The sequence below is a fragment of the Micromonospora sp. DT63 genome (assembly GCF_049841615.1).
GTDB lineage: Bacteria > Actinomycetota > Actinomycetes > Mycobacteriales > Micromonosporaceae > Micromonospora.
This window is the reverse complement of the sequence record NZ_JBNCKQ010000008.1, coordinates 1-56,873: the sequence shown is the minus strand read 5'-3', so window position 1 is coordinate 56,873 and position 56,873 is coordinate 1. Positions and strand designations below refer to the sequence as shown.

The window sequence follows — 56,873 nt, the reverse complement described above, 5'->3', positions numbered from 1 at the left end:
GACACCCAGCATCGAGGCGAGGCGGCCGGTCTGCTCGTACGGCGTGGCGGGGTCGCCGGTCGTGCCGACCACCACGATCGGCGGTGCGCCGTTGGCCCGACCCGTCGGGTACGGGTCCCGACCACCCGGCCACTCGACGCAGCTCAACATGCCGACCGCGAGCGCCGGACCGAACAGCGGGTACTTCGTCCGCCATTGCGACTGCAACTGACGGATCTGCTCCCGGCTCGGCTTCTCGGTCTCGTCGGCACAGTTGATGGCGAGGTTGGCGTCGAACAGGTTCGAGTAGTGCCCGTCGCCCTCCCGGCCGGCGTACGAGTCGGCGAGGCGGAACACGTCCTTCGGGTCGCCCTCGGCAAGCCGGTCGATGGCCCGGGCCAGCTCCTGCCAGCCGGCCTCCGTGTAGAGCGAGGAGATGACCGCGTAGAAGACCCAGCCCGCCGTGGCCTCCCGCCCGTCGTCACCGCGGACCGGGGAGACCTTGGCCTTGTCGATGGCCGAGGTCACGGCGGCGCGGGCGTCCGGGGCGATCGGGCAGCGGGCGGCGTTGGCGGCGCACCAGCGGGTGAAGTTGTCGAAGGCTCGTTCGAACCCGCGGGCCTGGCTCTCCGACCCGGCGATCAGCCGCTGCTGCGGGTCGACGGCGCCGTCGAGCACCAGCGCGCGCACCCGCTGCGGGTAGAGCTGGGCGTAGATGGCGCCGAGCAGCGTGCCGTAGGAGTAGCCCAGGTAGGTGAGCTTGTCGTCGCCCACCGCCGCGCGCACCGCGTCCATGTCCCGGGCGGCCTGCTCGCTGCCGTACAGCGGCAACTGGTCGCCGTAGCGGTCCCCGCAGCCGCGCCCGATGCGCTGGCTCAGCCCCGCGAAGCCGTCGAACGACGCCTGGCTCGCCGGATCCGGGTCGTAGCCGAAGCTGGCGTCCAGGTCGGCGTCGGAGATGCACTTCACCGGACTCGACCGGGACACACCACGCGGGTCGAAGCCGACGATGTCGAAGCGTTCGGTGACCGAGGCGGGCAGCCCACCGAACTGTGGGCCGAAGGAGAGGTAGACGGCAGTGTCCACACCGGAGCCACCCGGGCCGCCGGGGTTCACCACCAGCGAGCCGATCCGGTCCCGCTGTTTGGTGGACCGGGCCCGCAGCAGGGCGATCTCGAAGGTCTCGCCGACGCCCGGCCCGGCGGTCGCCCCGCCGCCGGCGCCCCAGTCCCGGGGAACCGTGATCCGGGCACACTCGTAGCGCATGTCCGGAGCGCCCCGCCCGACCAGGTCCTCAGCAGCCTCCGGGCAGGGCCGCCAGGTCGCCGACGAGCCGGCCGGCGCCGCCGCACCCTCCACGTCGGTGCGCGGCGCGAACGCCGGCAGCGTGCAGCCGGCGGTGAGCAGCGCCGCCACGGCGAAGGCGACGAGGCTGCGACGGACCCGGCGACTGGTCGTCATCCGAGGCTGGACGGCGGTGCGGCTCACGTGATCCTCCGGTGTCGGGTCGACGGCCAGGCTACGCCGGGCCGGTGGCGGCCCGATCGAGGGTGACGGCCGGATCGCCGCGCAGCACCTGGTCCACGTCGAAGCGGATCGGACGGTCGAGCTGGTCGTAGCGGCAGGAGCGGGGGTCGCGGTCCGGCCGCCAGCGGACGAACTGGGCGGTGTGCCGGAACCTCTCGCCCTCCATCGCGTCGTAACCCACCTCGACCACCAGCTCCGGGCGCAGCGGCTCCCACTCCAGGTTCTTGGTGCCGGTCCACCTGCTCACCCCACCCGGAATGCGCTGGCCACGCTCGTGGTCGCCGTGCACCCACGGGTGCTCGTCGCCGATGTCCCGGTACGGCGCCAGCTCGTCGAGCAACTCGGCGCGGCGGGCCATGCTGAACGACGCGCTCACCCCGACGTGGTGCAGGACTCCCGCGTCGTCGTAGAGGCCGAGCAGCAGCGAACCCACCACCGGGCCGGACTTGTGCCAGCGGAAGCCGGCGACCACCGCGTCGGCCGTACGGGAGTGCTTGACCTTGAACATCAACCGCTTGCCCGGCTCGTACGGCAGGTCGGCCGGCTTGACGATCAGCCCGTCCAGCCCGGCGCCCTCGAAGACGTCGAACCAGCGGCGCGCGGTCTCCGGGTCGGTCGTGACCTGGGTGACGTGCACCGGCGGGCGCACCCCGGCCAGCGCCTGGACCAGACGCTCCCGGCGGCGCGGGTACGGCTGGTCGAGCAGCGCCTCGTCACCGATCGCCAACAGGTCGAAGGCGACGAAGTCGGCGGGAGTGGTCTCGGCGAGCAGCTTCACCCGCGACGCCGCCGGGTGGATGCGCTGGGCCAGCAGCTCGAAATCGAGCCGGGGCTGGCCGGACGGCCCGTCCCGCCGGATCACGATCAGCTCGCCGTCGACGGCGCACCGCTCGGGCAGCTGACGGCGGGCCTGCTCGACCACCTCGGGGAAGTAGCGGGTCATCGACTTGCCGCCCCGGCTGGCCAGCTCGACCTCGTCGCCGTCACGGAACACGATGCACCGGAACCCGTCCCACTTGGGCTCGTAGGTCACGCCGGCGGTGGTGGGCAGCTTCGAAACGCTCTTGGCCAGCATCGGCTCGACGGGCGGGTTGATCGGCAGGTCCACGGCGACCAGTCAATCAGACGGGGCCGACAGTCGTGAGGCAGATCACCGTGGGCACGGCGGTGGCGTGTCCGCCCGCGCGCCGCTCGTCCTGCCTGGGCGAATCAGATAACCCCAGGTCAGAGCTAGTTTCGCCTGGTGTCCGAGTGGGTCTGTGACTGCTGCGGGCGGTGGCGGGTGAGCGTGGAGCTGATCCGGGGCCGCTACCGCTACCGGCTGACCCGCCGTTACCCGCAGCGGTTCGGCGGTGGCCGCAACGTGCTCGGCGAGGTCGGGTCGGTGGCGGAGCTGGAGGAGCTGCTGCGTCGGCGTACCCCATTGAGTCTGGCGGACCTGCGCGAGGCCGCCTGATCCCGCGCGGCCGGCGGACCCGCGGCCCGATCGACGATCGGACCGGCCGGTGGATGCCGCCGTCACGATCCGACGGGCAGCGTCGTCGACAGGACGTGGCGGCGCCGGCCGGCGCCGCCGGGAAGGGGACGCGATGCGGTTCGAAGCGGACACGGAGATCGGCGCGGACGCCGGGCGGGTGTGGGCGCTGCTTGTCGACGTGGCGCGGTGGCCAGAGTGGACGGCCTCGGTGAGCCGGGCCGAGCGGGGTGAGTCGGGGCCCCTCGCGGTCGGCGCGACAGCCCGCCTGACCCAGCCGAAACTGCGGCCGGCGGTGTGGCGGGTCACCGAGCTGACCGAGGGGCGGGAATTCACCTGGGTCTCCGACACCCCGGGCGTGCGCACCCGCGGCGAGCACCGGGTGCTGCCGCTGCCCGGCGGGCGTACCCGGGTCGAGGTGGCCATCGACCAGGCCGGGCCGCTCGCCGGGCTGATCGGCCTGCTCTACGGCGGTCTGCTGCGGCGCTACCTCCGGCTGGAGGCCGACGGACTCAGGGCCCGAGCTGAGCGGAGCTGACGACAGGCTTCTCCAGCACCGCCAACCGGACGCCGTTCGGGTCCGGGCGGTGCGCCACGACCCGGTAGCCGAGCCGCTGGTAGAGCCGCAGATTGCGGGTGCTGTCCGCGCCGGTGAACAGCGTGAACACTGCCACCTCGGCCGGGCAGGCCGCCTCGATCGCGGCGAGCAGCGCAACGCCGATGCCCTGGCCCTGCTGGTCGGGTGCGACCGACAGACGCCCGATGTGCGCGGTGTCCCCGTCCAGGCGGGCCCGCACCGAGCCGACCAGCCGGTGCCCCAGCCGGGCGGCGAGGACCGTCGTCGGGCCGGTCAACACCTCCCGGACCTCGTCCAACGTCTCGGTCAACGGTGGCAGGAACGGGTCGGCGTAGTGCTGCGCCTCGGTCAGGTACGCGGCGCGCTGCACGGTGAGGATCTCGCCGGCGTCCGCGACACCGGCCGGGACGATGCGGGGCTCGACGCTCATCCGTGCAGCACATCACAGCCGCCCGCCTCGTCCACCGGCGACCCGTTCGCGCCCGCCGTACCCTGGCCCGTGTCCGGCGACGACGAGGGGGAGCGGTGGCCGAGCTGACGTACCCGGAGGTGGGACGGACCCGGCAGGGCGCGCTGCCCGGCGGATACCACCACCTGCGCCACCGGACGCCCTTGCCGACCGGCTGTTTCGAGACCGCGGCCGAGGCGGTGCTGAGCTGGCGGCTGCACCGCGCCGCCGGGGTCCGGATGCGCACCGACGCGGCACGGGCCACCGAGGGTGTGCTGGTCACTGCCGGTCTCGGGGTCGGGTCGGCCCGCGTGTGGGGGCCCTGCCGGGTGGTCTGGAGCGACGAGTCGCCCACGCTCGCCGGCTTCGGCTACGGCACCCTCCCCGGTCACCCGGAGCGGGGCGAGGAGGCGTTCGTGGTCGGCCACGACGACAGCGGCGCGGTCTGGTTCGAGGTACGCGCGTTCAGCCTCCCGGACCGCTGGTTCACCCGCGCCGCCGGTCCGGCCGTCCAGGCGGTGCAGCACGCGTACGCCTGGTGGCTCGGTCGCACTCTGCGCCGGCTCTGCGCGGGACGGTGACCGGCCGGCGTCAGAAGCGGGCGAACGAGCGGATCGGGGCGCGCGGGCCGTACTTCGGCGCCTGGATGCCGGCGGCCTCCAGCAGCAGACACACCCGACCGCGATGCCCCCGGAACGGCTCCAGCAGGGCCAGCATCCGAGCGTCGTCACCCCTCGGTTCGCCGGCGAGCGCCCAGGCCACCGTGTTCGGGATGTGGTAGTCGCCGACGCTTACCGCGTCCGGGTCACCGTAGGCGATCCGGACCACCTCGGCGGCGGTCCACGGGCCGATGCCCGCGATGGCGGTCAGCCGGCGGGTGGCCTCGGTGGAGTCCACGCAGCGCTCCAGCCGATCGGCGAGCGCGGCGGCGCGACGCAGCGTGTCGGCCCGGCGCTGCTCCACGCCGAACGGGTGGAACACCCAGTACGGGGTGGCGGCCACCGCGGCGGCCTCGGGCGGCAGCAGCAGCGGTTGCAGCGGGCCGGGGGCCGGCTCCCGGAAGTGCCGCACGGTCGCCGCGTACGCCCGGTACGCCTCCTTGCCGGTGACCTTCTGCTCGAAGACCGCGCGCAGCAGCCGGGGGAACACCTGCCCGGTGGTGGGCATGCGCAGCCCTCGGTGCTCCCGGGCCAGCCGGGCGACGAGCGGGTGCGTCGCCGCCAACTCGGCGAAGCCGCTCAGGTCGTCGTGCAGCCCGGCGATCCTGTCGGCGCGCTCCACCACGTGCTCGGCGCCCGGCCCGTAACCCTCGGCGAGCAGTTCACCGCCCGCCGGCCGCAGAGCGAGGGTCGCCGGCCCGTCCGGGGTGCGGGTGGCCCACCAGAACGTGCCGGCGGCGACGCGCGCGCACGGGTCGTACGGGCTGAAGGTCAGGCCGCGGACCGACGCGGCCAGCCGGTAGCCGACGGGCGGGTGCAGCACCCTCGTCGCGGCGGGCTCGGTCTCGGTCACCCTCCCACTCTGCCAGGTCACGGTGCGGGGCCGGTCGCCGCCGTCGCCGACGCGCTCCGGGCACGGCGATGGCCGGCCGCGGCCCTCCCCGGCTGCGACCGGCCACCGTGCCCTGGCGTACCGGGATCAGTACGAGTAACCCGAACCGCCGGCGTCGCTCGACCCGCTGTCCGCCGCCGGCGGCGCGACGGCCTTCGGCGTCGAGGTGGGCAGGCAGGTCAGGTTCTTCTTGCCGTTCTGGTCGACCACGAACCAGGTGCCGCCGACGGCCTGGCCCTTCCACTGGCCGGGCTTCTTGTCGCCGATGTAGCGGTACACCGGCCAGCCGCCGATGGTGAGCTGTCGGGTGCCGTCCTGCCGGGTGACGCTGCCGACCTTGTCGTCGGAGAGGCCGGTGAGCTGCGGGTTGCCGTCGGTCAACGCCGGCGGCCACACCTGCGCGCACTTGTCGACGCAGTTCGACGCGGGCGGGTCGGCGGTGTCCTTGTCGAAGCGGTACAGGACCCAGCCGTCCTGGTCGGTCACGACGTTGCCCATCCGGGCGATCTTCTTGCCGATCAACTGCTCGGTCAGCTCGACGTCCGCGGGCGGCGGCGCGTCGGCGACCGGCGCCTCCGCGGATGCCGACGCCTCGGGTTCAGCCGACGCGGTGGGCTCGGCCGCGGCGACGGCGACCGGCTCGGCCGCGCTCGAGTTCGCCCCGTCGTAACCCGCGGGAGCGCAGGCCGTTAGTGCGACCATCGCGCTCGCGACGATGACGGTCCGCTTCATCTGTGCCACGTGCCCTCCTCATTCTTGGCAGTTCACCCATAGGTACGGCGGGCAGGCTGTCAAGGTTGAAGGAGTAACAGTGGTCAATTTCACGCGAATGGATTGAACCGATGTGCGCGGCCATCCGTATGGCCCTCCACACGGAGCCCGCAGTGCCACAACAGATCGACGCCGGCCATTGAGACAATGACCGGCGTCGAGGATGGCACGCGACTTACATGGGCACCGTGACCAGCGGACTGGCCACACCGTTGCCGTCGACCGACTGCACCTGCAGCTGCTTGATGTCGCTCGCCAACGCGGACGTCGAAGCGCTCAGCTCAAGACCCTGCGGGCGATTGTTCGTCCCGTAGCCGCCAGCGGGCACCGACCACGTCGAAATCACCTCAGTGGTGCCGTTCTTGCGCACCACCATCAAGCGGCAGACACGCGGGCCGGGCAGTTTCCGCAGGCTGAAGTTGATGCGGGTGCCGTACTCCCGCTCGACCAGGAACATCGTCGTCTGCACGCCCGTCGTCGGGTCCGTGGCGTCGACCTGGTCGCCCTCCTCCTCCGTGCCGCCGACACCCGGGCCGCTCGGCGGCGCGGTCGGCGCGCTCGTCGGCGGGTCGTTGGCGGCGGCGCTCGTCGTCGGATCCGCGAGAATCCCCGGCGCCTCGTCCCCGGCCACACTCACGAACCCGTAACCCGTCAACCCGCCGAAGACCACCACCGCGGCGGCGGTCGCGAGCAGCTGACGAAACCGGGTACGCCGACGGTCGGCCCGGACCGCTACCAACGTCCGGTCCAGCAGCGCCGGATCGGTGGCGGTCTGCTCCAGCGCCATCATCGTCTCGCCGTCGATGCCGGAGAGCAGCCCCACCACCGGCACCATCGTCTCCAGCTCGGCCGCGCACGCCCAGCACGCGGCGAGATGCTCCTCGAACCGCTCGGTGTCCTGCTCGTCGAGCACGCCGAGCGCGTACGCGGCGACGTCCATGTGGTCTGGCCGGCTCATTCTGTCACCCCCCGCTCCTGCAGAGCCGTGCGCAGCGCGCGCAGCGCGTAGTAGACCCGCGACTTGGCGGTGCCCAGCGGAAGCCCCAACTCCTCGGCGGCCTCCGGCACCGTCCGCCCCCGGAAGTACGTCGCGATCAGGATCTCCCGATGCGACTGACTCAGCGTACGCAGCGCGTCCGCCACCGTCATCGTGCGCAGCACCCGGTCGGTGCTGTCCGCCTCGGCGAACGCGGTCAGGTCCCGGTCGTACGTCTCCGGCGGCCGGGCCTCCTGGCTGCGGTGCTCGTCGATGGCGATCCGCCGGGCCACCGTGACCAGCCACGGCCGCAGCGAACCCTGCCCCTGCGCGCCGAGACGGTGCGCGTTACGCCAGGCCCGCAGCAGCGTCTCCTGCACGATGTCCTCCGCGCGCTGCCGGTCCCCCCCGGTGAGCCGCATGACGAACATCAGCAACGGGCCGGCGTGCTCGGCGTAGAGCAGCCGGATCAACTGGTCGGAGTGGTTCGCCTCGGTTGTCGTCGCCTGGTGGCGCCCGGGCGCCGGTCGGGGCGTCACCGGACCATTTTGGCGAGACGTGGCTCGGGCGTCGACCCCCCGGGCAGACGAGGTCGGCCGCGACGACGACCGCGCGGACAACCAGTCTGCGCGAACCGCGTCGCCGTGCCAACCGGCCGCCACCGCATGCATGCAGACCTCCGGGATGTCCGTTACCAACGCCGCCCCCACAAGGCGGGCCGCCCGGTGGTACGCAGCGCCGCCCCGAGCGGATCAACAAACCGCGAAAAAAGTTCGACGGAGCGGTCGGCGGACTCGGAGCGGCCGGTCAGCGGCGGACGGAGAACAACCCCGGCGGAGGCGGATCCGAGCCGGTGGCGTCCGCGTCGCGCACCACCGCCGCGCCACCGACGAAACGGTCCAACTCGTCGCCGGCCACCACCCGCCCGGGGAACCAGTCCCCGGCCGCCCGCCGGGTCAACGCGGGCACCGGGGGAGTCGTCCGCCCGGCGACCAGCACCAGATTGCCGTACCGGCGACCGCGCAGCACCGCCGCGTCACCGACCAGGCACGCCTGCGGCAGCACCGAGCGCACCGTGGCGACCTGGGAACGGGCGTACCGCAGCGGCGGGCCGTCGGCCAGATTCGCCAGCAACCAGCCGGCCGGGCGGAGCACCCGCGCCACCTCGGCGGCGTACTCCACCGACGTGAGATGCGCCGGCGTGCGGGCACCGGCGAAGACGTCGGCGACCACCACGTCGTAGCTGGCGTCCCGTGTCGAGGCCAGCACCGCCCGCGCGTCCTGCACGCGGACCCGCAGCCGGGTGTCCGCCGGCCAGGGCAAGGCGCGGCGCACCAGCTCCACCAGAGCGCCGTCCACCTCGGACACCCGCTGGGTGGACCCGGGCCGGGTGGCCGACACGTAGCGGGGCAGGGTCAGCGCCCCACCGCCCAGGTGCAGCACCCGCAGGGGCTCGCCGGGCGGCGCCACCAGGTCCAGTGCGGCGGCCAGCCGCCGGACGTACTCGAACTCCAGATGCGTGGGATCGGTCAGGTCCACGTGCGACTGCGGTGCCCCGTCCAACAGCAGCGTCCACGAACCGGCCCGGTCCGGCGACGGCACCAGCTCGGCCAGCCCGGTGTCCACCTGCTCGACCACCCGGTCATCCGCCCGTTTGCGTCCCACCGCGACCGGCCCCCGCTCAGCGGCCGACGCGCGCCGCGGTGGTCAACGCGCGGTGCAGCAGACGGGAATCACCGAGCAACGCCCGCAGGCGGCGCTCCAGACCGGCGATCGGAATGAGGTTCTGCGGCGCCCGCGGATCCTTGTACGGAGTCGACGCGAACCGGGGCAGCGTGACCAACGACAGGTCGGCCAGGTCGATCGCCGCCTCGACGGGCAGGTCGGCGGAGCACTCCACCCGGACGATCCCGGCCCACGGCGCACCCACGGCCACCGGCAGCCGCAAATACCACGACCACCCGCCCCACGCCGTGCCGAGCCGGAACACCGGTGACCGCTGACCGGACGCCAGAGACGTCACCACCGCCGTCAGCCGGGCGTCCAGGTACTGGCTGTGCTGGGTCTTGATGTAGCCGAGCGTGCGCGGCAACTGGCGGCGACTACGCAACGGGCCGTCCACCACCAACAGGTCACCGTCGACCCGGGCGGCGTCGGACACCGCCACCTCCAGCGCGGTCAACGGACCCTGCACCGCCGCCGGCAGCTTCGCCAACTCGCCGGTGCCGCCCACCCGGTGCACCGGGTAGCGGATCGCGCCCGCCACCACGTCCTGCGCCGACGGGCTCGCCGTGAACAGGCCCCGGCCCACCTGCGTGCCGGCCAACTGGGCCGCACCCCGACCGAGGTCACAGCGGACCACCCCGGCCGCGTACGACGCCGCCAGCCCCGGGAAGGAACCGCCGTCCGCCTCGGCCGTCCAGATGCTCGCGTCGATCCGGCGGACCCCGTCGACAAGCAGCACCACGTCCGGGGCCCGCACGTCCGCGCGTACCCCGATCGCCCGCCAGTCGACGGCCGGCAGCTCCACGTCGGCGTCGACCTGCGCGCTGCTCGGCGTCGCCGGCCCGGACGCGGACGCCTCGAACGACGCACCGTACGCCGGATCCCACGAGTCGACGAAGAACGCGGCGTCGCTCACGGGGTCAGCCTTTCGTTCGCGACTGCGGGGCTCCGCTGCGCTGCACTCCTCGCGCTCACCGGCCCGTCCGTTCGACGCGCGCCGAGCGGGCATCCTTGCGCACCTCGAAGCGGACCGGGATCCGCTCGGCCAGCGCCGCGACGTGCGTGACCACGCCGACCATCCGGTCACCCCGGGCGGCCAGGTTTTCCAGGGTCGCGGCCACCGTGTCCAGGGTGGCCGCGTCCAGCGTGCCGAAGCCCTCGTCCAGGACTATCGACTCCAGACTCGCCGCGGTCGTCGACATGCCGGCCAGCTGTTCGGAGAGCGCCAGCGCCAGCGCCAGCGACGCCTGGAACGTCTCGCCGCCGGAAAGGGTGCGCACACCCCGGCGCAGCCCCGCGTCGTGGTGATCGACCACGAAGAACTCGCCCTTGTCGTGGACCAGCTCGTACTGGCCCGAGGACAGCTCGCGCAGGATCCCCGACGCGCCGTCGACAAGCAGGTCCAACGCCTCGGCCAGCAGCCACCGCTCGAAGTTGTTGGCCCGCAGGTGCCCCGCGAGGGCCCGCGCCACCTGCGCCTCGCGCTCGTGTCCGGCCCGCTGCTCACGCAACGTGCCGGCCTGCTCGCGGCGCTCGGCGAGCCGGCGACGGTCGGCCTCGGCCCGCTCGACGGCCACCGTCGCGGCGTGCACCGGGTCCTCGCCGACGGGCACGTCGGCGGCGGCGAAGAGGTCGGCGATCCGCCGCTGCACCGCGTCGGCCGCCGCCTCGGCGTCGGCGACGACTGTGGCCCGGCCGGCCCGGTCCGCGCGGCGGCGCTCGGCCTCGGCCGCCGCCCAGTCGGTGAGCGCCGCCCACGAGGCCGCCACGTCGTCCCGGTCGGCTGCCGGCGGACCGAACCGCGCCAGAGCGTCACGGGCCGTGTCGAAGCCCCGCCACGCCGACCGCAGACGCTCCTCGGCCGCGTCCACACCCGCGCGCGACTGGCGGGCGCTGTCCCGGCCGGCCCGTACGGCGGTCGCCGCCTCGTCCAGGGCGCGTCGCAGCCGGGCGTGCTCGGCCAACTCGCGGCGCAGCACCGCCGGCTCCGCCGCGCCCGCGAGCTGCCCGCCCAGCTCGGCCAGCCGGGCGTCCACCTGCTCCTGCCGGGCGCGGGCCTGCACCAGCAGCCGCTCCAGGTCACGCGCCGCGGCGTCGCGCTGCTGCACCACCGTCTGCGCCGCCTTGGTGGCGGCCCGTGCCGCCTTGCCGGCGGCCGTCGCGGCGGCCACCGCCGAGTCCGGCGGCACCGCCGGCACCTCGGCCACCGGGTGCTCGCACACCGGGCAGGGCGCACCGGGATGCAGGTGCACGCGCAGGCTGACCGCCAGGTCGCTGGCCTTCGCCTCCTCGTGCGCCCGGAAGGCCGCCTCCAGCTCGGTTTCGGCCCGCTCGGCGTCCGCGCGGGCGGCGGCCAGCGCCGCGACCGCCGTGGCGTGCTCCTCGTCCGCCGCGCGCACGGCCGCGCGGACCGTGTCGGCCTCGCCGGTCAGCCGATCCCGGTCGTCGTACGCCCGCAGTTGCAGCCGCAGCGCGCTCTCGTCACCCGCGCCGGCCAGCTCACCGCGCAGCTTCTCCTCCCGCTCCTCGGCCAGCGACACCGCAGTGGCGGCGGCGTCGGCCTCGGCCCGGGCCGCGGTCACCGCGCGGGCCACCTCGGCCACCCCGCGCGGGGCGCGCACCCCGGACAGCACGCCCAGCTCGTCGTCGAGCGCGGTCAGGGCGGCCGCCGCCTCCCGCGCGCGTGCCCGGGCCGCCGCCAGCTCCGGCATGGCCCCGGTCACCGCGTCGGCCAGCTCGGCCATCCGGCTCACCCGGGCGTCGGCCTCGGCCAACGCCTCGTCGTCCACCCCCGTCAGGCCGGCGAGCACCTGGTCGACCGCGTCCAGCCGGGCTTCCGCCTGCGTGGCGCGCGCCGTGGCCCGCTTCTGCACGTCCTCGTAGACGCCGAGGCCGAGCAGGTTGACCAGGATCTGCTGTCGGGTCGCCGGCTTGGCGTGCAGGAAGTCGGCGAACTGGCCCTGCGGCAGCACCACGCAGCTGGTGAACTGCTCGTACGGCAGCCCGACCGCCTCCAGCACCGCCTGTTCCATCTCGGCGGGCGTCCCGGCGATCACCTCGCCGAGGTCGTCCGGGCTCAACCCGGTGTCGAGTTTGGTCACGTCGAAGCCGGCCGGCATCACCTGCAGCCCGGCGTTCGCTGTCTTCACATTGCCCCGGCCGTCCCGGCGCACCACCCGGGTCGCCACGTACCGGGCACCGCCGGACTCGAAGACCAGCCGCACCCGGGCCTCGGTCGCCGACGGCGCGAGGGCGTTGGCCAGCCCTCGGGCGCCACCCCAGCGGGGCACCGTGCCGTAGAGGGCGAAGCAGATGGCGTCCAGCACCGTGGACTTGCCCGAGCCGGTCGGGCCGATCAGCGCGAAGAAGTCCGCGTCGGTGAAGTCGACAGTGGTCTCGTCCCGGAAGACCGTGAACCCGGCCATGTCCAACCGCATCGGACGCATCAGTGCTCGACCTCCTCGAAGAGCTCGTCGAAGAGTTCTCGTACGCCCTCGTCGTCGTGGCCCCGGCTGTCCAGGTAGTCGCCGAACAACTCACGGGGGGAACGCCCCGACCGCTGCGCGATCCGCGTGCCGCTGCCCGGCGCCGCCAGCAGCTCCGGGTCGATCCGGATCTCCAGCGCCCGGGGAAGCAGCTCCTGGACCTCCTCGCGCAGGCCCGCGCGGGGCTGCTCCCGCACGAACACCCGCAGCCAGGCGTCGGGCGCCTCGATCTCGGCGAGCTGGGCCAGCGTGCCGCGGACCGTCCGCAGCGCGCTCGCCGCGGTCACCGGCACCTCCCGCACCCGCGCGGCCGTGCTGGCGGTCACCTCGACGATCGTCACCGACGGCACGTTCTCCTGCTCGCCGAAGTCGACGGCGAGCGGGCTGCCGCTGTACCGGACCGGGCACGGGCCTTCGACGCGCTGAGCCCGGTGCAGGTGGCCCAGCGCCACGTAGTGCGCGGTCGCGGGGAAGACGGTGGCCGGCACCGCATAGCCGAGCACCGTGTGCGCGTCCCGTTCACCGCCGCCGGCCGCCGCGCCGGTCACCGTCAGGTGCGCGGTGACCAGGTGCACCCGGTCCGGCTCGGCGAAGCCCTCGGTGAGGCGGCCCAGCACCCGGCCCAGGTGGTCGGCGTACGTCTGGTTGGCCTCCGCAGCGGTCAGCTCGTACATCTCCAGCGCGCGGATGGCGTACCGCTGGGACAGGAACGGCAGCGCGGCCAGCTGCCACCGTTCCCCGCCGGCAGTGGTGCCGTCGATCACGTGCTCGGCCGGGTTCTCGCGCACGCCACCGCGCAGCGTGATGCCGGCGGCCTCGGCCCATGGCCGCAGCGCGTCCAGCGCCGGGCCGTTGTCGTGGTTGCCGCCGATCGCGACCACGTCCGCGCCGGTCCGCCGCAGCGCGGTCAGCGCCCGGGTGACCAGCCGGGTCGCCTCCGAGGTCGGCGCGGCCGTGTCGTAGAGGTCACCGGCGACGATCACCAGATCCGGCTGTTCGGCACGGGCGATGTCGATCACCCCGGCCAGGACTGCCTTGTGCTCCTCGGCCCGGGACTGCCCCTTGAGCACCTTGCCCACGTGCCAGTCGGAGGTGTGCAGGATCTTCACAGTTGCACCGGCCCTGCCTAGAACGGGATGTCGTCGTCGGTGCCGCCGCCGGAGCCCACCACGGCGAACGGGTCGGCGGACTGGGTGATCGAGCGCAGCGTCTCCGAGGGGGCGCGGCCCGCCTCGGAGACCCGGGTCGCCCACGCCGGGAACGGGAACTCCAGGCAGAGCGGCACCGGGATGTCCGGCTGATTGACGAACATGGTGCCCGGCTTGGCGAGCAGCGCCCGCTGCCGCTGCGCGGGCGGCAGGAACCCGTACTCCGGGCGGGACGCCTCGGCCGGGTCGAGCCGGCCGACCACCCGGATCGCCGAGTTGGTGACGATCCGCCGCTCCACCTCGCTCGCCGTCTGCTGCGCGCCGATCAGGATGACCCCGAGCGACCGCCCCCGCTCGGCGATGTCGAGCAGCACCTCCTTGATGGGGGAGGAGCCCTCCCGGGGGGCGTACTTGTTGAGCTCGTCGAGGACGACGAACAGCAACGGCTTGGCGGTGCCGGACTTCTCCTTGCGCTCGAACTCGCTCTTGAGCGTCACGCCGACGACGAACCGCTGGGCCCGGTCCGGAAGGTTGTGCAGGTCGACCACCGTCACCTGGGCCGACTCGCTGGTGTTGATCGAGTGCGGGCGACGGGTCGCCAGGTCGCCGCGGATCAGCCGGGCGAGGTCCTTCTTGCTGCCGATCAGCCGGCGGGCGAACGCGTTGACGGTGCCCAGGCCGACCGCGCTGCCCGCCCAGTCGGAGCGGGTCTCGTCGTCGTTGAGCGCATCGACGATGTGGTCGACGAGATCGCCGTAGGAGCCGAGCCGGACCCCGTCGATGCTCACCCCACCGTCGGCGGGTTGGGCGTAGCGGGCCAGGTGTGCGGTGACCGAGTGCACGACCATCGTGTACTGCTGGCGCTCGTCGTCGGCGTCGGCGAAGACGTACGGCAGCAGGCGGTCGGCACAGAACTCGCTCAGCGTCCAGTAGAAGGCGTCCACGCCGGTGAGGCGGCTGCTCACGTCGGGAGTGCCGGACGAGTCGCCGGGGCGCGGCGGGGCGTACACCCGCACGTCGGGGAAGGCGCCGGCGCTCAGGCCCAGCTTCGCGTACGCCGCTCGGGTCGGCTCGTCGAGGCGCGTGTTGGGGTGGTCGAGGAACAGCAGGTCCTCGCCCTTGACGTTGAAGATCAGCGCCTTGGCGTTCACCGCGTCGCCGCCCAGGACGCCGGATCGGAACACCGAGTAGAGCAAAAAGGTGGCGAAGCTCGTCTTGGTGGCCACACCGGAGATGCCGGAGATGGAGACGTGCGCCCCCCGGCTGCCGTCGAGGAAGTCGGCGTTCAGGTAGACCGGGACCCCGTCGCGACCCATGCCCATCGGGATGCGCCGTTCCATCCGGTCGAAGTGCAGCGCGCGTGCGCGTGCGTCGCCCTCGGCCCGGTGCACCACCGCCCCCGGGGTCGGCGGCACGTAGAACTCCGGGTCGACCCGCGTGGTGGTGACCTCGGCCGCCTCCTGCACCTGGGCGGGAAGCGTGCCGTCGGCGATGGCGAACACGTCCGAGTCGAACTGGGCGCCCTCGTGCCGGGCCCGGACCTGGGTGACCACCCCGGCGATCGTCACCGGCTCACGGTCGGGCAGTTCGCGGCGGGTAACCACCACGTCGTCGAGCTGGAGGTAACTGCCGGGCGCCACGGCCGTCCAGAACTGCAACGGGGTCGCGTCGGCGGTGCCGAGGACCCGGCCGACCGGCTGGCCCGGGCCGTCCAGGCCGTCGTGGTCGGCGTCGGTCATCGGGCGACTCGGCTCGGTCGGGCATCACGGTCGGCGCGCATGACGTGCATCCTGCCCGAGGAGTACGACAGGTCGCCACGCGACGCGGCGGAGGACACGATGCCCGGTCACACTCGCGACGCTGGGTGTGTGACCGGGCGACGGTTCGTCACTGGCGGGCGTGGCGGAGCATGAGGACGCCGTCGTCGGCGGCGAGCACGTGCCGCAGCGGCAGGTGCCGGGGCGGGCTGGCGTCGCCAGCGCTGATCCGGCCCGCGCCGGCGCCGGCGAGCAGTGGCGCGACGGTGAGGCACAGCTCGTCCACCAGGTCCGCTGCGGTGAGCGCGCCGAGCAGGTGCGGGCCGCCCTCGCAGAGCAGCTGGGTGAGCCCGCGCCGGTGCAGTTCGGCCAGGCCGGCGGCGAGGTCGACCCGCTCGGTCCCGCAGCGCAGCAGGTCGGCGACGTCGGTCAGGCCGGGCGGCGGGGCGGCGGCGGCGCGGGTGAGCACGATCGGCCGGACCGGGGCGTCGGCGAAGGCCGCCTGCGCCGGGTCCAGGTCGAGGGAGCCGGAGACGACCACCAGCGTCGGATACTCCGCCAGCCCGTTGTCCCGGCGCCAGGCGCGGCGGCGCTCGTCGAGGCGGACCGCCCGGTAACCCTCGTGGCGCAGGGTGCCGGCGGCCACCACCAGGGCGTCGCAGAGCATCCGCAGTACGCCGAAGACCCGCTTGTCCGGCTCGCCGGACAGGCCGGCGGAGTAGCCGTCCACACTCACCGCGCCGTCCAGGCTGGCGACGAAGTTCACCCGCAGTCGGGGCTGGTCCGCGCGCTGGTAGAGCGCGGTCAGCCCGGCGTCGTCGAGCGGCTGGGTGGACGGCTCGGGCCAGAGCCGCCGGATCGGAATTCCGACCGTCATTCGCCGGCCGGACCGGTGACCGGAGGGGTCGGTTCGGCGGTACGGTGCTGGCAGTCGCACCAGTTCCGGCCCGGGCAGTCGTCGTGCCGCCGGGCCCGGCACGCTCGGCAGATCATGCTCGCAGCCTAAGCCGCCGGAGGACAGGACAGCATGCCGCGTCAGATCTTCCAGTTGAAGATGTCCCTCGCCGGCGTACGTCCGTCGGTGTGGCGCCGGGTGCTCGTCCCGGCCGGCTACACGCTGGACCGACTGCACCGGGTCGCCCAGCACGCGATGGGCTGGCGGGACTGCCACCTGCACTCGTTCGAGATCGACGCGGTGGCGTACGGCGAGCCCGACCCGGACGGGGGCCTGGCGCTGCACGACGAGCTGGACGTCCGGCTGGACGCCGTCCTCGGCAAGGGCAGCAGGTTCTCCTACACGTACGACTTCGGTGACTGGTGGGAGCACGACCTCGTCGTCGAGGACGCGTTGACCGCCGACCAGGACGAGCGGTACCCGGTCTGCCTGGACGGCGAGCGGGCCTGCCCTCCGGAGGGCATCGGCGGGCCGCCGGGTTACCAGGCGCTGCTCGCGGCCCTGGCTGATCCGACCCATCCGGAGGCGCCGGTGCTGCGGGACTGGGTCGGTGCGGGCTTCGATCCGACGTTCTTCGATCCCACGGTCGCGACCACACTGCTGCGTCGCTTCTGCTGATCCCGACCGGGCGTACGGGCCGGCGTTTGTCACCTGCGGTGCCGGCCCGAAACAGGGCGGTAACGATCTGGGAACGCTCCCAATGGTCTATTGACACCCTGGTAGCGCCCCGGCAATCTCATGGGAGCGCTCCCGGGGGAGTGGCGGAAGTCTCCTTCACAGTTCTCCCCACATCGTTCAGGACCACCGGGGACCACCGGTCCGGCGACGGCAGGGGCGTTGCAGCACCCCCCACCACGCACGACACACCAAGCCTCACCACTTGAGAGGGGTCAGGATGAGCGTCACCTCACGTCGCCGCTTTGCGGCGATCGCGCTCGCGTCCGTCGCCGTACTCGCCTCGGCGACCGCCTGCGGCGGCGACGACTCGTCGTCCGATTCGGGCGGCGGCAAGGTCACTCTGGTCGTCGACGTCTTCGGCGACCAGGGCTTCGGATACGAAGATCTTTACAAGCAGTACCAGACCGAGCACCCGAACGTCACCATCCAGGAGCGCGGCAAGGGCCTCGGCCTCGGTGACTACAACACCCGGCTGACGCAGCAGATCACCGCGGGCGCCGGCGCCGGCGACGTCGTCGCGCTCGAAGAGGGCACGATCGTGCAGTTCTTCGCGCAGGCCGACAAGTTCGTGAACCTGGCCGACCACGGCGCCAACGACCTCAAGGCCAACTTCCTGCCCTGGAAGTGGGAGGGTGGCGTCACCCCCGACGGCAAGGTGCTCGGTCTCGGCACCGACGTTGGTGGCATGGCCGTCTGCTACCGCAGCGACCTCTTCAAGGCCGCCGGCCTGCCGACCGACCGCGAGCAGGTTGGCGCCCTCTGGCCGACCTGGGACGACTTCATCGCCCAGGGGCAGAAGTTCGCCGCCGCCGACAAGAAGCACAAGTTCGTCGACTCGGCCACCAACTTCTACAACATCGTGCTGATGCAGACGGCGGGCGCGGGCACCGGCTACACCTACTTCGACAAGAGCAACAAGCTCGTCATCGGCGAGAACCCGGCCGTGCAGACCGCGTTCCAGACGACCACCAAGATGATCGGCGCGGGTCTGTCGAACAACCTGCGCAGCTTCTCCAACGAGTGGAACGCCGGCTTCAAGAACGGCAGCTTCGCCACCATCGGCTGCCCGGCGTGGATGACGGGTGTCATCAAGGGTCAGGCCGGTGACGCGGCGGCCGGCAAGTGGGACGTCGCCAAGGCGCCGGGCAACGGCGGCAACTGGGGCGGTTCCTGGCTGGCCGTGCCGAAGTCCAGCAAGCACCAGAAGGAAGCCGCCGAGCTGGCCAAGTTCCTCACCAACGCCAAGGGCCAGACCGAGGCGTTCAAGAAGGTCGGCAACCTGCCCTCGTCGCCGCAGGCTCTTGAGGACCCGGCCGTGCTGGCCGCGACCAACGAGTACTTCAGCGGAGCGCCGATCGGCAAGATCTTCGCCGCCGGCGCGAAGGAGCTGAAGCCGGTCTACCTCGGCCCGAAGAACCAGGCGGTCCGGGACGCGGTCGAGAACGCGCTGCGCAGCATCGAGCAGGGCAAGGCCGCCGACGCCGCTTGGCAGGACGCGGTGAAGAACGGCCAGGCCGCAGGCAAGTAACGGCTGTGACGCGCTCACGGGTGGTGCCGCTCCGGCACCACCCGTGAACCCGCGTCGGAACGCCCTGCCGCGGCGCCCACGACGGCGTCGCCGAGTGTGAAGGACCGCTCATGAGCTCCCTGAAGACCCCCGCGCCACCGGATGCGTCGGCCCGCCGGTCGCGTCCCGCTCCGCGGCACTCACCCGCGCGCCGCCGGCAGCTGAACCGGCTGGACCTGCGCTTCACCCCGTACGTCTTCGTCCTGCCGTTCTTCGTGCTGTTCGCGATCTTCGGCGTCTACCCGATCGTCTACACGTTCTGGATCGCGATGACCGACAGGTCACCGATGAACGCGACGATCAGCTTCGTCGGTCTGGACAACTTCGTCGAGTTGTTCACGAACGATCCGCAGTTCTGGAACGCGGTGGTGAACACCTTCGGGATGTTCGCCCTCTCCACCATCCCGCAGCTGATCATCGCCCTGCTGCTGGCGAACGCCCTGAACCGGCGCATCCGCGGTCAGATGTTCTTCCGGCTGGCCATCGCGATGCCGATCATCACCTCGACCGCAGTGGTGGCGCTCATCTTCTCGATGATCTATGCCCGCGAGTTCGGCCTGATGAACTGGCTGCTCGACCTGGTCGGCGTCGGCCCCGTCGACTGGCGGGCCAACCGCTTCGCCTCCTGGTTCGCCATCGCCACGATGGTCGACTGGCGGTGGGTGGGTTACAACGCCCTGATCTACCTCGCGGCGATGCAGTCGATCAACAAGGACGTGTACGAGGCGGCCGCCCTCGACGGCGCCTCCCAGCGCCGGCAGTTCTGGTCGATCACCATCCCCCAGCTGCGTCCCACAATCATCTTCACGCTGATCATCTCGACCATCGGCGGTCTGCAGCTCTTCACCGAGCCGCTGATGTTCACCAGCGGTTCGGGCGCGCTCTCCGGCGGCACGGAGGGTCAGTTCCAGACGATCACGATGTACCTGCTGGACGTCATGAACCAGCGGTTCCGGTGGGGGTACGCGGGTGCCGTCGCACTGGTGCTCTTCCTGCTGATCGCGTCCGTCTCGTTCCTCAACTACCTGCTGGCCCGCCGAATCAGCTCCGACAAGTGAGGGTGGCCCACCCATGACCAGTACCACTCTGCGACCGCCGGCGGTCCAGCCACCGACGGCCGGGCGCAACGGCATCCGCCACCGGGCGGAGAAGCTCTGGACGGCCAGCCCACTGACCTGGTTCGGGCTCGTCCTGGGCGTGATCCTGTCGCTGTTCCCGTTCTACTGGATGATCGTCATCGCCTCGCGGACCAGCGACGCCGCGAACTCCTGGCCGCCGCCGTTCCTGCCGGGCGGCAAACTGGGCGAGAACATCCAGCGGGTGCTCGACAACGGCGACGCGAACATCGTCAAGGGCCTGATGAACTCGTTCCTGGTGTCGGGCACGATCACGGTGGCGACCGTGTTCTTCGGCTCGCTCGCCGGCTTCGCGTTCGCGAAACTGCGCTTCCGCGGCAAGAACGCGCTGTTGCTCATCATCCTGGCCTCGATGATGATTCCCATCCAGCTCGGCGTGCTGCCGTTGTACATCCTGATGGCGAAGCTGGAATGGCTGAACACCATGCCGTCGGTGACCGTGCCGTTCCTGATCGGCGGATTCGGCATCTTCATGATGCGCCAGTACGCCGAGCAGGCGGTGCCCAACGAGCTGATCGAGGCGGCCCGCGTCGACGGCTGCTCCACCTGGCGCGTCTACTGGCACGTGGTGGTGCCGGCGCTGCGACCCGCGGCGGCAGTGCTCGGGCTGCTCACCTTCATGGAGCAGTGGAACCAGTTCTTCTGGCCATTCGTGGTGCTCGCCGACCCGGCCAACCCGACCGTGCAGATCTCATTGCGCAGTCTGAACACCGCGTACTTCGCGGACAATTCTCAGATCTTCGCGGGTACGCTCATCGCGACCCTTCCGTTGTTCATCGTGTTCGTTCTGTTCGGCCGCCAGATCATTGGCGGGATCATGGAAGGTGCCGTCAAGTCGTGAGCAACCCCGCCAGCCCACCCGCCGTCGACGTCCTCGACGAGCGCCCCGGGCTGACCTTCCCACCCGGCTTCCTGTGGGGCGCCGCGACAGCGGCTTACCAGATCGAGGGGGCGGCGGCCGAGGGCGGCCGCACCCCGTCGATCTGGGACACCTTCAGCCACACCGAGGGCCTGGTGGTCAACGGACACACCGGTGACGTGGCCTGCGACCACTACCACCGGGTCCGCGACGACGTCGCCCTGATGGCCGAGCTGGGCCTGAAGTCGTACCGTTTCTCGGTCTCCTGGCCCCGAGTGCAGCCCGGCGGTTCGGGCGCGGCCAACCCGCAGGGCCTGGACTTCTACAGTCGTCTGGTCGACGACCTGCTGGCCCACGACATCGAGCCGTGGCTGACCCTCTACCACTGGGACCTGCCGCAGGAGCTTGAGGACGCCGGCGGCTGGCCGTCGCGGGACACCGCGGCGCGCTTCGCCGACTACACGACGCTCGTCGCCGACGCGCTCGGCGACCGGGTGCGCTACTGGACGACGCTGAACGAGCCGTGGTGCTCGGCGTTCCTCGGGTACGGCTCCGGTGTGCACGCCCCGGGCCGGTCGAACGGTGCGGACGCGGTCCGCGCCGGGCACCACCTGATGCTCGGGCACGGCCTGGCCGTGCAGGCGCTGCGGGCCGCCCGCCCCACCGCCGAGGTGGGCGTGACAGTCAACCTGTACCCGGTCGACCCGGCCAGCGACACCCCCGCCGACATCGACGCGGCCCGGCGGATCGACGGGCTGGCCAACCGCTTCTTCCTCGACCCGCTGCTGCGCGGGTCGTACCCGGAGGACCTGGTGGCCGACCTGCGGCCGGTGACCGACTTCGACCACGTCCGCGACGGCGACCTGGCGACCATCGCCACGCCGCTGGACCTGGTCGGGATCAACTACTACAGCCGGCACGTGGTTGCCGCGCCGGTCGAGGGCGCCGAGCCCGAGCCGTACTGGCGGGAACCGTCGTGCTGGCCGGGCAGCGAGGACGTCCGCTTCGTCAGCCGGGGATTCCCGGTCACCGACATGGACTGGGAGATCGACGCCCCGGGCCTGGTCGAGACGCTGCGGCGGGTGCACGACGAGTACACCGACCTGCCCCTGTACGTCACCGAGAACGGCTCCGCGTTCGTCGACACGGTCGTCGACGGGGAGGTCGACGACCCCGAGCGGCTGGCCTACTTCGACGCCCATCTGCGCGCCTGCCACGAGGCGATCAACGCGGGCGTGCCTCTGCGGGGATACTTCGCCTGGTCACTGATGGATAATTTCGAGTGGGCCTGGGGTTACACGAAGCGTTTCGGCATGATCCACGTCGACTACGACAGCCAGCTTCGCATCCCCAAGTCCAGCGCCAGGTGGTACGCCTCGGTGATCCGACGCAACGGTCTGGCCGCACAATAGGCTCGGGCCAGCCATCAGGGCGGTCCTGGTGCCCACCCTCGGGTGGCGCCAGGCCCGCCCGCCGTCGGAGGAGCAGACGATGACAACGCAGCGCACCCGGTCGCTCGGGCGCCCGACCCTCGACGCGGTCGCGGCGCGCGCCGGCGTGGGTCGAGGCACGGTCTCCCGCGTGGTCAACGGCTCGCCCCAGGTCAGTCCGGAGGCCCGGGCCGCTGTCCAGCAGGCCATCGCCGAGCTGGGGTACGTGCCGAACCGCGCGGCCCGCGCGCTCGTCACCCAGCGCACCGACTCCGTGGCCCTGGTGGTGTCCGAGTCCGGCGAGCGGGTCTTCACCGAGCCGTTCTTCGCCTCGATCGTGCGGGGCATCAGCTCCGCGCTGCTTGAAACGCCGATGCAGCTCTGGCTCGCCATGGCCCAGTCGCCGGTCGAGCGGGAGCGGGTCGAGCACCACCTGACCAACCAGCACGTCGACGGCGTACTGCTGCTGTCGTTGCACGACTCCGACCCGCTGCCGACCCTGCTGGAGGAGCGCGGCCTGCCCGCGGTGCTCGGCGGTCGGCCCGCCCGCATGCTGCAACCCGGCGCCCAGCCGGCCTGGTTCGTCGACGTGGACAACGTTGGCGGGGCCCGGCAGGCGGTGGAGTACCTGACCGGGCAGGGGCGTCGACGCATCGGCACCATCGCCGGGCCACAGGACATGGGCGCCGGCCTGGCCCGCCTGGCCGGCTACACCGAGGCGGTCAAGGCCACCGGCGGCGGCGTCAACCCCGACCTGATCGCGTACGGCGACTTCAGCGAGGGCAGCGGCGCGGCCGCCATGCGTCGGCTGCTGGACTCCTGCCCGGATCTGGACGCCGTCTTCGTGGCGTCCGACCTGATGGCGTTCGGCGCGCTGCGTACGCTGCGCGAGGCCGGTCGACGTGTCCCCGAGGACGTCGCGGTGATCGGCTTCGACGACGCGACGATCGCCCAACAGGCGGATCCGCCGCTGACCACCGTCTTCCAGCCGGTGGAGGAGATGGGCCGACAGATGGCCCGCCTGCTGGTCGCCCGCATCCGCGGTGACGACCTGCCGGCCCCGCACATCCTTCTGGACACGCAGCTGGTCCACCGCGCCTCCGCCTGAGCGGCGGAGGTCAGGCCCAGCGGCGGAGTTCGCGCTTGGCGAGGGAGTTGCGGTGAACCTCGTCGGGGCCGTCGGCGAGGCGCAGGGTGCGGCTCTGCGCCCAGAGGGCGGCCAGGGGCGTGTCCTGGCTGACGCCCGCGCCGCCGTACCCCTGGATGGCCTTGTCGATCACCCACTCCGCCATCGCCGGCGTGCCGATCTTGATGGCCTGGATCTCGGTGTGGGCGCCCTTGTTGCCGACGGTGTCCATCAACCAGGCCGTCTTGAGCACCAGCAGGCGGGCCTGCTCGATGCGCACCCGCGACTCGGCGATCCACTCCCGGACGACGCCCTGCTCGGCGAGCGGCCGGCCGAACGCGACCCGCTCGTTGGCCCGGCGGCAGAGCAGTTCCAGTGCCCGCTCAGCCATTCCGATCAATCGCATGCAGTGGTGGATCCGACCCGGGCCCAGCCGCGCCTGGGCGATGGCGAAGCCGGTGCCCTCGGCACCGATCAGGTTCTCCGCCGGCACCCGGACGTCGACGAAGTCGATCTCGGCGTGCCCACCGTGTGAGCCGTCGGTGTAGCCGAAGACGGTCATGCCCCGGCGGACGTGCACGCCGGGGGTGTCCCGGGGGACCAGCACCATGCTCTGCTGGCGGTGCCGGTCGGCGTCGGGATCGGTCTTGCCCATCACGATGAAGATCTCGCAGCGCGGGTCCATCGCGCCGGACGACCACCACTTGCGGCCGTTGATGACGTACTCGTCGCCGTCGCGGACGATCCGGGTGGCGATGTTGGTGGCGTCGGAGGACGCCACGTCCGGCTCGGTCATGCAGAATGCGGAGCGGATCTCGCCCTCCAGCAGGGGCATCAGCCAGCGCTCCTGCTGCGCCTGCGAGCCGAACTCGGCCAGCAGCTCCATGTTGCCGGTGTCCGGCGCCGCGCAGTTGACCGCCTCCGGCGCCAGGTGCGGGCTGCGCCCGGTCAGCTCGGCGAGCGGCGCGTACTGCAGGTTGGTCAGGCCGGCGCCGTAGCGCGGATCGGGCAGGAACAGGTTCCACAGGCCGCGCTTGCGGGCCTCGGCCTTGAGCTCGGCCAGCACTGGGGTACGCGACCACGGGTCACCGGCGGCGACCTGCTCGGCGTGCACCGCCTCGGCCGGGTAGACGTGTTCGGTGAGGAACCGGGTCAGCTCGTCGCGCAGCTCCTCGGTCCGGGCGTCGTACGAGAAGTCCATCACCGCTCCCTGGCGGCGGTCAGCCCGTGCGCGACCAGCGGTGCCACCATCTCGCCGATCCGGTCGAAGCCCTCGCCGAGCGTCTGCCCGAGCGTGTGGCGGTAGTGGATGCCCTCGCAGATCACCGCGAGCTTGAAACAGCCGAGCGCCACGTGCCAGTGCAGTGGCCCGACGTCCACGTCGCTGCGCCCGGCGTACCTGTCGATCAGTTCGGCGCCGGTGGGGAAGCCGGCGCGCGGCCCGAGCCCGTCGGCGACCGGGTTGCCCTCGGCCGTGTCGCTGCCGCCGAGGACATCCCAGTACGTCAGGAGCAGTCCCAGGTCGGCGAGGGGGTCGCCGAGGGTGGCCATCTCCCAGTCCAGGACGGCGTGCACGGCCACCGGGTCGGCCGAGGCGAGAAGGTTGTCCAGCCGGTAGTCGCCGTGCACGATCCGGCCGGCGTTCGCACCCTCCGGGGCGGTCGCGGCCAGCAGGTCCCGCAGCTCGTCGATGCCGGGCAGGTCGCGGCTGCGCGAGCGGTCGAGCTGCCCGGCCCAGCGGCGGACCTGCCGGGCGAGGTAGCCCTCGGGGCGGCCGAAGTCGCTCAGCCCGACGGCGGCGGGCTCGACGGTGTGCAGCGCGGCGAGGGTGTCCATCATCGCCATGGCGAGGGCCCGTCGTCGGTCGTCGCCGAGCGGGTCGGTCTGCGCGCGGGTGCGGAACACCTCGCCGGGCATCCGCTCCATCAGGTAGAACGGTGCGCCGATCACGTCGGGGTCGGTGCAGAGCAGCAGCGCGCCGGGCACCGGCACCTCGGTGGGCGCCAGCGCCGAGATGACCCGGAACTCGCGGGCCATGTCGTGCGCGGTCGCCAGCACGTGCCCCAGCGGTGGCCGGCGCAGCACGACCTCGCGGTCGCCGATGCGCAGCAGGTAGGTGAGGTTGGACTTGCCGCCCGCGATCAGGTGGGCGCGCAGCGGCCCGGCGGCCAGCTCGGGTCGGTGCTGCGCCAGATGGTCGGCGAGTCGGTCCAGGGCCAGACCCGCGGGTGAGGCCGGAACGGCCGTCGGCCGTGACGCATCGACGGCCGGATCACTCATCCGACTAGTTGATGGCAGACCGTTCACGTTGTCAAGGTCAGATACGTCTGACGTGTCATCGTCAGCGCTGTGGCCAGGCGATGTGGCGTCGCGGCGGGTCGAGCCACCCGGTCGACAATCCCCCATCGCTGCGACATTTGCCCGATATCGTCTTCATGGCGGGCCGCGGCAGCGGTCTCCGGAGCGGCGGGGGCGATCGTGGTGCAGGCGAGCGAGGGTACGACGACTGTCGGCGAGCTGTTGCTCAGCCGGCTCCACGACCTCGGAGTACGCCATGTCTTCGGGTTGCCGGGCGACTACAACATGGACTTCCTCGATCAGATCGAGGCGTTCGACGGGATCGAGTGGGTCGGCAGCTGCAACGAGCTCAACGCCGGCTACAGCGCCGACGGATACGCCCGCCTCGCCGGCGTGGCCGCGATCCTCACGACGTTCGGTCCCGGGGAGTTGTCGGCGGTCAACGCCCTCGCCGGGGCCATGGCGGAGTCGGTGCCCATCGTCTCGATCGTCGGCGGTCCGACCGAGGAGATCATGCGGCAGGGCACCTCCATGCACCACTCGCTCGCCGACGGCGACTTCGACCACTGGGTGCGGGTGGCACGCGAGGTGACTGTCGCCCAGACCTCGCTGACCCCGCAGAACGCGCTGGGAGAGGTCGACCGGGTGCTTACCGAGTGCTGGTCGCAGCAGCGTCCGGTCTACGTCCGGATGCCCGGCGACGTGGCCCACGCCGAGATCGCCGTGCCGGGGCGACCGTTCACCCGCCCCGAGCCGGTCGTCTCGCCCGGACAGCTCGACGCCTTCGCCACCGCCGCCGGCGGCTGCTCGCCGGTGCCGAGCGGCCGGCCCTGCTGGTGGGGAACCTGCCGATCCGCTTTGACCTCGGCGCCGCCGTCACCGCCCTGGCTGCCGAACGGAACTGGCCGGTCGCCGCGCAGTCGCTGGGACGGGGACTGCTGGACGAGTCCGACCCCCACTACGTGGGCGCCTACAACGGCGGTGACAGCGTCGACGAGGTCCGCGCGGTGGTGGAGGACGCGGACGCGCTTGTCTGCGTCGGCACCACGTTCTTCGACTGGGACGGCCTGTTCACCGCCGACATCACTGTGGACCGGGTCATCAGCCTGCACCGCGACGCCGCCGTCGTCGCCGGCACCCGCTTCGCCCCGGTCGCCCTGCCGGCGGCGCTGCGGTGCCTGCACGAGATCGCCCCGAACCGTACGGCGGAGTGGTCACGCGCGCCGCTGCTGGCGGCCGACCCGCCCGCACTCGATCCGTCGAGCAACGAACCGATCCGGCAGGCACGGCTCTGGCCGGCGATCCAGCGGATGCTCCGCGAGGGGGACATCTTCGTCCCGGAGACCGGCACCCCGTCCTTCGGCACGGCGACGATGCGCCTGCCCGCCGACGTCACAGTCGTGTGGCCGCCCATCTGGGGCTCGATCGGCTACGCCACCCCGGCCGCCTTCGGTGCCGCGGTGGCGGCCCCGGATCGACGGACGGTGCTGGTCACCGGCGACGGATCACTGCAACTGACAGTGCAGGAGATCAGCCGGATGCTCGCCACGAACCAACGCCCGATCATCATCGTGGTCAACAACGGCGGCTACACCGTCGAACGGGCTGTCGACGGGCGGCACCAGCCGTACAACGACATCGACAACTGGCGGTACACGGACCTGCCCGCGGTGTTCGGACGGGACAGGGGCTTCACCGCCCACGTCGCCCGTACCGAGGGCGAACTGGCCGCCATCCTGGCCGGCATCGACGGCCCCCCGGCCCAGTTGACACTCATCGAGGTGGAGACCGACCCACTGGACCTGCCCACCGGCATGCCGCAGTGGGGCCGGGAGACGTCCGCCGCCGACTACCACGCACAGCTCGCCTCCACACCGGTTCTGCCCCTGGGCGGGCTCCCCTGAGCGTCGGCGTCCGGTTTCACCCCGTAACCAGCCGCCGGAATTTCCGCTCGGGACATGCCTCTGCAACAGGGACGAAATGGTCAACATGCAGGCTGTGAGCAGCCTGCCGGCCGTCGCCGGCCCGCCGAGCGGAGGGACAGACATGTTGCTGCGAGTTCGGGTCACCCTGCCGGACCGTCCGGGCACCCTCGGCCAGGTCGCCCGCACGTTGGGTGTCTCCGGCGCGGACATCGTCCAGGTGGTGGTCCTCGAACGTCTCGGCGGGCGCGCGGTGGACGACTTCACGGTCGTGTGGCCGGGCGCGGCACGGGTCGAGCGTCTGCTGGCGGGCCTCGCGGCGATTCCCGGCGTACGGGTGGACGGCGTGTGGCGGGCGATCGGTGCGCCCACCACCACCGGCCAGGACGCGGAGCTGCTGGCGCAGGTCGCGGCCAACCCGGCCGACGGGCTGGCGACCCTGGTCGACGCGGTGCCGGGGCTGCTGGCGGCCGACTGGGCGGTCGCCGCGGTGGTCCCGGTGGACTGGGCATCGCGCACCGGGGGCGGTGGCGCCACCGTGGGCCACGCGAGCTGGCGTGCTCCCGTACCCGTGCGGTTGCCCGAGGTGACCCCGCTGCGCGGCCGCTCGATGACCACGCCCGACGGCACCCACCACGCGATCGCCCCGTTCGGCCGGGCCGGGCTGGTGCTGGTGGTGGCCCGTGAGCACAGCGACACCCTCTGCGCGGCGGGTTTCCACAGCACGGAGGTCGACCGGCTCACCCAGCTCGTCCGGGCCAGCGCGGTGATTCTCGGCGACCGACTGGACCTGGTCGGCGCACCACCTGTCGTCGCCGGCCCCTGAGCGGCCCCTGGGTGTTCCCGGGCCGACACGGCCGAGCAATCGGGCGGCAACAGCCGGGGACGAGGCTCTGACGTGGGGAAGGGAGCCAACCATGACGTTGTGGCGGATCCGAGCGACAGTGGACGACCGGCCGGGTTACCTGTCGGTGCTCACCGCGAGTCTCGCGCTGCGCGGGGTCAACATCCTCACCGTGCAGGTGCAGCCCACCGAGCTGGGCGCGGTGGACGACTTCCTGGTCGACGCGCCGGACGCGCTCGACGAGGCCGAGCTGGTCGCGGCCGTCGAGCGGGGTCGTGGCCGGGACTGCTGGGTGGCGCGCAGCGAGGCGCGCGGCCTGGCCGACCAGCCGACCCGGGTCCTCGGGCTGGCCAACCGGCTGGTAAGGGACCCGGACGCGACGGGCGAGGCACTGCGGACCCTGCTGGCTGCCGACGACGTCAGCTGGAGGCCGGCGTCGGTAGGCGTCGACCGGGGGATCATCGGCACGAGCATGTCGCTGGCGGACCCGGCGGGTGGCTCCTTCGCGCTGCACCGGGCCGCGCCCGCGTTCACCCCGGCGGAGTACGCCCGGGCGCAGGCCCTGGTCGAGCTGGCCGCCACAGTGGTCCGTCGGGCCGCCGAGCAGGTCACGCTGGTGCTGCCCGACGGTGTCGAGGTGGCCGTGCGCCCGGCCTGCGCCGACGACCTGCCCGGCGTACGGGAGCTGCACGAGGGGTGTTCGACGCGCAGCCGGCAGCGGCGCTACCTGGGCGGGGCGGCGCTGCCGCGGCCGGACCGACTGCGTCGGTTGCTGGAGCCGAGTCGCGGGCTGACCCTGGTCGCGGTGGCCGCCGGCTCCGACGGTGCGGCCGAGTCGGTGGTCGCCATGGCGAACCTGCTCGGCGAGGGCGACGAGGCCGAGGTGGCGCTGCTGGTGCGCGACGACTGGCAGCGGCGCGGGCTCGGCACGGCGTTGTTGCGCCGGCTGGTTCAGCACGCCGACGGGGCGGGCTACGCGGCGTTGACCCTGCACGTCCAGGCCGAGAACGCCCCGATGCTGCGTACCCTGCGCCGGCTGGGCCGACCCAGCTCGACCGAGCGTGAGGGCTCGCTGCTCACCCTGACCGTCCCGCTCACCGCACAGCGGAAGGGCATCGTGTTGTCGCCCGGCGCATGACAAGGGACCTCTCTCGACAGCGCGTCAACGCGTGGAGGGTTGGCGGCGGCCGGACAGGCAGAACCGGTTGCCCTCCGGGTCGGCGAGGACCACGTACGGCGGTTCGGTGGGGTGGGGGTCGGTGGGGTAGTGCCGCCAGTCCACCCGCTGGGCGCCGAGCGCGAGCAACCGGTCGAGCTCCTCGTCGAGGCTGCGCTCGCCGGCGTCCAGGTCCATGTGGAGCCGGGGAAACTCCTGCACCGGGCTCTCGCTGAGGTCCATCGCGACGGCCATGCCCGGCGCACCTGGCGGCGGCTCCAGCACGATCCACTCGTCACCGTCGAATCGGGGCGCCCGGCGGCGGTAGCTGAGCGCCGCGGCCCAGAACCTCGCTGCCCGCTCGGGGTCGGACACGCCCAGGGAGAGCTGTTCGATCATCGCCATCTCGCGACGGTACGCCGCCGGTCCCCGGTCAGACGCGCCGGGCGTCGACAGGGGACCCGCACGGCCTCAGGTGGCGGGGTAGCTGTTGTAGTCGGGGAAGTTGCCGTAGAGGCGACCGGCGCCGCCGACGGTGACCGCCTGCACCAGCAGGTCGCCGCCCACGAACGCGCCCTTCCAGGACGCGCCCCGGCCGCCGAACGGCTCGTCCCGGTCACCACGGGAGCGCGGCTTGTTGATGCCCACCTTGAATGCCTGGAGGTCCACCGCGAGCTTGCCGGCCTCGTCGGTGTCGTCGCAGGCCAGCGACGCGACGAGCGCGCCGTTGGAGGCGTTCATGGCGGCCAGCAGCTCGTCGGTGGTGTCCACCACGACGATCGTGTCGACCGGGCCGAACGGCTCGGCGTGCATCAGCCGGGACCGGCCGGGCGGGGCGAGCAGCACCGACGGCGCCACGTACGCGGAGGTGTCCTGGCCGGGCAGGAACGGCGCACCTGTCAACTTGCCCCGGTGCAGCGGCACCGCGCCGCCGCGGACCGCCTCGTCGACCGTGCGGCGCAGCTCGTCGGCCTTCGCGGCGCTGATCAGCGGCCCGAAGTCCAGCTCGGGCAGCGGGTCGCCGGCCGTCCAGTCGTCCCCGACGGCCAGCGGGTGACCGAACCGGACCGACCGCACGACCGGCAGGTACATGTCGAGGAACTCGTCGACCAGGTCGCGCTGCACCACGAACCGGGGGTACGCGGTGCAGCGCTGCTTGCCGTACTCGAAGCCCTTCTTCAGGTGCGCGGCGAGCAGGTCCCACTGGGAGAAGTTCCAGATGCCCCAGGCGTTGAGGCCCTCCTGCTCGATGAAGTGCCGCTTGTCGCTGTCGAGCAGCGCGGCGGCCACCTTGCCGCCGTTGGAGCGACCGCCGACGAACGCCACCGCACCGATCTCGGGTGCCCGGACGAGCACCTCGGACAGCTCCTCGCCGCCGCCGGAGACGAGGGTGGCGGGCAACCCGGCGCGACGCATCAGCGCGTGCGCGACGGTCAGGCAGACCGCGCCGCCCTGGGACGGGGTCTTGGCGATGACCGCGTTACCGGCCAGCAGTTGGACCAGCTCGGCGTGCACGAGGACGCTCATCGGGTAGTTCCAGGAGGCGATGTTGCTGACCGGGCCGTCCAGTGGCTCGCGGCCGTCGGCGAGCATCCGGTCGATCTCGCCCACGTACCACCGGACGCCGTCGAGTGCCCGGTCCACGTCGGCGCAGGCGAGCCGCCACGGCTTGCCGATCTCCCAGACGAGCAGGAGCGCGAGCAGGTCACGGTGGGCGGTGAGGGCGTCCAGGGCGTCGCAGACCCGGGCCTTGCGGTCGTCCAGCGGGGTGCGCGCCCAGGCCCGGTGCGCGGTGGCGGCGTGTGCGACCGCGGCGCGGGCGGTCTCGGCGTCGAGTCGGGACAGGTTGATGACGACGTTGTTGTCGACCGGGGTGCGGACCGGCGCGGGGTGGCCGACCGCCCGCCAGTCGCCTTCGACGAGGTTGTGCAGCGTGGTGACGCCGTCCACCTCGGCGCCGAACGCCTCCGGGGTGGCGGCGACCGCCCGGGCGAGGACGTCGGACCAGGCAGTGCCGTCGGCGAGTCGTAGTGCCATCGCGTTCTCCTCAGGGTTGACCGGGGAGCGGCGGCGTCGACGGCACCGCTGATGGTCGGTACTGTCCCGCGCGCGGTAGTCGGTCAGCAACCGTACGTTTGTCTGGCTGGCTGTCGGCCGCTCCGAGTCGCCCGATGGTCGACTCGCGACGAAGGGCCCTGACCAGCGGCTACTTCACACCGTCTATTGACGCACGTCGATGGTGTGAGGTTGTTGGCTTTGTTACCCGTCAGTACGGAAGGCGGGTCCGGGAACCTCCGACGTCACGGAGCGCGAGGCATGCGAAACGCCCACGACGACCCCGGAGCGATGTCCGGAACCGGTCGTGGGCGTTCGTCGGTGACGGTGGCCGTGCGGACGGCCGCGCGCGTCAGGCGCCGACGCAGTGGCATGAGGAATCCTCCGGGATTGGTCGAGGGGGCCGCCCATGATCCCATGTGAGGGGCCTGCCGACGGCATCGGCCAACCGGTCTGAGCTGGGACGACGTCTCGGACGGGAAGTGCCTTCCGGGTCGACCTTCCGGGCCGGCGTGCGCGTGTCGCCGTAACGGTCCCGAGTGCTGCGGCGCTGGCGCGCAACCCGGGCTTCCCATTCGACGACGTGCACATTACATTGTCGTTTATCCATGGGAGCGCTTCCACGGCTGTTCATGGTCACACCGCCACCCCGCTGTCGCCGGTGGCCGTGCCGCCCCCACGCCGTCCCGCGTCGGTGCGACCGCCGGCGGCGCCTCCGAACAGGAGCCCTTCATGCGCCACCTGACCCGGCCGTCCACCGGCCACCCCGGCCGGTCGCCGGTCGCCGACCAGCCCTGGCCCCGGCGGTTGCTGACCGCCGGCGTGGCCCTGCTCACCGGGCTGTCCCTCGCGGTCACCGCGCCGCCGGCCGGGCCCGCGTCCGCCGCGCCGGCCTTCAACTACGCCGAGGCGTTGCAGAAGTCGCTGCTCTTCTACGAAGCGCAGCAGTCGGGCACGCTGCCGGACTGGAACCGGGTCTCCTGGCGTGGCGACTCCGCGCTCACCGACGGGGCCGCCGCCGGGCTGGACCTCACCGGCGGCTGGTACGACGCCGGCGACCACGTCAAGTTCGGCTTCCCGATGGCGTTCAGCGCCACCATGCTGGCGTGGGGCGCGGTGGAGTACCGCAGCGGCTACACGGCCTCCGGCCAACTGCCGCACCTGCTCAACAACCTGCGCTTCGTCAACGACTACTTCATCAAGGCGCACCCGTCGGCCAACGTCCTCTACGGGCAGGTCGGCAAGGGCGACGACGACCACAAGTGGTGGGGCCCGGCCGAGGTGTTGCCGATGGCGCGGCCCGCGTACAAGATCGATGCGAGCTGTGGCGGCGCGGACCTCGCGGGAGAGACGGCGGCCGCGATGGCCGCCTCCTCGATGGTGTTCCGGCCCACCGACGCGACCTACGCGGACAAGCTGCTCACCCACGCGAAGCAGCTGTACACCTTCGCCGACACGGTGCGGAAGTCCTACAGCGAGTGCATCACCGACGCCGCGTCGTTCTACAAGTCGTGGAGCGGCTGGCAGGACGAGCTGGTGTGGGGCGCCATCTGGCTCTACCGGGCCACCGGCGACGCCAGCTACCTGGTCAAGGCCGAGAGTGAGTACGACAAGCTCGGCACCGAGCCGCAGTCCACCACGCGCTCCTACAAGTGGACCATCGCCTGGGACAACAAGCAGTTCGGCGCGTACGTGCTGCTGGCCAACCTGACCGGCAAGCAGAAGTACGTCGACGACGCCAACCGCTGGCTGGACTACTGGACCGTCGGGGTGAACGGGCAGCGGGTGCCGTACTCGCCCGGTGGGATGGCGGTGCTCGACTCCTGGGGCGCGCTGCGCTACGCGGCCAACACCTCCTTCGCCGCGCTGGTCTACAGCGACAAGACCACCGACACGACGCGCAAGGCGCGCTACCACGACTTCGCCGTCCGACAGATCAACTACGCGCTCGGCGACAACCCGCGCAACTCCAGCTACGTCATCGGGTTCGGCACCAACGCACCGAAGAACCCGCACCACCGCACCGCGCACGGGTCCTGGTGGGACAGTCAGACCGTGCCCGTCGAGACCCGGCACACCCTCTACGGCGCGCTGGTCGGCGGCCCGTCCTCGGCCAACGACGCGTACACCGACAGCCGGTCCGACTACGTGATGAACGAGGTCGCCACCGACTACAACGCCGGCTTCACCTCGGCGCTGGTCCGGCTGACCTCCGAGTACGGCGGCAGCCCGCTGGCCAACTTCCCGGTCGCCGAGACGCCCGACATGGACGAGATGACCGTGGAGACCACGGTGATGCAGGCCGAACCCCGGGCCACCGGGCTCAAGGCGATCATCTACAACAAGTCGGCGTTCCCGGCCCGGGCCCTGACCAACGGCAAGTTCCGGTACTACTTCCGGCCCGACGGCACCGGCGCCGTGCAGGTCACCTCCGGCTACACCCAGGGCTGCCCGTCGCCGACCACCGCCAAGCAGTTCAGCGGCGACATCTGGTACGTCGAGGTGGACTGCACCGGCTACACCATCGCCCCGGCCGGGCAGTCGCAGCACCGGATGGAGGTCCAGTTCAAGATCGGGGTGCCGGAGGGCGGCACCTGGGATCCGACGAACGACCCGTCGTACCAGGCGACCGCCGGGCCCAACCGCAAGGTTCCGCTGTACGCCGGCGGGGTGCGGGTCTGGGGCGAGGAGCCCGGACCGGCCACCCCGGACACCACCGCGCCCACAGTGCCCGGCACGCCCGTCGCGTCCGGCCTCGCGCCCCGCTCGGTCACCCTGACCTGGGCGGCCTCCACCGACAGTGGCGGCAGCGGCCTCGCCGGCTACGACGTCCGCGAGGTCCTGGTCGGCGGCGACACGGTGGTGAACCGGCCCGTCACCGGCACCACGCTCACCATCTCGACGCTGCTGCCGGAGCACACGTACGAGTACAGCGTGGTGGCCCGCGACGGCGCCGGCAACCGGTCGGCGGCCTCCCCGGTGCTCACCGTGACCACGCCGCCGACCGGGTCCGCCGACACGACAGCGCCGAGCACCCCCGGCACCCCGGTCGCCTCGGCGGTCACCGCCACCGGCCTCACCCTGGCCTGGACCCCGTCGACCGACAACGTGGGCGTCACCGGCTACCGGGTCTACCGCGAGGCCGGCGCCACCGACGCGCTCGTCGGCTCGCCCAGCGGCAGCACGCTCGCCGTCACCGGGCTGACGGCCTCAACGGCGTACCAGTTCTACGTGGTGGCCGTCGACGCGGCAGGCAACACCTCCGCGGCGTCCGCGCCGGTCGCGGTGACCACCGCGCCTCCGCCGGTCGGCGGCACCTGCTCGGTGGGGTACGCCACCACCGACTGGAGCACCGGCTTCACCGCCACGGTGACGATCACCAACACCGGCACGACGGCGATCAACGGCTGGACGCTGCGGTTCAGCTTCCCCGGCGGGCAGACCGTGAGCCAGGGCTGGTCGGCGACGGTCAGCCAGACCGGTGCGGCGGTCACCGCGACGAACCTGTCCTACAACGGCACGATCGCGCCGGGCGCGTCGGCGAGCTTCGGCTTCAACGGCAACCACACCGGCACGAACCCGAAGCCCACGGCCTTCACCGTCAACAACACCGCCTGCACCGTGGGCTGATCCGCCGAACGTTCGAGATCTTGGACAGTTTCCGTTCAACCGGAACGGAAACTGTCCAAGATCTATGGCCGGAGTACGCAGGTTGCCTCCCGGGATGACGTCGTGGGGCGGACGCCATCGGCCCGCGTCGGGCCACTGTGGTGGCATGACCGTGGCGTACGCCGGCCGACCCAGCGGGGTTCCGAAACTTTTCCGAAACATCATTGTCCAGACCGGCGCGTGTGCAAGCATCGACTGAGTTGGATTCCCCCCACCAAGACGTCCGGTCGTCCCGCCTCGACGGCCCGGGTGCAGGCCATTAAGGAGGCCGAGATGGCAATAAGCCCATCCGTTCATCGCGGCGAGACCCGGCGACGGCGATCACCCGCCGTCCGAGCGCTGCTCGCCGGCGCGTTCAGCGTCGTGACCGTGGCCGCCGTCGCGGTGATGATGCCGTCGGCGAATGCCGCCGCGTCCACGCTCGGCGCGGCCGCCGCGCAGTCGGGCCGGTACTTCGGCACCGCCATCGCGGCGGGCCGGCTGGGCGACTCGACGTACAGCACGATCGCGGCGCGTGAGTTCAACATGATCACCGCCGAGAACGAGATGAAGCCGGACGCGACCGAGCCCCAGCGGGGCCAGTTCAACTTCAACTCCGGTGACCAGATCTACAACTGGGCGACCCAGCGTGGCCTGAAGGTCCGTGGGCACACCCTGGCCTGGCACGCGCAGCAGCCGGGGTGGATGCAGAGCCTGAACGGCAGCAGCCTGCGTCAGGCGATGATCGACCACATCAACGGCGTGATGGGCCACTACCGGGGCAAGCTCGCCGCCTGGGACGTGGTGAACGAGGCGTTCAACGAGGACGGCAGCCGCCGCTCGTCCAACCTCCAGGGCACCGGCAACGACTGGATCGAGGTGGCGTTCCGCACCGCGCGGGCGGCCGACCCGTCGGTCAAGCTCTGCTACAACGACTACAACATCGAGAACTGGTCGTACGGCAAGACGCAGGGCGTCTACCGCATGATCCAGGACTTCAAGTCCCGTGGCGTGCCCATCGACTGCGTCGGGTTGCAGACCCACTTCACCGGCGGCAGCTCGCTGCCGAGCAACTTCCAGACCACGCTGTCCAGCTTCGCCGCGCTCGGCGTGGACGTGGCGCTGACCGAGGTCGACGTCACCAACTCCTCCACCACCCAGTACGCCGGGCTGACCCAGGCGTGCCTGAACGTGCCGCGCTGCATCGGCATCACCGTCTGGGGCGTACGCGACAGCGACTCGTGGCGCTCGAACGAGAGCCCGCTGCTCTTCGACGGCGGTGGCAACAAGAAGGCCGCCTACAACTCCGTCCTCAACGCGCTCAACGCGGCACCCCCGACCTCGAGCCCGACCGCGACTCCGACGGTGAGCCCGACGGTGACCCCGACGGTGACCCCGACCACGACCCCGCCGCCGAGCGGCGGCGCGGGCCGGATCGTCGGCGTGCAGTCGGGCCGGTGCATCGACGTGCCGAACTCCACGCAGACCAACGGCACCCGCGTCCAGCTCTACGACTGCCACAGTCAGTCGAACCAGCAGTGGACGTACACCTCCGGCAAGCAGTTGCGGGTCTACGGCAGCAAGTGCCTCGACGCGAACGGCGCGGGCACCGCCAACGGCACCGGAATCATCATCTGGGACTGCAACAGCGGGGCCAACCAGCAGTGGAACATCAACTCCAACGGCACCATCAGCGGCGTGCAGTCCGGCCGGTGCCTGGACGTCTGGGGCACCGGCAACGGCCAGCAGGTCCAGCTGTACGACTGCCACGGGCAGACCAACCAGCAGTGGCGGACCGACTTCGGTGGCGGCACCACGCCGCCGACGTCGGCCCCGCCGACCACTGCCCCGCCGACGTCGACGCCGCCGCAGAACGGCTGCGCGCTCCCGTCGACCTACCGGTGGTCGTCGACGGGCGCGCTGGCGAACCCGCAGAACGGGTGGGTCTCGGTCAAGGACTTCACCAACGTCGTCTACAACGGCAAGCACCTGGTCTACGCATCCAATGTCAACAGCAGCGGCCAGTACGGCTCGATGAACTTCAGCACGTTCACCAACTGGTCCGACATGGCCTCGGCCAGCCAGACCGGAATGAGCCAGGGCACCGTGGCGCCCACGCTGCTGTACTTCGCCCCGAAGAACATCTGGGTGCTGGCGTACCAGTGGGGTCCGACCTCGTTCAGCTACAAGACGTCGAGCGACCCGACGAACGCCAACGGCTGGTCCTCGGCGCAGACGCTGTCCACCGCCACCCTGTCGGACGCCCCGTACGGGGTGATCGACCAGACCCTCATCGGCGACGACCAGAACATGTACCTGTTCTTCGCCGGGGACAACGGCAAGATCTACCGGTCGAGCATGCCGCTGGGGAACTTCCCGGGCAGCTTCGGCTCGACCTACACGACGGTCATGACCGACTCGACGAACAACCTGTTCGAGGGCGTCGAGGTCTACAAGGTGCAGGGCCAGAACCAGTACCTCATGATCGTCGAGGCGATCGGGAGCCAGGGACGCTACTTCCGGTCGTTCACGTCCACCAGCCTGAGCGGCTCGTGGACCCCACAGGCCGCCAGCGAGAGCAACCCCTTCGCCGGCAAGGCCAACAGCGGCGCGACGTGGACCAACGACATCAGCCACGGTGACCTGGTCCGCAACAACCCCGACCAGACCAAGACCGTCGACGCCTGCAACCTGCAGATGCTGTACCAGGGCAAGAACCCCAGTGCGGGAGGCGACTACAACCTGCTGCCGTGGCGGCCGGGTGTCCTGACCCTCCAGCGCTAGGCCCACTGCGCAGAACCGAAGCGCGCCCGGCACCGTGTGGTGCCGGGCGCGCTTTTCGGTGGACAGCGCCGGGCCGGCGGGCGGACGGCGGCGACCCGGGGCAAGCTGGGTCGATGGAGCGTGCGTTGGTGACCGTCGGGCACGGGACCGCCGGCCGGGACCAGTTCGGGGCACTGCTGGCCGGCGCGGAGATCGCCCTGATCGTGGACGTGCGCCGCTACCCGGCCAGCCGGACCAACCCGGACGTCCGCCGGGAGGCCATGGAACGCTGGCTGCCCGAACAGGGCATCGGCTACCGCTGGGAGCCGCGCCTCGGCGGCCGCCGGCACGTCCGCGCCGGCGAGCCGGAACCGGACACCTGGTGGACTGTCGCGGCCTTTCGGGCGTACGCCGCGTACACGCGCACGCCCGACTTCGACACGGCCCTGGACGAGGTGCTGGCCGACGCCGCACTGCGAACCACAGCGGTGATGTGCAGTGAGAGCGTCTGGTGGCGCTGCCACCGGCGGCTGATCGCCGACGTCGCAGTGCTCGGCCGCGGGGTGCCGGTGTCGCACCTCATGCCGGACGGCCGGCTCAGCCCGCACCGGCCGGCCGAGGGCGCCCGCCGCCTGTCCGACGGGCGTCTGCTCTGGGCGGGCTGACTCAGTCGGCGAGGTCCTCCGCGAGCAGGTCCATCAGCAGCGCATCATGCCAGCGCCCGTCCGCCCCGCGCTCGTAGCGGCGCATGATGCCCACCGGCCGGAAGCCCACCTTCGCGTACGCCCGGATGGCCGCGCTGTTCGCCGCCGCCGGGTCGATGGTGAACCGGTGGTGGCCGTACTCGTCGATCAGGTGCCGGGTCAGGGTGCGGATGGCGTCCCCGCCCAGGCCCTCGCCGCGCGTCGCCGGGTCGAGGAAGATGTCCAGGCTGGCGTGCCGATAGTCCGGATCGGACTCGGCGTACCACTGGATCGCGCCGATCACCCGGCCGTCGTGCTCGATGGCGTACAGGGCGAGGTCGTCGTCGTTCAGGTCGGCCTGGACGGACGCGGCCAGGTCGTCGCCGCCGCGCCACCACCGGCGGACCTCCGGGTCGGCCCGGATGGCCGCGAGGGCCGGCACGTCCGCGACCGTCGCTGGTCGGAGGGTCACCGCACGCCCGCGCAGCACCGGCTCAGCCTCGGCTCTCGCCGTGCTCGACGCAGACCGCCGACCAGCCGACCGGCAGCACCTGCACCTTCATGCGGCGTCGGCACTGCGGGCAGTAGCGCGGCGGCTCCAGCGCGCGGGCCGCCGCGCACGACTCGTGCCCGGCTGTCGACGCGTCCTCGCCGCAGCGGTCACACCAGCGCTGCGCTGCCACAAGCTCGGTCACGTCGTCCTCACCGGTCAGCTCAGAGGGTCGCGGACAGGGCCTTGACCGGCATCTTCAGCTCGTCGAGCAGGTCGAGGTCGGCGGTCGCCGGCCGGCCCAGGGTCGTCAGGTAGTTGCCGACGATCACCGCGTTGATGCCGCCGAGCAGACCGTCGCGGGTGCCCAGGTCACCGAGGGTGATCTCCCGGCCGCCCGCGTACCGCAGGATCGTGCGCGGCATGGCCAGCCGGAACGCGGCGATGGCCCGCAGCGCGTCCTTGCCCTCGACCACCGGGCGGTCGCCGAGCGGGGTGCCGGGGCGCGGGTTGAGGAAGTTCAGCGGCACCTCGTGCGGGTCGAGTTCGGCGAGCTGCGCGGCGAACTCCGCCCGCTGCTCGACGGTCTCGCCGAGGCCGAGGATGCCGCCGCAGCACACCTCCATGCCGGAGTCGCGGACCATGCGCAGCGTCTCCCACCGCTCCTCCCACGAGTGGGTGGTGACCACGTTCGGGAAGTACGACCGGCAGGTCTCCAGGTTGTGGTTGTAGCGGTGCACACCCATGTCGACCAGGTCGTCGACCTGCTCCTGCGAGAGCATCCCCAGCGACGCGGCGACCTGGATGTCGACCTCGGCCTTGATGGCGGCGACGCCCTCGCGCATCTGCTTCATGAGCCGGTCGTCCGGGCCGCGCACGGCCGCTACGATGCAGAACTCGGTCGCCCCGGTCTTCGCGGTCTGCTTCGCGGCCTCGACAAGCGACGGGATGTCCAGCCAGACCGAGCGCACCGGGGAGGTGAACAGGCCCGACTGTGAGCAGAAGTGGCAGTCCTCCGGGCAGCCGCCGGTCTTCAGCGAGACGATGCCCTCGACCTCGACCTCCGGGCCGCACCACCGCATCCGCACCTCGTGGGCGAGCTGGAGGGCGGCGGGCAGGTGCTCGTCGGGCAGGTTCAGCACGGCGAGGACGCCGGCCTGGTCGAGGCCGACGCCGTCACCCAGGACCTGGGTGCGGGCCTGGTCGAGGATCTCTGGCATGGCTCGTACCCTACAAGGCCCCCGGTCGGGCGGGTACGACCTGCCGTCCGGTCGATCTGTGCCGGCCGGGCTAGCGCCGCAGCGATGGTCACCTCTGGTGACTGACAATTGACGGTGAGTGGTGACGGTCGTCCCGGACTCCGATGGGCATCGACGTCCCGCCTCCGGTCGGCCCCCGGGTGCCGAGTGGATTCGCCGGGTCGGTGGTGGCGGGTGGTAATTTCGCCCGGCGGGTGTCGGCGTGACCGGCGCGGACGGCGGTGAAGGGGTGACGGTGGCGGACTGGCTGGCGGCGCTCGATCGCCGCGCGCAGTTGCGGGCGAAGGCCGGCCTGACCCGTCGGCTGCACCCGCGTCCCGCCGACGACCGGATGACCGACCTGGCCGGCAACGACTACCTCGGCCTGGCCACCCACCCGGAGGTCACCGCCGCGGCCACGGCGGCACTGTCGGCGTACGGGCTGGGAGCGACCGGCTCGCGGCTGGTGCGCGGCTCGACCGACGCGCACGAGGCCCTGGAGGTCGAGCTGGCGCAGTGGCTGGGCACCGACCGGGCTCTCGTCTTCTCCTCCGGATACCTGGCCAACCTCGGCGCGCTGCGGGCCCTCGTCCAGCCCCGGACCCTGCTCGTCTCGGACGCGCACAACCACGCGTCGCTGATCGACGGCTGCCGGATCTCCGGCGCGGAGACGGTGGTCAGCGCCCACGCCGACGTGACGGCGGTGGCCGCCGCGCTGGCGGTCGCGCCGGGACGCCCGGCGGTGGTGGTCACCGAGTCGGTCTTCTCGGTCGACGGCGACCTCGCTCCGCTGGCCGAGTTGCACGCGGTGGCCCGCCGCTACGGCGCGCTGCTGCTGGTCGACGACGCCCACGCGCTCGGCGTGACCGGTCCGTCCGGTGCCGGCGCGGTGGCGGCCGCCGGGCTGGCCGGCGAGCCGGACGTGGTGGTCACGGCCACCCTCTCCAAGGCGCTCGGCGGCGCGGGTGGGGTGGTCGCCGGCCCGGCCGAGTTCGTCCGGCACCTGGTCGAGACCGGACGTACGTTCATCTTCGACACCGCGCTGCCGCCGGCCGTCGCGGCCGGCGTGCACGCCGCGCTGCGGCTGGCCCGAGCCGGCGACGATCTGCGCGCCGAGCTGGCCGACCGGGTGGCGCTGGCGGTCGGTCGACTCGGCGCGGCCGGCCTGGCCGTTTCCGCGCCGGACGCGGCGGTGATCTCGGTGACGGCGCCCGGCCCGGAGGCGGCGACCGCCTGGGCCGCCGACTGCCGGGACCGGAGAGTCGCGGTGGGCTGCTTCCGGCCGCCCTCCACCCCGGACAGCCGCTCCCGGTTGCGCCTGACCGTCAGCGCCGGGGTGCCCCGGGCGGATTTCGAGCGGGCGCTTGACGTCATCGTGGAGTGTGCGCCGTGAGCGCGAGGAGTGAGCCGGGTTTGCGAGCCCCGCAGTCGCGAACCGAGTGTGCGCCGTGAGCGCGTGGGAGGGGCCGGTGCTGGTCACCGGCACCGACACCGAGGTGGGCAAGACTGTGGTCACCGCGGCGATCGCGGCGGCCGCGCAGGGGGCCGGCCTGCGGGTGGCGGTGGTCAAGCCGGGTCAGACGGGTACGGCCGGTGGGGAGCCGGGCGACGTGGACGTGGTCAACCGGCTGGCGGCCCCGGTGACCGGCCGTACGCTGGCCAGCTTCCCGGATCCGCTCGCCCCGCTGGCCGCTGCCCGGGTCGCGGACCTGCCGCCGCTGGAGCTGTACGCGGCGGTGGACGCCGTCCGCGAGGAGGCGGACAAGCACGACCTGGTCCTGGTCGAGGGGGCGGGTGGTCTGCTGGTGCCGATGGGGCTGCGGCCGTCCGGTGAGCCGTGGACGATGGCCGACCTGGCGGTGTCGCTCGGCGCCCCGGCGGTGGTGGTCACCCGCGCCGGTCTGGGCACGCTCAACCACACCGCGCTGACCCTGGAGGCGCTGGACCGCCGTGCGGTGCCGGCCGGCGTGGTGATCGGCGCGTGGCCGGGGTCGCCGGAGCTGGTGCACTGGACGAACCTCACCGACCTGGTGCCGAACCTGCTGGGCGCGGTGCCGGCCGGCGCCGGTGCGATGGACCCGGGGGTGTTCCGGCGGTCGGCGCCGGGTTGGCTCACTCCGGCGTTGCACGGTGTGCTCGACGACTGGCGCGTCTGGGCCGAGGAGAGCAGCTGAACACCTGACTTTCGTCGGTGTTCGGGCAGGTCGGGCGTGGGTAGCCTGGCCGCCGTGAGGATCCTGGACCGGTCGGTGCCCGGGCGGTGGCGGCGTCCGCTGCGGGACGTGCTGCTCTGGGCCGTGGTGGCCGCCCCGATCGCGGCGGCCCGGTTGAGCCCGCCGTACCCGCGTTTCGACGTGGCGCTGCTGCTCGGTTCGCTGGCGCTGCTGGCGGTCGCGGTGGCGTCGGCGCGGCGCTGGCCGTTGGTGGGGTTGCTGCTGGTGGTGCTCGGTTCGCTGGCGGACGGCAACTTCGTCTTCGCCATCCCGGTGTTCAGCTATCTGAGCGGGCGGCGCAGTGCGGGCGCCGCGCCGGCGGCCGTGCTGTTCGGCGTGATCGCCGTCGGCGGCACGGTGCTGAACCTGGGGTTGCTCGGCACCGGGGCGGCGACCTGGTTCCTGCTCGCTTCGGTGCTGCTGTTCGCTGGGGTGTTCCCGTGGCTGGTGGGCCGCTACCGGCGGCAGCAGCAGGCTCTGACCGACGCCGGCCGCCGGCACGTCGAGGCGCTGACGCGCGAGCGGCGGGGCGCCGCGGAGCGGATCCGGCTGCGGGAGCGGGCCCGCATCGCCGAGGAGATGCACGACTCGCTCGGGCACGACCTCAGCCTGATCGCGTTGCGGGCCGCCGCGTTGGAACTTGCCGACGACCTCGCCCCGGAGCACCGGACGGCGGTGGGGGAGCTGCGGGCCAGTGTCGCGGCGGCGACCGAGCGGCTGCACGGCATCATCGGGGTGCTGCGGGAGGAGGGCGGTCCGGCCGGCGTCCGCCCGGTGGGGGAGACCGTCGTCGACCTGGTGGTCGGGGCCCGCGAGGCCGGGATGGCGGTCCGGCTGGACGGCCCGACCGACACCGTCGAGCTGCCCGGGTTGACCGGGTCCGCCGCCCATCAGGTGGTGCGGGAGGCCCTCACCAACGCGGCCCGGTACGCCCCGGGCGCGGCGGTGACCGTCACCCTCGCCCGGGACCCGAACGGGGTCGAGGTGCGGGTGCGTAACGCGCCGGCGCCGGCCGGCCCGCTGCCCCGACCGGCGTCCTCGGGGAGCGGTCTGCTCGCTCTCGCCGAGCGGGTACGGCTGGCCGGCGGCGTGCTGGACGCAGGCCCGTGCCCCGACGGTGGCTTCGCGGTGCGCGCCCGGCTGCCGCTGCCCTCCGAAGCGCACTCCGGCGTGGGATGGTCGGGTTTGCCCGTCGTGGTGGGTGCCGTGACCGACGGCACATTCGACGGTGACGTCCCGGTCCTCGGTGGCCCGGAGCAGCCGGCCGACGCCGAGCGCCGCCTGCGCGAGGCTCGTCGCCGGGCGCGGCGCAGCCTGCTGACGGCGCTCGCCGCCCCGGCCGGTCTCGCGCTCGTCCTGTCATTGGTCTACTACTCGGTCGTCACGACGGGCACGGTGCTGGACGAGTCGACGTACGACCGGATGCGGCCCGGCACCGCGCGCGCCGACCTGCCCGGCCTGCCCCGCCGGCAGCTCGCCCCGCCCGTCGGAGGGTCGGTGCGGGGGTGCGAGTACTACACCGACGGCAACTTCCCCCTGGCCGAGCCGACGTGGCGGCTCTGCTTCACCGACGGTCGACTGACCAGCAAGGAGCGGATCGAGTAGTGGACACCGACACGGCCGAGCCGACCCCGGTCCGGGTGGTCCTCGCCGACGACGAGGCGATGATCCGGGCCGGCGTCCGGGCCATCCTCGCCTCCGATCCGGGGATCGAGGTGGTCGCCGAGGCCGGTGACGGGCGGGCCGCGGTGGAGCTGGTTCGCGCGCACCGACCCCAGGTGGCGGTGCTGGACATCCGGATGCCCCGCTTGGACGGGCTGGCCGCGGCGGCCGAGATCCGCCGGGTAGCGCCGGCCACCGCGACGCTCATGTTGACCACCTTCGGCGAGGACGACCACGTGGCCCGGGCGCTCGGGCACGGTGCGAGCGGGTTCCTGCTCAAGGCCGGCGACCCGCGCGAGCTGATCGCCGGGGTGCACGCGGTCGCCGACGGCGGGGCGTACCTGTCGCCGCGGGTGGCCCGGCGGGTGATCGAGCTGGGGGCCGGGCGGCTGGCCCGTCAGCCCGCCGCGCGGGACCGGACGGCCGGGCTGACCGAGCGGGAACGTGAGGTGCTGGCCCTGGTCGGGGCGGGGCTGTCCAACGCCGAGATCGCCCGCCGCCTGCACCTGGTGGAGGGCACCGTGAAGAGCTATCTGACCAGCATCTTCACCCGGCTGGACGTGCGTAACCGGGTGCAGGCGGCGATCCTCGCGTACGAGGCGGGGCTGGTCGAGCGCTGAGCGGGGGCCGCTGGCGGCCCCCGCTCACTGCCCCGCTGGCGTGCCTCAGGCGTCGCGACGGCGCAGCGCGGTCCGACCGAGCAGCAGGGCGGCGCCCGCCCAACCGGCGAGCACCAGCAGCCCGACCGCGCCCGGGTACGGCTCGGTGTCGCCCGCCATGAAGTGCCCACCGGCCACGCCGGGGAACGCGTCGGCGATCCGGTTCAGGACTGTGATGTCCGGCTCCTGCAGGGACAGCGGGACGATCATCAGGGTGGCGAAGAGCACGACGATCGTGAGCACCGCGCTGCGCAGTGCCGCGCCGAGGCCGAGCGCCAGGACGCTGACCAGGGCCAGATAGGTCGCCACCGCCACGATGTCGCCGATCGTGCCGGCGGTCGGCGCGCTGCCCCAGTCACCGAGCACCGGCCGGGCGACCAGGGCGCCGACACCGCCGAGCAGCAGTCCGAGGACGAAGGTGACGGCGCCGGCCACCACGGCCTTGGCCAGGAGCACCCGGCCGCGTGCCGGGGTGCACTGCAGGGTGGTCCGGATGGTGCCGCTGGTGAACTCCGTGGTGACGGCGAGCAATCCCAGCGCCAGCACGGCGTACTGGGTCAATTCGACCGCGTCGATCAGCACGCTGCCGACGGCGACGATGCCGGGGTCGTCGGCCGGGTCGTCGTTGGTGTTGGCGTTGGCCGCGTAGATGGCGAGCTGGCCGGCGCTCGCGGCCATCAGGAGCAGCCCGGCCAGCATCGTCCACCAGGTGCTGCGTACCGAGATCAGCTTGGTCCACTCGGCGGCCACGGCGGCCCGGAAGGCGGCCGGCGCGCTGACTGCCGGGGCGGCGGTGGGGCTGCTGCCCACCATGGTCTGCGTGCTCATCGTGCGTCACCTCCGGTCGGGCCGCCGGCGTACTCGACGCTGTCGGCGGTCAGCTCCATGAACGCCTGCTCCAGCGACGCGCCGTGCGGGCTCAGCTCGTGCAACCGCACCCCCAGCTCGTACGCCAGATCGCCGATCCGGTCGACCGTGGTCCCGGTGACGGTCAGCTCGTCCGGGCCGGCCGGCTCGACTGTGGCGCCGTGGGCCGCGAGACGTGCGGCGAGGGTGGCGAGCCCGTCGGGGTGCGGGCTGCGGACCCGTACGGCGAGTCCACTGCCCGCGATGACGTCGCCGACCGGGGCGTCGGCGAGCAGTCGTCCCCGGCCGATCACCACGAGTTGGTCGGCGGTGAGCTGCATCTCGCTCATCAGGTGGCTGGAGACGAAGACCGTGCGGCCCTGCCCGGCCAGGGAGCGCAACAGCTGCCGGACCCAGCGCACCCCGTCCGGGTCGAGGCCGTTCACCGGCTCGTCGAACATCAGCACCGGCGGATCGCCGAGCAGCGCGCCCGCGATGCCGAGCCGCTGGCCCATGCCCAGGGAGAGGGTTCGGCCCGGTTTCCCGGCGGCCCGCCCGTCCAGCCCGACGGTGTCGAGCACCTCGTCGACCCGCCGGGCGGGGATGCCGTTGCTGCGGGCCATGGCCAGCAGGTGCGCGCGCCCGGACCGGGTGGGGTGGATGGCCCGGGCGTCGAGCAGGGCGCCCACCTCGTGCAGCGGTCGCCGCAGCTCCCGGTACGACCGGCCGTGCACGAGCGCCGTTCCGGCGGTGGGCCGGTCCAGGCCGAGGATCATCCGCATGGTGGTGGACTTGCCGGCGCCGTTGGGGCCGAGGAAACCGGTGACCCGGCCGGGTGCGATGTCGACGGTCAGCGCGTCGACGGCGACTGTCGCCCCGAACCGTTTCGTCAACCCACGTAATGTGATCATGCGCTGACGCTAGGCGTCCGCCACGTCGGTCCGCCGCGCCCGAACGGCACCACCCCACACTGACTTTCGTCAGGTCGCCCGGGTCAGCGGATGTAGTCCTCCAGCAGCGCCGGGGTGAGCCCGGCCCGGTGGATCGCCTTCAACGCCGCGAGGAGGTCGTCCATCAGCGCCGGCCGGAAGTGCATCAGCAGCACGTCGCCCGGTTGGACGACCTTCTCCGGGGTCTGGTAGCGCACCTTGCCCTCGTGGACGGTCTCGGACCAGTGCAGGACGGCCTTCGCGCCGCAGTCCCGCGCGGCGGTCAGCGTGGTGCTGTCGTACTCGCCGAACGGCGGGCGGAACAGGGTCGCCCGCTTGCCGAACAGCGCCTCCAGCTTGTCCGCCGCCCCGCAGATCTCCTGCTTCTGGTAGTCGTACGACCGGCCGGCCAGCGAGTTGTGCCGGATCGTGTGGTTCTCGACGACCCCGCCGGCCACCTGGATCTGCCGGAAGTAGACGTCGTGCTCCTCGGCCGCCGGCGAGTTCAGGAACATGGTGACCGGGATGTGCGCCCGCCAGATGAAGTCGGCCACCGCGGGCGGGCGAGCCAGCCCACCGTCGTCGATGGTGATGAAGGCGACCTTCTGGTCGGTCGGCAGGCGGTGCCAGAACGGGATCGCGCCGGTCGCGGTCAGCGCCACCGGCTGCGGCGGCGGCGCCTCGGGAAAGGTCGGCGCCTGGGACACGTACCAGTCCAGGCTTCCCGGGGCGGGCGGGGCCGACGGGGACGGCGAGGCCGACAGCGACGGCGACGCCGCCAGGCTGGGTGCCGTGGCCGACGGGCTCGGCGGGGCCGCAGTGATCTGCCGGGCGTGGAACACCGGCCGGGCTGTGCAGGCACTCAGCGTCAACAGGGCGGCAAGCGTTGCGGCGGCGAGAATCCGACGAGCAGGGGTGACGGACACGCCCGGAAACATACCGAGTCAAGGTCAGGTGTCGCGTGCCCGCTCCCGTGCTGCCTTGCCCGGGCTGCGTAGCCTCGGATCGAGTCGATTCGATCAGCGAGGGCAGCCGATGACACGGTGGATCCTGCAGGTACTCGCCACCCTTGGCTTCGGCCTGCTGCTGGTCTTCATCGGGCTGACGATGACCCTCGACCTGTTCGGGTTTGTCGACGCGGAAACCCGCCGGTTGTCGAGGAACCCGTGGAACCGCCTGTGGGGCGTTCCGGAGCGGGATCCGGCCGAGGTGCGCGGGGCCGTCGGCTTCCGCTTCGGGCGGTTCCTCGTCGGCGGCGTCACGCTCCTCCTCGGAGCCGTGGCCGTCATCGGGGGCATCGTGCTACTGGTCGGCGGACCGCTCGACTGACCGCACCACGAAGGCGTCCGGCATCCGGAAGGTGAGGTTGTCCGGGCACCACGGCGGCCGGACCACGCTCACCCCGTCGAGCAGGGGCGTCGCCTCGGCCACCACCACTGCCGCCTCCATCCGGGCCAGCACGTCGCCGACGCAGCGGTGCGCACCCGCCCCGAACGCCAGGTGCCGGCGCGACCCGCGCTGCCCCGGGCGGAACTCGTCGGGGGCCTCGACGATCGCCGGGTCCCGGCCGGCGCGCGCCAGCCACAGCACGATGCTGGTGCCCGCCGGCACGGCGGTCCCACCCAGCGTGCCGTCCACCGCCGCGACGCGTCGCCACGTGACGATGGGCGGTTCGAGGCGCAGCCCCTCCTCGACGACGTCGGCCACCGCGACGTCGCCGGTGCGCAGGCCGGCGCGTACCGCCGGTTCGACTGCCAGCCGGTGCAGCAGCAGGGTGAGGAACTGCGAGGTGGTCTCCTGGCCGGCGACCAGCAGGAAGAAGAGCGCGCCGACCACCACGTCCGGCGGGTGGCCGCCCGCGCGCAGCTCGGCGGCCAGGCCGCCGCCGGTGGCCGCGAACTCCCGCAGTACGCCGTGGAAACGGCCCACCTCGCTGGCGAGCGCCAGCTGCCGGTCGCCGTCCAGGGGCGCCCAGAACAGCTCCAGCGCCGCCCGGGCGAACTCCTTGACCGCGCCGACCGGCGCGTCCGGCAACTCGACAAGCCGGGCCAGCACCAGCAGGGGCAGGTCGGCGGCGAGGTCCGCGTACAGGTCGACCGGCGCACCGGCGTCGAGCGCGGCGCGCAGCCGGGCCACCCGCTCCCGGACCAGAGCGGTGAGCCAGGGGCGCTGCGCCGCGACCCGGGTGGGGTGCAGTGCGTCCGCGACGATCGCCCGGATCTGCGGATGGCTGGCGGCGGAGTTGTTGGCGAGGGTCGGCGGCAACCGGAACCGGTGCCCGGCGAGCACCCGCAGCGCGCTCACCGGCATCGGTGTCACCGCGTCCAGGGCGTTGTCCGGCCGGTAGCGGACCGGGTCGGCGAGGACCTGCCGGACCAGGGCGTGCCGGGTGACGACGAGGTGACGGACGCCTACATGGTCGGTCACCTCGGCGACGTCCGGCCAGGGTGCCTCGACCTCGGACGCCCAGCCGGAGAACAGCACGTCGACACGCTAGCCGGCAGCCTTCGGCAGGCCGGCGCGCAACTGCCAGACGGTGGTGCGCTTCACCCGGACGCTCTCCAGGGCCTCCGGCACCGGCACGTCGTAGGTCGCCAGCTCGTCGAAGCGGTCCCGCGGCAGAAACGCCCGGCCGGGATCACCGACCAGCGCCGGCGCCCCGGCCCGGGTGGCGCGCAGCAGGAACCGCAGCACCCGGCGGGCCATCGCCTCGCTGTAGAACACGTCCCCGGCGAGCACCACCTCGGCGTCGCCCGCGTCACCGTCGAGGATGTCGCCGAACTCGGCGTCGACGCGTACCCCGTTGGCCTCGGCGTTGAGCGCGACGGCCGCGACGGCCAGCTCGTCCACCTCGACGGCCCGCACGGACGCCGCGCCGGCCCGGGCGGCGGCGATGGCCACCAGGCCGGAGCCCGAGGCGAGGTCGAGCACCCGGCGGCCGGCGACCAGCTCCGGGTGGTCGGTGACGTAGCGGGCGAGCGCCTGCCCGCCGGCCCACGCGAAGGCCCAGAACGGCGGCGGCCGGTCGCTGGAGAACTCGCCCTCGGTCAGCTCCCAGAGCCCGATCGGCTCGTCCGCCTGGTGCAGGCGCACCTCGGGAACGAAGGAGACCGGGGCGAGCCGGGCGTGCAGCCGGACGAAGGTGCTGGAGAGCTCGGACACCCGGCAATTCTCGCGCACCGGTCAGCCCGCCGACGCACGGAGACGGTCGGGGGAGTGGAGGTACGGGTGAAGGGTTCACCACTGTCGGTGAAATGACCCCCCGTGCTTGGCGTCCGGTGCGAAGACACCCCTCTGTCCGGCCCGCCCGATTCCTCCTAGCGTTTCCCTCCAGGGACGAGAAGGAGCGAGGTGGTGGTGATCGTGTGGCGGTACGCGCTGCGGCTCGGAGCGTTGGTTGCCGGCGTTGCAGGGGCGGTGCTGACCCTGGCCGCGCCGGCCCAGGCGGCCTTCGCCACCGAGATGAGCGGCCTGCCGGCCCGGTTCACCGCGGGAGGCCAGGTGCGCACGATCTCCGCCGTGGTCTCGCAGACGGACCGGCGCGGCGGATGCGCGAAGGTGCGCTGGTCGATGGTGCTGCGCGTACAGGGCATCCGGCTCGACCAGGTGAAGATGGACCGGGTGGAGGAGAGCGGCGACTTCCCGCTGGAGATCCGCACCGACGGTGACGTGGCCCGGCTGACCGATCGGCAACTCGACCCGGGCACGCTCTGCCCGGGCCGCACGGTCACCGCCCGCTACCGGGTGGCCTTCGCCGAGGACGTCACCCAGGGGCGGGTCACTCTCGCCGCCGAGGCGTACGACGCCAACCTGCGCCTGTTGGCCCGCCAGAGCGCAACCCGGTCGGTGGTGGGGGCGGGGGCCGGGCCGATCCGTACGCCGACGCCGACGCCGAGCGCGACGGCTGCCGAGCCCAGCGATCCGCCGAGCGAGCCGGCGCCGGAGAGCGCCCCGGCCGAGGAACCGGTCGCCGACCAGAGCGTCGACGCCGCGCCGCCGGCCGCTGGCCGACCGGTCTCGCAGGCCGGTGGGTTCGGCATCGTGCAGGCCGCGTTCCTGCTCGGCGGGCTGCTGCTCTCGCTCGGGGTGGGGTTGCTGCTGCGGCTGCGTCACCTGACCCGGGCCACCACCGACGCCGAGGATCCGCCGGTGGACCGGCTCTGGGAGCGGCAGGCGCCGGCGGACCGCTGGCGACCGGCCCGTCGCTGACCGGGGGTCGTCGGGGCCGGCGGAGGACCGCCGGCCCCGACGGTGTCACTTCGTGAACGCCTGGAACTCGGCGATCCTGACCTGGGCCCGGGCCGGGCTGGCGGTCGCGCAGTCAGTCGTCGTGGCCGGGTCGTCGTCCTGCTCACCGGCGTACTGCGGGCCGCCGGTGCACTGGCTGGCCAGCACCTCCAGGCGCAGGTGGGTGGCGAGGGTGGCGGGCACCGCGAACGTCCGCAGGTTGATGTCGCGGCTGTACGCCCGGTACGCCCCGCCGGGGAACGCGTCGCCCGCGCTGGTGTAGATCCGCTGCCAGTGCGCCGGATCCGCGCAGTCGGTGGTCGTCGCGTCGCACGCGGACACCGCGAACGAGCGCAACGCGCTGAGCGCGTTCTGACTGCCGGTGTCGGCGTCCCCGACGATGGCGGGTCGCAGCATCGCGCTGACGTTCACCCGCTTGACCGTCTGCGGGCCGTCGCCCGGGAGGTCCACGGTGAGCTGCCGGCCGGCCACCCCGTCCAGGGAGGCCCAGTTGGTCGCCTCGGTGTCGTCGGCGACCCGGTCCAGGTTGACCCCGTCGCCGCTGATCGTGGCACCGGAGGCCGTGGACGCGAGGTTGCGACTCAACCGCAGGTCCACGTAGCCGGTCCGGCCGGCGTCGGCGATCACGCTGAGCCGCTGGTGCCCGAAGCCGGGCGCGACGGCCAGCAGGTCGTACGTGCCGGCCACCATCTCCACGGTGTCCGGGATCGGCGTCGCCGGGTCGGTGTCCGCGATCGGCGTGGCCCGCGCCTCGTACGCCCCGACGTACACCCGGATCGGCGCGTCGGCGCTGTCCCCGCGGGGACGCAGGGTGAGCGTCGCGTTGCCGCCGCGCGGCGAGGCGAAGCTCGGCGTCGGGTCGGTGTCCGCGGCCCCGTTGGTGACGGCGTCCCGGCCCATCCCGGAGCGGGCGAACTCGGCCCAGATCAGGTCCTGGTTCGCGCCCCCGAAGCGCAGCAGGTCGGCGGTGAGCATGTTGTCCCGCATGTCGAGCATGCTGACCTGGCTGGCCGCCTGGAGCAGGAACGAGTCGAACACCAGTTGCGACCAGCGCCGGTTGCCCGGGCACCTGTCGGCGGTGACCTTGCCCTGCGCGCACTCCAGCTGCCGCTGGGGGGTGCCCAGGCCGTACCGCTTCACCAGCGCCGAGCGGACCCGGTAGTTGGTGGCGCCCCAGATCTCCCCGTCGGCGTGCACGGCGGGGCCACCTGTGTTGTAGCCGATGTCGGAGTAGTTCAGCGGGCTGCGGCTCAGGTCGTAGTTGCGGATGCCGCTGACCAGGTTGCCGGTGACGTAGCCGCCGGTCACGAAGGGCGTCTCGCCGGGCGCGCGCAGCCCGTTCTGGTACAGGTACTCGGCGGCGAGCAGGTCGCCCCACGACTCACCCATCGACCCGCCCTGGTGGCCGCTGATCCCGCTGTCCGGGCCGGCGATCATCCGGTTGGTGATGGCGTGCGTGTATTCGTGGCCGATCACCGTCATGTCGTAGTCGCCGTCCACGCACGGCGGGTACGGGCCACCGGCCTGCGGCTGCCACAGGTACATGTTTGTGGTCGGCGGCACGCCGTCGCGCCCGGTGCCCTGGTTGGCGTTGTTGCGGTTGCCGGTCAGCGCGCCCTGCTGCGCGCGACCCTGCTCGGCGTCACCGCCCAGCCCGGACGGGGTGAGGTTGACCGCCTGCAGGTTCCACGCCGACTCGGTGAAGCCCAACTGGTACGCCCAGTCGTGCATGCGGTTGTGCATGACGAAGAGGTTGGCGATCGCCGCGTCCGCGTCGTTGCGCTGGGCGGAGGTGAACACCCCCGGGTTGCACTTGGCCTGGTGCCACTGGTCGGTGAACGGGTACTCGTAGCGGCGCTCCGGGCTGGGGGTGGCCGGGACGACCGGGGTGTTGTTGCCCCAGGAGAGCACGGTGTTGGCCGAGTTGCCGCGCGAGGTGAAGGTCGGTGTGCCGGTGGCCGCGTCGACGTCCCACGGCTGGCCGGTTGCCGGGTCCCGTTGCGCGAGCTGGCAGCCGGGAGCCGGGTCGCCGCACCAACGCACCCGCGGGTCCTGCCCGGCGGCGAGGTCGCGGGGCGGGGTGGCCGGGAAGACCGCCCAACTCGGGTTGTCCGAGTCGTAGTCGACGAGGTCCTCGCGGACCAGCACCTGTCCGGTGCTGCCGTCCACGTAGCTGGTGAACGCCGCCGGGTGGTCGGCGTCCGCGCCGATCATGGTCACCTCGTAGGCGGCCCGGGGACCGTCCAGCGGGGTGGGCACGGCCACGGCGCGCACGGTGTGGCTGGCCACCGCCGTCGCGGTCAGCCGGGCGTCGGCGAGCGCGTCGGCGTACGCCTGTTCGGCGGTGCGGGTGGCCGGCGCGGGCGCGCGGGTGTCGCGGGCCAGCGAGGAGTTGACGGCGAGTACTGAGCCGCCGGAGACCGCGAGGGTGACCAGGCCGTCGGGCCCGGCCGGCAGGTCGCCGAAGCGCTGCCGCAGGGTCACCACGGCGCCGCTGCCGATCGGGCGGACCAGCACCCGTTCCAGGTCGGCGACGGTCGCGGCGTCCATGCCGTACAGGTCGCGGTTGGCCCGCAGGTAGGCGCGGGCGGCGGCCTCCGGGTCGGTGGGCAGCCCGGTGGCGAGCGGGGTGCGACCGGGGCCGAGTGCCTGCGGGGTGCCGAACCGGTTCCACCGCACGTCGGGGTCGGCCGCGCGGGCCAGGCCGCGCTGGCGGGCGTCGGGTGCGGCAGTACCGGAGCGGTTGTCGAGGTCGGCGGGCTCGTGGTTGCCCTCGGCGAACGGCCCGGACGAGCGGTGCGGGGACGGCGACCCGGCGGGGGCCGCGGTGCTCGTGCCGGTGGGTAGCAGCGCGGCGATGGTCGCGGTCGTCGCCAGGACGGCGATGAGCCGGCGTCGACGCCGGCTCATCGGGGGTGACCACTCCGGTTGTGGCACGGGACCTCCTCGTGGGAGCGGGATGGCCGGCGGCTGCCGACCGACGCAGCGCGGTGACGCATGCGCATCTGTGGATATCAGCCGGCCGGGGGCGCGGCAAGGTCCACGACCGCCGACGCGCCGACTGATCGAGATTAATCGACTTTACAAAACGTACGCTCTTGTAAAACAACGTGACGGCTGTCACTGTCGATGCCAGAACGCGAGAGCGGAGGTTGGCCATGACCGTCGATGCCGATCCGACAGTCGAGCCCGTTGCCTGGCGGGACCGTCGCAAGCCGCTCTGGCCGCTGGCGCTGCTGGTGCCGGCGCTGCCCTTCGTCGGCTTCGCGCTGTGGCGGTCCGGCGGCGGCGCCTGGGCGTGGTGGGTCACCCCGGCCATCGTCTTCGTCCTGATCCCGGTGGTCGACCTGCTGCTCGGCGACGACCGGCAGAACCCTCCCGAGGAGGCGGTGCCCCGGCTGGCGGCCGACGGCTACTACCGCTGGCTCACCTACCTCTACCTACCGGCGCAGTACGCGGCGCTGGTGCTGTGCTGCGCGGTGTGGGCCCAGGACAGCCTTTCCGTCGCCGGTGCCGCCGGTCTGGTGGCCACCGTCGGGGTGGTCAACGGCATCGCCATCAACACGGCCCACGAGCTGGGGCACAAGCGCGAGCGGGTGGAGCGCTGGCTGTCCAAGGTGGCCCTGGCGCCGGCCGCCTACGGGCACTTCTACGTCGAGCACAACCGGGGCCACCACGTACGCGTCGCCACGCCGGAGGATCCGGCGAGCTCGCGACTGGGGGAGAGCTTCTGGGCGTTCTGGCCGCGTACCGTCCTCGGCAGCCTGCGCTCGGCCTGGCGGTTGGAGACCAGCCGGTTCCGCCTCCGCGGCCGGTCCCCGTGGACCCACCGCAACGACGTGCTCAACGCGTGGGCCATGACCCTGGCGCTGTACGGCGCGCTGACAGTGGTCTTCGGCCCGGTGGTGCTGCCGTTCCTGGTCCTGCAGGCGGTGGTCGGCTTCTCGCTGCTGGAGGTGGTCAACTATCTGGAGCACTACGGGCTGGCCCGGCAGCGCACCGCCGCCGGACGCTACGAGAAGGTCGACGCGCGGCACAGCTGGAACAGCGACCGTACGGTCACCAACGTCTTCTTGTTCCAGCTCCAGCGGCACAGTGACCATCACGCGAACCCGCTGCGCCGCTACCAGACGCTGCGCAGCTTCGACACCTCACCGCAGCTGCCCGCCGGGTACGCGACGATGGTGGTCGTGGCGCTGGTCCCGCCGCTGTGGCGACGGGTGATGGACCACCGGGTGCTCGCGCACTACGGGGGCGATCGGGGGCTGGCCAACACGCGGCCCCGACGGTGACCGCTCAGTCGCCCGGTGCCCAGTCGGGGTCGCGGCCGAAGGCGGCCAGCAGACGATCCTGCTCGTCGGCGTCGGCGGGCATGCGCGCGCCGTCGCGCACCAGCTTGTCGCGCCGGTAGTCGTCGATCCGCCCGGCGAACCAGCGGGCGCACACGCGCACCGCCTCCGGGTCGAACCGCGGGTCGGCGCCGATCGCCACCGCCAGATCCCAGCCGTGCACGAGGTGTTCGGCGAGGAGCTGCTGGACGTACTCGGCGGCCGGGGTCGGGCCGGCCGACAGGTGCACGGTGCGGTCGATGGTGCCGGGATGGATGACGGCGATCTCGGCCTGTGCGGCCGCCTCCCGTGCCGTCGTGGCCGGGTCCGCGCCGAGCTGGTCACCGTCGAAGCGGTGGCCGACCTCGTCGACGGTGCGGCCGGCGAGCAGGGGAACGCTCCACCGGTCCTCGCCGACGACGTGGTTGACCAGGGTGCGGACGTCCCAGTCCGGGCACGGTGTCTCCTCGGCCCACTGGCCGGGCCCGATCTGGTCCACCCGGTCGACGAACTCGGCCAGGCTCCGGCGGTACGCCTCCAGCAGGTCCATGCCGTCGATTGTTTCTCCTCGGCGTGCTGGCCCGAGCCGTTTTGCCCGGCCCGACGTGCGGCGTCGTCCCGCCGTCGCCGCTCAGTCCAGGTCGGCCGGGCCCAGGCCCAGCTCCCGGGAGGTGACCAGCCGCACCCACTCCCCGAACTGCCGGCGGGAGATCACCCGGTCGTGCACGGCGAGCTGCACGGCGAGGCCGTCCATCACGGCGCTGATCCGCCACGCCGCCCCCTCCGGGTCGGCGCACTGGAAGGTGCCGTCGGCGACCCCGGCGGCGATGACGGCGGCGAGATCCTGCCGCCAGCGCAGGTCGAGCCGCCGGGACACCTTCTCCAACTCGGGGGTGCGCAGCGACTCGGACCAGCCGTCGATCCACATCGACCAGGAGGTCGCCCGCCCGGCCGGGGTGTAGAGCTTGAGGATCCGGCGGAGCTTGGTCAACGGCGGAGCGGAGGAGCGGGTGACCGCGTCCAGGCGGGCCAGGTCCTGCTCGACGGCGTACGCGAACGCCTGCGCGAGCAACCGCTCCTTGGTGGCGAAGTGGTAGAACACCAGGGCCTGACTCACGCCGGCGGCCTGTGCCACGTCCGCCGTCCGGGTGTTGGCAAGACCGCGCTCCACGATCACGTCGCAGGCTGTGCGCAGCAGGGCATCCAGGCGGATTTCGGCCGCACGTCTCGTCACGACCGTTACCGTAGCCCATCCATCCGAACACGAACAGTTACCGCCGCCGTCCGTTTCGTGAGGTAAGAGTCGGAAGCCGGACACTTCCCCGGAATGCCGTGCTCCGGTCTCCCGACGGTGTTCGTCGCGGCCGGCCGCTCGCCGCAGCGGTGCGTCCTCGCTGGTCAAAGGGTCTCTGCTGCCGGCAGCGGCATCGACCGTCGCATGATGCCGGGGTTGTGCCCGTCGGGAGCTGATGGGGAAATCAGGTTAGCTCCCTAGGAAGCCTGCGCCATGTGGGTCCGGCCCACCCCCTGGGTCCGGCCTCCCGCCCCGCCCGCGCGGGAGGGGACGCGCCGACCCGGACCCCGAGTTGGCAGTCGTTCACCGGCTCGGCTAAAGTTCTCATCCGTCACCCGGGAACGCCGGGGGCGTGCGGACGTAGCGCAGCTGGTAGCGCATCACCTTGCCAAGGTGAGGGTCGCGGGTTCGAATCCCGTCGTCCGCTC

The 56,873-nt window shown here is 72.6% G+C and carries 49 protein-coding genes, 1 tRNA gene and 1 pseudogene (1 of these 51 running past the window's edge); 23 read left to right on the top strand and 28 right to left on the bottom strand.

The genetic code is table 11. The annotated features are described in order from the left end of the window. Both ACLQ27_RS26145 and ACLQ27_RS26140 read right to left on the bottom strand, forming a co-directional pair. Positions 1 to 1,440: the 5' portion of an alpha/beta hydrolase gene (locus tag ACLQ27_RS26145; RefSeq protein WP_425869142.1), read on the bottom strand. The gene continues 132 nt to the left of window position 1, outside the view; the window shows 1,440 of its 1,572 coding nt (coding positions 1–1,440); the start codon lies at positions 1,438 to 1,440; the stop codon falls past the left edge of the window. A 58-nt stretch (positions 1,441 to 1,498) separates the two neighbouring features. After that, positions 1,499 to 2,614, bottom strand: coding sequence for an ATP-dependent DNA ligase (locus ACLQ27_RS26140; RefSeq protein WP_425869140.1), 1,116 nt, complete (start codon positions 2,612 to 2,614; stop codon positions 1,499 to 1,501). A 135-nt stretch (positions 2,615 to 2,749) separates the two neighbouring features. On the opposite strand from ACLQ27_RS26140, the gene ACLQ27_RS26135 reads away from it, so the two are divergent. Together ACLQ27_RS26135 and ACLQ27_RS26130 are read left to right on the top strand one after the other, a co-directional pair. Beyond that, entirely contained in the window at positions 2,750 to 2,962 is a 213-nt protein-coding gene (locus ACLQ27_RS26135; protein WP_039905709.1) for a hypothetical protein, read from the top strand. Positions 2,963 to 3,095: 133 nt separating this feature from the next. After that, a complete protein-coding gene (locus ACLQ27_RS26130) occupies positions 3,096 to 3,518 on the top strand; it encodes an SRPBCC family protein (protein WP_357498591.1) in 423 nt (140 codons plus the stop codon). On the opposite strand, the gene ACLQ27_RS26125 is transcribed toward ACLQ27_RS26130, so the two are convergent. Next, the gene (locus ACLQ27_RS26125; protein WP_425869137.1) at positions 3,493 to 3,987 is read right to left on the bottom strand and encodes a GNAT family N-acetyltransferase; all 495 of its coding nucleotides are present in this window, start codon (positions 3,985 to 3,987) and stop codon (positions 3,493 to 3,495) included. The two genes, ACLQ27_RS26130 and ACLQ27_RS26125, sit on opposite strands and share 26 nt — an antisense overlap. Positions 3,988 to 4,082: 95 nt before the next feature. Here ACLQ27_RS26125 and ACLQ27_RS26120 point away from each other — a divergent pair, with 95 nt between their 5' ends. Continuing rightward, complete coding sequence (locus ACLQ27_RS26120) at positions 4,083 to 4,586, top strand: DUF1990 family protein (RefSeq protein ID WP_357575542.1); 504 nt, start codon at positions 4,083 to 4,085, stop codon at positions 4,584 to 4,586. A 10-nt stretch (positions 4,587 to 4,596) separates the two neighbouring features. Here ACLQ27_RS26120 and ACLQ27_RS26115 read toward each other — a convergent pair whose 3' ends face one another. From ACLQ27_RS26115 to ACLQ27_RS26070, 10 genes are all read right to left on the bottom strand, one after another. Beyond that, entirely contained in the window at positions 4,597 to 5,517 is a 921-nt protein-coding gene (locus tag ACLQ27_RS26115) for a DNA-3-methyladenine glycosylase family protein (RefSeq protein WP_425869135.1), read from the bottom strand. Between the two features lie 126 nt (positions 5,518 to 5,643). Beyond that, complete coding sequence (locus tag ACLQ27_RS26110; protein WP_234589009.1) at positions 5,644 to 6,297, bottom strand: COG4315 family predicted lipoprotein; 654 nt, start codon at positions 6,295 to 6,297, stop codon at positions 5,644 to 5,646. Positions 6,298 to 6,502: 205 nt separating this feature from the next. Then, positions 6,503 to 7,285 carry an anti-sigma factor family protein gene (locus ACLQ27_RS26105; protein WP_234589010.1) on the bottom strand — a complete coding sequence of 261 codons (783 nt, stop codon included), beginning with the start codon at positions 7,283 to 7,285 and terminating at the stop codon, positions 6,503 to 6,505. Further along, on the bottom strand, positions 7,282 to 7,974 hold the full coding sequence (locus tag ACLQ27_RS26100) for a sigma-70 family RNA polymerase sigma factor (RefSeq protein ID WP_007457036.1): 693 nt from the start codon (positions 7,972 to 7,974) through the stop codon (positions 7,282 to 7,284). The genes ACLQ27_RS26105 and ACLQ27_RS26100 overlap by 4 nt, the downstream gene beginning before the upstream one ends. A 136-nt stretch (positions 7,975 to 8,110) precedes the next feature. Beyond that, positions 8,111 to 8,968: a spermidine synthase gene (locus ACLQ27_RS26095; RefSeq protein WP_425869132.1), complete on the bottom strand. Its 858-nt coding sequence runs from the start codon at positions 8,966 to 8,968 to the stop codon at positions 8,111 to 8,113. Positions 8,969 to 8,984: 16 nt separating this feature from the next. Further along, positions 8,985 to 9,944 carry a hypothetical protein gene (locus ACLQ27_RS26090; RefSeq protein WP_357498602.1) on the bottom strand — a complete coding sequence of 320 codons (960 nt, stop codon included), beginning with the start codon at positions 9,942 to 9,944 and terminating at the stop codon, positions 8,985 to 8,987. Between the two features lie 55 nt (positions 9,945 to 9,999). After that, positions 10,000 to 12,474, bottom strand: coding sequence for an AAA family ATPase (locus ACLQ27_RS26085; RefSeq protein WP_425869130.1), 2,475 nt, complete (start codon positions 12,472 to 12,474; stop codon positions 10,000 to 10,002). Beyond that, positions 12,474 to 13,622, bottom strand: coding sequence for an exonuclease SbcCD subunit D (locus ACLQ27_RS26080; RefSeq protein ID WP_234581566.1), 1,149 nt, complete (start codon positions 13,620 to 13,622; stop codon positions 12,474 to 12,476). Before ACLQ27_RS26080 ends, ACLQ27_RS26085 begins: the two co-directional genes overlap by 1 nt. Before the next feature lie 17 nt (positions 13,623 to 13,639). Continuing rightward, positions 13,640 to 15,400: an ATP-binding protein gene (locus ACLQ27_RS26075; RefSeq protein ID WP_234581567.1), complete on the bottom strand. Its 1,761-nt coding sequence runs from the start codon at positions 15,398 to 15,400 to the stop codon at positions 13,640 to 13,642. A gap of 148 nt (positions 15,401 to 15,548) precedes the next feature. Further along, the gene (locus ACLQ27_RS26070; RefSeq protein WP_425869128.1) at positions 15,549 to 16,295 is read right to left on the bottom strand and encodes a pyrimidine reductase family protein; all 747 of its coding nucleotides are present in this window, start codon (positions 16,293 to 16,295) and stop codon (positions 15,549 to 15,551) included. A 150-nt stretch (positions 16,296 to 16,445) separates the two neighbouring features. On the opposite strand from ACLQ27_RS26070, the gene ACLQ27_RS26065 reads away from it, so the two are divergent. From ACLQ27_RS26065 to ACLQ27_RS26040, 6 genes are all read left to right on the top strand, one after another. Further along, complete coding sequence (locus ACLQ27_RS26065) at positions 16,446 to 16,991, top strand: plasmid pRiA4b ORF-3 family protein (RefSeq protein WP_234581569.1); 546 nt, start codon at positions 16,446 to 16,448, stop codon at positions 16,989 to 16,991. Positions 16,992 to 17,268: 277 nt separating this feature from the next. After that, positions 17,269 to 18,579 carry an ABC transporter substrate-binding protein gene (locus ACLQ27_RS26060; RefSeq protein WP_357498609.1) on the top strand — a complete coding sequence of 437 codons (1,311 nt, stop codon included), beginning with the start codon at positions 17,269 to 17,271 and terminating at the stop codon, positions 18,577 to 18,579. Between the two features lie 110 nt (positions 18,580 to 18,689). Then, on the top strand, positions 18,690 to 19,676 hold the full coding sequence (locus ACLQ27_RS26055) for a carbohydrate ABC transporter permease (RefSeq protein WP_357498611.1): 987 nt from the start codon (positions 18,690 to 18,692) through the stop codon (positions 19,674 to 19,676). A 13-nt stretch (positions 19,677 to 19,689) separates the two neighbouring features. Then, positions 19,690 to 20,595 carry a carbohydrate ABC transporter permease gene (locus ACLQ27_RS26050; RefSeq protein WP_255786339.1) on the top strand — a complete coding sequence of 302 codons (906 nt, stop codon included), beginning with the start codon at positions 19,690 to 19,692 and terminating at the stop codon, positions 20,593 to 20,595. Further along, positions 20,592 to 22,025: a GH1 family beta-glucosidase gene (locus ACLQ27_RS26045; protein WP_357498613.1), complete on the top strand. Its 1,434-nt coding sequence runs from the start codon at positions 20,592 to 20,594 to the stop codon at positions 22,023 to 22,025. Before ACLQ27_RS26050 ends, ACLQ27_RS26045 begins: the two co-directional genes overlap by 4 nt. Positions 22,026 to 22,104: 79 nt before the next feature. After that, complete coding sequence (locus ACLQ27_RS26040; protein WP_234581573.1) at positions 22,105 to 23,151, top strand: LacI family DNA-binding transcriptional regulator; 1,047 nt, start codon at positions 22,105 to 22,107, stop codon at positions 23,149 to 23,151. Positions 23,152 to 23,161: 10 nt separating this feature from the next. Here ACLQ27_RS26040 and ACLQ27_RS26035 read toward each other — a convergent pair whose 3' ends face one another. Next, positions 23,162 to 24,370 carry an acyl-CoA dehydrogenase family protein gene (locus ACLQ27_RS26035; protein ID WP_425869126.1) on the bottom strand — a complete coding sequence of 403 codons (1,209 nt, stop codon included), beginning with the start codon at positions 24,368 to 24,370 and terminating at the stop codon, positions 23,162 to 23,164. Next, positions 24,370 to 25,449 carry a phosphotransferase family protein gene (locus tag ACLQ27_RS26030; RefSeq protein ID WP_357498616.1) on the bottom strand — a complete coding sequence of 360 codons (1,080 nt, stop codon included), beginning with the start codon at positions 25,447 to 25,449 and terminating at the stop codon, positions 24,370 to 24,372. Before ACLQ27_RS26030 ends, ACLQ27_RS26035 begins: the two co-directional genes overlap by 1 nt. A gap of 198 nt (positions 25,450 to 25,647) precedes the next feature. Here ACLQ27_RS26030 and ACLQ27_RS26025 point away from each other — a divergent pair. From ACLQ27_RS26025 to ACLQ27_RS26015, 3 genes and pseudogenes are all read left to right on the top strand, one after another. Continuing rightward, positions 25,648 to 27,371 (top strand): annotated as a pseudogene (locus tag ACLQ27_RS26025) (alpha-keto acid decarboxylase family protein). A gap of 142 nt (positions 27,372 to 27,513) precedes the next feature. Beyond that, positions 27,514 to 28,215 carry an amino acid-binding protein gene (locus ACLQ27_RS26020; protein ID WP_234581576.1) on the top strand — a complete coding sequence of 234 codons (702 nt, stop codon included), beginning with the start codon at positions 27,514 to 27,516 and terminating at the stop codon, positions 28,213 to 28,215. A 91-nt stretch (positions 28,216 to 28,306) separates the two neighbouring features. Next, complete coding sequence (locus ACLQ27_RS26015) at positions 28,307 to 29,371, top strand: GNAT family N-acetyltransferase (RefSeq protein WP_425869123.1); 1,065 nt, start codon at positions 28,307 to 28,309, stop codon at positions 29,369 to 29,371. 24 nt (positions 29,372 to 29,395) lie between these two features. Here ACLQ27_RS26015 and ACLQ27_RS26010 read toward each other — a convergent pair whose 3' ends face one another. Next, positions 29,396 to 29,794: a VOC family protein gene (locus ACLQ27_RS26010; protein WP_425869121.1), complete on the bottom strand. Its 399-nt coding sequence runs from the start codon at positions 29,792 to 29,794 to the stop codon at positions 29,396 to 29,398. Positions 29,795 to 29,860: 66 nt separating this feature from the next. After that, the gene (locus ACLQ27_RS26005; protein ID WP_425869119.1) at positions 29,861 to 31,426 is read right to left on the bottom strand and encodes an aldehyde dehydrogenase family protein; all 1,566 of its coding nucleotides are present in this window, start codon (positions 31,424 to 31,426) and stop codon (positions 29,861 to 29,863) included. Positions 31,427 to 32,176: 750 nt separating this feature from the next. On the opposite strand from ACLQ27_RS26005, the gene ACLQ27_RS26000 reads away from it, so the two are divergent. The 3 genes from ACLQ27_RS26000 to ACLQ27_RS25990 all read left to right on the top strand — a co-directional run bounded on the left by ACLQ27_RS26000 (position 32,177) and on the right by ACLQ27_RS25990 (position 38,520). Further along, positions 32,177 to 35,074, top strand: coding sequence for a glycoside hydrolase family 9 protein (locus ACLQ27_RS26000; protein WP_425869117.1), 2,898 nt, complete (start codon positions 32,177 to 32,179; stop codon positions 35,072 to 35,074). Positions 35,075 to 35,386: 312 nt separating this feature from the next. Continuing rightward, positions 35,387 to 37,876, top strand: a complete 2,490-nt coding sequence (locus tag ACLQ27_RS25995; RefSeq protein WP_425869115.1) for a non-reducing end alpha-L-arabinofuranosidase family hydrolase — start codon at positions 35,387 to 35,389, stop codon at positions 37,874 to 37,876. A 113-nt stretch (positions 37,877 to 37,989) separates the two neighbouring features. After that, positions 37,990 to 38,520 carry a DUF488 family protein gene (locus ACLQ27_RS25990; protein ID WP_234581584.1) on the top strand — a complete coding sequence of 177 codons (531 nt, stop codon included), beginning with the start codon at positions 37,990 to 37,992 and terminating at the stop codon, positions 38,518 to 38,520. Position 38,521: 1 nt separating this feature from the next. Here the strand turns inward: ACLQ27_RS25990 and ACLQ27_RS25985 are convergent, their stop codons facing one another. The 3 genes from ACLQ27_RS25985 to bioB are packed head-to-tail and all read right to left on the bottom strand — an operon-like array spanning position 38,522 to position 40,248. Next, entirely contained in the window at positions 38,522 to 39,028 is a 507-nt protein-coding gene (locus tag ACLQ27_RS25985; RefSeq protein WP_357495680.1) for a GNAT family N-acetyltransferase, read from the bottom strand. Positions 39,029 to 39,032: 4 nt separating this feature from the next. Further along, positions 39,033 to 39,251: a hypothetical protein gene (locus ACLQ27_RS25980; protein WP_308195329.1), complete on the bottom strand. Its 219-nt coding sequence runs from the start codon at positions 39,249 to 39,251 to the stop codon at positions 39,033 to 39,035. A 1-nt stretch (position 39,252) separates the two neighbouring features. Further along, positions 39,253 to 40,248 carry a biotin synthase BioB gene (gene bioB, locus ACLQ27_RS25975; RefSeq protein WP_234581587.1) on the bottom strand — a complete coding sequence of 332 codons (996 nt, stop codon included), beginning with the start codon at positions 40,246 to 40,248 and terminating at the stop codon, positions 39,253 to 39,255. Between the two features lie 274 nt (positions 40,249 to 40,522). Here bioB and ACLQ27_RS25970 point away from each other — a divergent pair, with 274 nt between their 5' ends. The 4 genes from ACLQ27_RS25970 to ACLQ27_RS25955 all read left to right on the top strand — a co-directional run bounded on the left by ACLQ27_RS25970 (position 40,523) and on the right by ACLQ27_RS25955 (position 44,761). Beyond that, positions 40,523 to 41,659 (top strand): 8-amino-7-oxononanoate synthase, encoded by a 1,137-nt coding sequence (locus tag ACLQ27_RS25970; RefSeq protein WP_357495718.1) that lies wholly within the window; start codon positions 40,523 to 40,525, stop codon positions 41,657 to 41,659. Positions 41,660 to 41,735: 76 nt separating this feature from the next. Then, a complete protein-coding gene (bioD, locus tag ACLQ27_RS25965) occupies positions 41,736 to 42,440 on the top strand; it encodes a dethiobiotin synthase (RefSeq protein WP_234581707.1) in 705 nt (234 codons plus the stop codon). A gap of 54 nt (positions 42,441 to 42,494) precedes the next feature. Continuing rightward, on the top strand, positions 42,495 to 44,084 hold the full coding sequence (locus ACLQ27_RS25960) for a sensor histidine kinase (protein WP_425869114.1): 1,590 nt from the start codon (positions 42,495 to 42,497) through the stop codon (positions 44,082 to 44,084). Continuing rightward, a complete protein-coding gene (locus ACLQ27_RS25955) occupies positions 44,084 to 44,761 on the top strand; it encodes a response regulator transcription factor (protein ID WP_357495676.1) in 678 nt (225 codons plus the stop codon). The genes ACLQ27_RS25960 and ACLQ27_RS25955 overlap by 1 nt, the downstream gene beginning before the upstream one ends. Positions 44,762 to 44,806: 45 nt before the next feature. Here the strand turns inward: ACLQ27_RS25955 and ACLQ27_RS25950 are convergent, their stop codons facing one another. From ACLQ27_RS25950 to ACLQ27_RS25940, 3 genes are all read right to left on the bottom strand, one after another. After that, positions 44,807 to 45,628: an ABC transporter permease gene (locus ACLQ27_RS25950; protein WP_357575553.1), complete on the bottom strand. Its 822-nt coding sequence runs from the start codon at positions 45,626 to 45,628 to the stop codon at positions 44,807 to 44,809. Next, positions 45,625 to 46,557 carry an ABC transporter ATP-binding protein gene (locus ACLQ27_RS25945; protein ID WP_357495672.1) on the bottom strand — a complete coding sequence of 311 codons (933 nt, stop codon included), beginning with the start codon at positions 46,555 to 46,557 and terminating at the stop codon, positions 45,625 to 45,627. Before ACLQ27_RS25945 ends, ACLQ27_RS25950 begins: the two co-directional genes overlap by 4 nt. 83 nt (positions 46,558 to 46,640) lie before the next feature. Continuing rightward, the gene (locus ACLQ27_RS25940; protein ID WP_357575554.1) at positions 46,641 to 47,501 is read right to left on the bottom strand and encodes a polysaccharide deacetylase family protein; all 861 of its coding nucleotides are present in this window, start codon (positions 47,499 to 47,501) and stop codon (positions 46,641 to 46,643) included. Positions 47,502 to 47,610: 109 nt separating this feature from the next. On the opposite strand from ACLQ27_RS25940, the gene ACLQ27_RS25935 reads away from it, so the two are divergent. Continuing rightward, a complete protein-coding gene (locus ACLQ27_RS25935) occupies positions 47,611 to 47,904 on the top strand; it encodes a hypothetical protein (RefSeq protein ID WP_357575555.1) in 294 nt (97 codons plus the stop codon). Here ACLQ27_RS25935 and ACLQ27_RS25930 read toward each other — a convergent pair. Together ACLQ27_RS25930 and ACLQ27_RS25925 are read right to left on the bottom strand one after the other, a co-directional pair. Beyond that, the gene (locus ACLQ27_RS25930) at positions 47,878 to 49,059 is read right to left on the bottom strand and encodes a cytochrome P450 (RefSeq protein WP_425869112.1); all 1,182 of its coding nucleotides are present in this window, start codon (positions 49,057 to 49,059) and stop codon (positions 47,878 to 47,880) included. The genes ACLQ27_RS25935 and ACLQ27_RS25930 overlap by 27 nt on opposite strands. Positions 49,060 to 49,068: 9 nt before the next feature. Next, positions 49,069 to 49,737 (bottom strand): class I SAM-dependent methyltransferase, encoded by a 669-nt coding sequence (locus ACLQ27_RS25925; RefSeq protein ID WP_234581593.1) that lies wholly within the window; start codon positions 49,735 to 49,737, stop codon positions 49,069 to 49,071. A 192-nt stretch (positions 49,738 to 49,929) separates the two neighbouring features. Here ACLQ27_RS25925 and ACLQ27_RS25920 point away from each other — a divergent pair, with 192 nt between their 5' ends. Continuing rightward, entirely contained in the window at positions 49,930 to 50,784 is an 855-nt protein-coding gene (locus ACLQ27_RS25920; protein ID WP_425869110.1) for a hypothetical protein, read from the top strand. Positions 50,785 to 50,829: 45 nt separating this feature from the next. Here the strand turns inward: ACLQ27_RS25920 and ACLQ27_RS25915 are convergent, their stop codons facing one another. Continuing rightward, positions 50,830 to 53,760 (bottom strand): M36 family metallopeptidase, encoded by a 2,931-nt coding sequence (locus tag ACLQ27_RS25915; RefSeq protein ID WP_425869109.1) that lies wholly within the window; start codon positions 53,758 to 53,760, stop codon positions 50,830 to 50,832. Between the two features lie 221 nt (positions 53,761 to 53,981). On the opposite strand from ACLQ27_RS25915, the gene ACLQ27_RS25910 reads away from it, so the two are divergent. Beyond that, positions 53,982 to 55,115, top strand: a complete 1,134-nt coding sequence (locus ACLQ27_RS25910; protein ID WP_357575558.1) for an alkane 1-monooxygenase — start codon at positions 53,982 to 53,984, stop codon at positions 55,113 to 55,115. A 4-nt stretch (positions 55,116 to 55,119) separates the two neighbouring features. Here the strand turns inward: ACLQ27_RS25910 and ACLQ27_RS25905 are convergent, their stop codons facing one another. Together ACLQ27_RS25905 and ACLQ27_RS25900 are read right to left on the bottom strand one after the other, a co-directional pair. Then, positions 55,120 to 55,701 carry a TIGR03086 family metal-binding protein gene (locus ACLQ27_RS25905; protein WP_425869106.1) on the bottom strand — a complete coding sequence of 194 codons (582 nt, stop codon included), beginning with the start codon at positions 55,699 to 55,701 and terminating at the stop codon, positions 55,120 to 55,122. A gap of 81 nt (positions 55,702 to 55,782) precedes the next feature. Next, positions 55,783 to 56,385, bottom strand: coding sequence for a TetR/AcrR family transcriptional regulator (locus ACLQ27_RS25900; protein ID WP_234581598.1), 603 nt, complete (start codon positions 56,383 to 56,385; stop codon positions 55,783 to 55,785). A 414-nt stretch (positions 56,386 to 56,799) separates the two neighbouring features. Here ACLQ27_RS25900 and ACLQ27_RS25895 point away from each other — a divergent pair. Next, positions 56,800 to 56,872, top strand: a tRNA-Gly gene (locus tag ACLQ27_RS25895). The last annotated feature ends 1 nt before the right edge of the window (position 56,873 follow it).

Excerpts from the sequence above, each read along its gene's own strand:
- ACLQ27_RS26070 (WP_425869128.1), bottom strand. The coding sequence starts at position 16,295 with ATGACGGTCGGAATTCCGATCCGGCGGCTCTGGCCCGAGCCGTCCACC.
- ACLQ27_RS26000 (WP_425869117.1), top strand. The coding sequence starts at position 32,177 with ATGCGCCACCTGACCCGGCCGTCCACCGGCCACCCCGGCCGGTCGCCG.
- ACLQ27_RS25950 (WP_357575553.1), bottom strand. The coding sequence starts at position 45,628 with ATGAGCACGCAGACCATGGTGGGCAGCAGCCCCACCGCCGCCCCGGCA.
- ACLQ27_RS26100 (WP_007457036.1), bottom strand. The coding sequence starts at position 7,974 with ATGCATGCGGTGGCGGCCGGTTGGCACGGCGACGCGGTTCGCGCAGAC.
- ACLQ27_RS26040 (WP_234581573.1), top strand. The coding sequence starts at position 22,105 with ATGACAACGCAGCGCACCCGGTCGCTCGGGCGCCCGACCCTCGACGCG.
- ACLQ27_RS26035 (WP_425869126.1), bottom strand. The coding sequence starts at position 24,370 with ATGGACTTCTCGTACGACGCCCGGACCGAGGAGCTGCGCGACGAGCTG.
- ACLQ27_RS25935 (WP_357575555.1), top strand. The coding sequence starts at position 47,611 with ATGACACGGTGGATCCTGCAGGTACTCGCCACCCTTGGCTTCGGCCTG.
- bioB (WP_234581587.1), bottom strand. The coding sequence starts at position 40,248 with ATGCCAGAGATCCTCGACCAGGCCCGCACCCAGGTCCTGGGTGACGGC.
- ACLQ27_RS26075 (WP_234581567.1), bottom strand. The coding sequence starts at position 15,400 with ATGACCGACGCCGACCACGACGGCCTGGACGGCCCGGGCCAGCCGGTC.
- ACLQ27_RS26125 (WP_425869137.1), bottom strand. The coding sequence starts at position 3,987 with ATGAGCGTCGAGCCCCGCATCGTCCCGGCCGGTGTCGCGGACGCCGGC.
- ACLQ27_RS26005 (WP_425869119.1), bottom strand. The coding sequence starts at position 31,426 with ATGGCACTACGACTCGCCGACGGCACTGCCTGGTCCGACGTCCTCGCC.
- ACLQ27_RS26055 (WP_357498611.1), top strand. The coding sequence starts at position 18,690 with ATGAGCTCCCTGAAGACCCCCGCGCCACCGGATGCGTCGGCCCGCCGG.
- ACLQ27_RS25945 (WP_357495672.1), bottom strand. The coding sequence starts at position 46,557 with ATGATCACATTACGTGGGTTGACGAAACGGTTCGGGGCGACAGTCGCC.
- ACLQ27_RS26010 (WP_425869121.1), bottom strand. The coding sequence starts at position 29,794 with ATGGCGATGATCGAACAGCTCTCCCTGGGCGTGTCCGACCCCGAGCGG.
- ACLQ27_RS25990 (WP_234581584.1), top strand. The coding sequence starts at position 37,990 with ATGGAGCGTGCGTTGGTGACCGTCGGGCACGGGACCGCCGGCCGGGAC.
- ACLQ27_RS26105 (WP_234589010.1), bottom strand. The coding sequence starts at position 7,285 with ATGAGCCGGCCAGACCACATGGACGTCGCCGCGTACGCGCTCGGCGTG.
- ACLQ27_RS26130 (WP_357498591.1), top strand. The coding sequence starts at position 3,096 with ATGCGGTTCGAAGCGGACACGGAGATCGGCGCGGACGCCGGGCGGGTG.
- ACLQ27_RS26065 (WP_234581569.1), top strand. The coding sequence starts at position 16,446 with ATGCCGCGTCAGATCTTCCAGTTGAAGATGTCCCTCGCCGGCGTACGT.
- ACLQ27_RS26060 (WP_357498609.1), top strand. The coding sequence starts at position 17,269 with ATGAGCGTCACCTCACGTCGCCGCTTTGCGGCGATCGCGCTCGCGTCC.
- ACLQ27_RS26015 (WP_425869123.1), top strand. The coding sequence starts at position 28,307 with ATGACGTTGTGGCGGATCCGAGCGACAGTGGACGACCGGCCGGGTTAC.
- ACLQ27_RS26085 (WP_425869130.1), bottom strand. The coding sequence starts at position 12,474 with ATGCGTCCGATGCGGTTGGACATGGCCGGGTTCACGGTCTTCCGGGAC.
- ACLQ27_RS26020 (WP_234581576.1), top strand. The coding sequence starts at position 27,514 with ATGTTGCTGCGAGTTCGGGTCACCCTGCCGGACCGTCCGGGCACCCTC.
- ACLQ27_RS26050 (WP_255786339.1), top strand. The coding sequence starts at position 19,690 with ATGACCAGTACCACTCTGCGACCGCCGGCGGTCCAGCCACCGACGGCC.
- ACLQ27_RS25905 (WP_425869106.1), bottom strand. The coding sequence starts at position 55,701 with ATGGACCTGCTGGAGGCGTACCGCCGGAGCCTGGCCGAGTTCGTCGAC.
- ACLQ27_RS25910 (WP_357575558.1), top strand. The coding sequence starts at position 53,982 with ATGACCGTCGATGCCGATCCGACAGTCGAGCCCGTTGCCTGGCGGGAC.
- ACLQ27_RS26030 (WP_357498616.1), bottom strand. The coding sequence starts at position 25,449 with ATGAGTGATCCGGCCGTCGATGCGTCACGGCCGACGGCCGTTCCGGCC.
- ACLQ27_RS25995 (WP_425869115.1), top strand. The coding sequence starts at position 35,387 with ATGGCAATAAGCCCATCCGTTCATCGCGGCGAGACCCGGCGACGGCGA.